Below are 56,882 nucleotides of genomic sequence, written 5' to 3' on the forward strand. Positions count from 1 at the left end.
AAGCTCATATACTCTGGAATAAATTTCTTTATAGGCGGAGGTGGTTTAGGTCCACCTTCTGTAATTTTTTCGATAAATCCAGCTAACCATAAAATATACTCACCTTCTGAATTATGAGGAGGAATCAAACTCACATCTATTTTTACTTTACATTCATCTAATGGTCTACTAAACAATTCAACAAAATCAATAAAATTATATTTTAATTTAAATTCTGTTCCCTTAATTTCTCTGCGTATACATGTCATAAGTAAGTTCATATTTTCAATACAGTCATGTGAAAATAATTCCTCATCTTTAATTTTGTTATAAACATTTTCCGCAAACATGAGATACTGTGGCATTTCAGCAGCTCCTCATTTTTATAAAGTATTTTTTCTTAAGGTAGTCCAATTATAACAATGTTGCAACAAGAAATTTTCCATTTTTAGTTTAAAGAATTTTTTAAAATTATAAAGACGATTAGATTCAATAAATTAGTACGAATAAAAGCTAGGAAAGTTTGATTTTTCTAATGAGCTTTGAAATGGATTATTGTGTTTAGTTGATCAATTTAAAAAGCTTGGCTATTAGGCAAGCTTCCCCTTTTTGATATTTGCGCTGATCAACAAGGTTTAGTGTTACCTACAGCAACACACTGATAATACAGAAATATTTAAAAATAAAAAAGCCCACTTCCTATTTTTATTCAGAAATGGACTTAGCGAAAAAAACGCTTAAACCTGAAATAGGAAATATCTATTCGGAAATATTTCCAACTTCATATTGGCATAATATTTAAGCACTAGCAATAGGGATTGAATTAAAAATATCAAATATTCATATTTAAATAGATAAAGATTTCTTTTTTAAATAGTTTTATTTTTAGCCTACATAATTTTTTTACTTATCAAGAGTTATAAAGAATATGTGCCCATCAATAGGTAATACTTAATAAGGTCTTATGTGTAGTAACCATTAGGCTCTAGAGAGTAAGAACTCAAACTGACTAAAAATAAAAAATAATTAATTTTCAATATTAATGATCATATACTGCAAAGTTATGTATATTCCAACTTCTCCATTGTTGAGTGCCTCATATAAGTCTTCATCAACGAAATCTCCAGATTCATCATATAGCCATTTATGAATTTGAATAATTTGTATATTCCCTTTTTTGTCTATTCTTGCTATTGGGTCTATTACGGACCGAACTATCACTTTCTTCTTCGTCTTAACATCGAGCAATGTGATAATTGTCATTATAAAATCCTTATAAATATCCTGTATAACAACTACTCTCAATCAATAAAGATTTTTATATTTAAATTACTTAAATAGCAATCTTTTCAATCTAAAAAATAAATTAAAAACACTTCAATAGTATGTGCCTATTAGAAAAGATACCTTAAATATTCTACTAGCAATAAAAAACCGCTTTAAGGGCGGTTCATCTAAAATTCACAGGTACTTAATGAAGATTTTTTTTCTGTCTTTGCATCTTTCTGGGCTCACAAATTTTTCCAATAAAGTTAGTTAACCACAAAATACTTTCTTCACGATCTTCAAAATGAGGTATAAGGCTTAAATCTACTTTTATTTTGCGATCAGCTAAAGGCAAACTTAAACAATGTTCAAAGTCTATTGAGCTGTACTTCAATTTGAGTCTTTTTTCTGCGGCTTGATTCTTTATCTCAGCCATAATGCGATTTAGATTAACAATCAAATTATTTGAAATTTTATTATTTTCATATACCCGTTCGTAAACTGTCTCAGCTACATCAATGTAATTTATTAGCTCTACATTCTCATTCATAGCATTTGTACTCCGTTTTTTTAATTATTCTCCTAAAATCATGTTTATTTGAGTTACCTAATGCATCATCTAAGTAAATATTGTTTAAATTCGATTAATTTAATTTTAAATAAATTATTGAATTAATAATATAATTATTGGATTTTATAATATTTATATACATCATTCTTCTTAACGCCCCTCTTTCTATCTTTTGCCCATCAAGTTCACCACCAACACAGATATTCATTTTAAGTACCAAATTCTAATTAGACTGGACTATAGCATAAATATAAACATGCTTAAGTGGGCATTCTTAAACGCTTAAGATTTAGACAAGCATTCAATTTAGATGATTTATAATGTAACGACCATGTATTTAGGATGAAGACAGCTAATGTGTGGTGTAAATCTAACCATTAAATCAAAGGAACATTACTTAATGCAAAGAAAAGGGGGCGCTTTTAACGATTGTACTGGTGGCGCTTGGTGCCCACCACCAGTACAACACAATATCAACTCTACAATTAATTAATATGGAGGTGACACAAACAAATAACTATCATTTCTAATAGAATTTCAGGTGGCGATGTTTGGCGACGAGCCACCTGATTTAATTTTAAATCATAATTGAAATCTAGCAAGTATAAAAACAAAAAGCCCATCAAACGATGAGCTTTAGATCAGTGAATTACTTATACTTCGTCCACTATATCAAAAATATGCCATAAAGCGTCTAGACAGTCAACAAGTCTAAATTATGCTTTTCTACTAATTGAGAAGCTTTTAAACGTTCAACGATTTTAATCATTAGATCATTGGCAGTTATAACGTCGATTCCTTCAAATGCTTTTAGTGTTAATTGCAATTTATTATTAATTACATTTGTAATTATTGATATTTTACCAAAATAATCAGGGTAGTATTTCAAAGTTTCATTAACTTTCTCCCGACTAACGCCTTCATATAGTTTTACAGTGTATGTTTTCATTTGAACCTCCATTTTGTCTTAATCTTTTATCATGACCTAATAAATAAAATCTAGCGCAACTCACCATAATTGCGACCTGAGCTTTAGATTGGTTTGTTTCTTGAGCAACCTTCAACAATCCTTTATTTTCAACCTTATTTTTAATTAAACAAATTAATGCAAACTTAGTTGTAAAATCTGTTTTATCAGAATTTAATAGACTTCGTAAAAGTGCTTGAATTTGATCCGCCTCATAATCACTGATCTCACATCGAATATAAGATTTACTTTTTTGTACTTCTTTGCCAGCTTCACGCATCAACCAGTAAATTTGATTGATATGAAGCCCATCTGGCAAATCACCCCCTTTCATTCTAACTGTTTCACACCATGCGCCAAACTGCTCTAACCAACCGTCAATAGTATATTTAGACCAATCCATTTGTTGTGTTTTTAAAACTGCACTCATTTTTCACCCACCAATTGCTCAATTTGTTTAATCGCCACGCCTGCTTTAACTTGCTCTGTACTAAACCGTAAAACTGTAAAACCCATCATTGCTGCAGAGTTGTATTTCTCCATATCCCCTATATAGCCTTTGCCCCTTGTATGACGGCCTCCACTCCAGATCCCGCCTTCCACCTCAATCAAAATCTTTGTACCCGTTATTAAAAAATCTGCTCTCCATTTACGATCAGGATGGAACTTATATTCCTGTTCAAAACCAATCTTGCATGCTCTTAAATGCGTTGCCAGAACCATTTCACCCACACTTGGTTGTCTGGCAACTTGCTTTGCTGAACGCCGCTTTTTATTTTTCTTTATCGGAAATAACTTGCGGTATTCAGCAATGCTGACTGACGACATCAAGCACCACCCTTCAGCAAATGGTCCAACTCCCTAGCAAAATGGCTATACATCTGAGACTTTTCAAAATCTCTTATACGACTTAATTCATGTGCCTCAACTCTGTACCTCTGAGCCATTTCACTTATTGATTTTTTAAGCTCATCCAGATTCGCTTGTTGTTCTTTTTGAATCTCCCAAGCCCACTTTCCAGATTTACCCTCAAACTCACTCATGACTGGCTCCTTTATAATTCTCAAAGAAGAACGTCACAGGTTTTGTCTTAATTTCAATCAAACCGAAACGAAGTAAATGACGAGCATGTGTGCTATCACGTAATAACTGCACATCACGGTAATGTGTAAGCAACTTTCGCCACCCTTCCAGCGGCATAGACGATTTGTTTGTATTGCAAGGAACACATGCAGGGTTCATGTTTTCTAAAGTATCGTTTTGCGGTCTAGTCATTTCGCCTGAAATCAACTTGCCACCACCAACATGAATTAAATCTCGCTTCACTGCTTCGATATGGGCTGCATGCCACTTATCGCCAAGCAAATCACCACAGTAAGCGCAATGTCCACCAAACTTTTGTTTTAGCTCAGCACGTTGCTGTTTAGTTAGTTTCATTGGTGAATTCCTTTCTTAATATGTTCTTTACGCGCCAACCACCACAAAACCAGCACCGCTAATAGCTGCTGTAAAAAATGAAATGAGTAAACCCCACGCTAAAATCTCGAATTTATTCAAGCCGCCTCTCCTTTACCTTTTTGTTGAAATCCAACCTGAATGAGGTATGGCATCAATTTTTGTTGTTGCTCTGGATCTGCAAGTTTCACTGCGACACGTGCAGCAAGTTGTTCATAGCTCTCGTTACCTTCAGCGTATTTGCTTGCAAACTCAGGATGTACAGAAAGTTTTTGAGCAAATGAGTAAATCTGTTTTGAACTAAGAGTATTTGATTCTCCCTGCGGGACTCGGACCTGCGTTCCAGAATTTGGTTTTTTAGATTGTTCACGTGCTTGGTATTTTCCACATGCGTTGATTAACCAATCTGCAAAGTGGTAATTCATGAGTTCATCACAAAGATTCTTCTCGGCGTTGTAGAGTTCAAATGCTCGTAACTCTCGATCGAACCAATTCGCATTTTTAATCTGCTCGTAAGTTTCCTGATCAGTTGCCAAAAGAATTTCTTCACCAAGTTTTTTCAAACTCAACCATGTTTTTTTATTTTTAGATTCTTCTGATAGATTCTTTGAAAGATTCCGTGTCCCAACGTTGGGACTGTTTAACGGAATTGTTGGGACTCTTTCATGGAATTGTTGGAACTGTTCCGTTGTTGGAACTGTTCCATTGTTGGTATTGTTTAAATCATCATTTTCAGTGTCAAAGTGTACCTTTGTTGGTACTGTTTCCCGACCTTTGACTCCGATCAAAAGATAGACTTTTACCTGCTTAGTTTTACCTTCGCGCTTACCAGTATCGATAATAAATCCGTCTTCAATTAACTCATCAATGATTTTTAAAACGGTCTTACGGTCCATTTCCGTGTCATCAACTAAACGAGCAATACTTGGATAGCATTCATGTGTTTCACCAGCTCGATCGGCTAGTGAAAGAAGGACTAATTTTTTGAGTGGTTTTAATGCTCCACCCACCTTTTGTTTTTGACGGGTTTTCCAAGCCCAAACTGTTGCATCTAGACTCATTTATCCCCCTCTTCATTCAACTGAATGAATGTGCTACCCAAATAGCGGATCCGTTTAGCTCGATATAAACTTGAGATGATCGGGCCAGCATGAATAAGATAAATCCCATGTTTTCCATGCTCGTCAACCAAATCCTGCATGAATTCATCACGTGTTACAGCAGCATTTTTTTTGTCACGGTTTTGGCGGGCTAAATTTTCCTTCCGTTTTTTCAACAAACCAGACAAAGTTCTTAATGCTGGTTCATGCCAGGATTGAATATGCTTTCGTTGTTGTTCAAAGGTACTCATGACACCTCCGCTAATGCTTGCTCAGCTTTTGTTAGGCGGCGTTTAGCGTTGAGCTCTGCTACTGTTGCTGTGCGGATTTCTTTTGAAGAAACCAGAATCAAATGATTCTCTGATTTGATGGTCCATAAACTAGTCAAAGTTTTGTTTTTAACTTCAAACAAATCATTTGATTTAAAAGTACGGCACTCTTCAGTATGCACCACCATATCACCAACTAAAAAATCTAGATCGTTGCTATTCATTGATTGATTTGATAAATTAGTTTTATTCATTTGATTCACCTCGACTGAATGCCTATAAACCACTCCTGTTCGCGCAGGTAGTGGTTTTTTAATATCCGAGTTTTTCCTTTTGACAGCTGATTTCGTCATGAAATAAGTCATCCACCGTTTCTATACGGTTCATCCAACTTTTAGACATGACTAAAAGTGCAGCAACACGTTCCTTATCAATACTCTGATAATCTTTAGGGACGACTTTTAATCCAAGCAAACTCAATAGCTCGCAAAACATTTCAATTTCATTCAAGCCATTGTTTTTCTTATCTGTTTTAAGTCGAGTTATAGTGCTTGGATCAACTTTTAATTGTTCAGCAATCTCTTTTTGATTGCTTATATCAAGGCCATGCAATATGCGGGATACGCCATTTCTGGCACTTGCAGAAATATCAACTGATAATTTGCTCATCTTGTTACCTAAGCCACTTGTTTGGTTTTGCAATGCTTTTTCCAAAGCTTTTGTAATTTGGTTGCAATTTCATGCGATAAGCGTTTACCACATACCCCGCGCTCTAAATCACTAACGTAATTCTGTGAGCACCCGATCTCGGTACCAATTTGAGTTTGTGTTAAGCCCTTTTCACGCAAATCTGAAATCATGTTTGGCCATTGATTCATGCGAAGCTCCTATATTTTTAGGTAAATATATAGGTTTTCCGATATTTTAACAATAGCCAAAGCGATACTAATTTGTATCAGAATTCCGATATACGTATTTAAGGAAATACATATGGCTACTTTGGGTGAAAACTTAAAAGCAATACGAAAAGCAAAAAAGATGACTCAAAAAGAGTTAGCTCAGAAATCTGGTGTAAAACAATCTGTAATTTCTGATCTTGAAACAGGAAATGCCAAGTCGACAGGTTCAATACTTGAATTAGCAAATGCCCTTGGGGTTACAGCTGAAGAATTAAAAAAAGGTGTAGTTGGGGAACTTATTACCACCAACGTTGTGCCAGTTCAAGCTCGAATGGCACCCGTTTTATCTTGGGTACAAGCAGGTAATTTTACTAATGTTGAATCAGTAGATATGTCTCAAGTTACGGAATGGTTCCCTCTCCCAGATGATTGCGAAAAATGTTTTTATTTAAAAGTACGTGGTGTAAGTAATGAACCCGATTTTGTAGAAGGTGATTATATTGTTGTAGATCCGACAGTATATTATTCAGATATGCAATCTGGAGATATCATTGTCGTCCGTAAAGACAAAGATGCTACTTTCAAAAAACTGGTTATTGAATCTGATGGAACAAGGTATCTAAAAGCGATTAACCCAAATTTTCATCCCAATATCATTCCAATTGACGAAGATTGCTATTTTATTGGTCAAGTAATAGATTCATTGAGATATACATACCGTGGAAAACGAAGAGTAAGAAAGAGTTAAGATGAAAGTTTTTAAAATAATTTTGTTATTGCCAGTCTTAGTTTTAACTGGATGTTCAGACACTATTAGCCGAGCTGAACATGATGCTATCGTGTATGAGAAAGATCAGAAAATTGCTGAATTAGAAGAGCATATTGCTGAGTTAGAAGCTAAACTAGAGGAAGTAAACAATCAATTTGAGCGCTTTGAAAATGAAAATTGGCGTGACGTCGTTCCAGATGTGGATAATGCTCTTGATGACTTAAATAGTGAAGTTGAAAATAATCCTTCATCAAACTACTAACAGTGCTAGACCATAAATATCAATTAAATAATTTTAATTAATCCCCCCTTGTTAAAGTGATTTTTGTGTTTCAAGAGATCAATATCGGAATACCAGTAAAAATATCGGAATAGCTATTGACTACAAATATCGGAAATGCGATATTTGTCTCGTAGACAACAAAAAAGCACACCGCCCCTCCCCAGGTCCGATGTGCTTTTGCAAAACTGCGAGATCAATTATGAACGTAAAAACCTTTTCAAACAAGCATAAGGTAACTGGAGTTACAGCAATTGCTGTACTTGTAGCCTTGAGTTCTTGTGAATATCGAACTGCTAATTCTAGCGTCCCTTCTAATTACTCATATGAAAGCAAACAAGTAGTTGCTTCTGAATATGAACTCTTAGGAATTAAGCAAACTGGTGAAAAAACTGGTGTAGCTGTTATCCGCATAGACGGCTTCAAATTAAACGTAAGCTTCGATTTTGACGGCGTAGCTGATAGCTATGGTGTAGCTGGATCTGATTTTACAGCGGCTGAAATTACTAACCTTGCTATTGAGTCAGTAACTGACATAAGCGGCAAACCTTGGAATGATTTCACCAATCATGACGACCATAAAAACATAAATATTTTATTAGCGGGCTATATCGACCGTAATAAATGGTTGGAGGCAGCCTAATGAAAGATTATAACTGCCCTACTTGCAAGAAGATGATTCCTGTTGACCGTTCAAAAATCAAAGCTGGTGATGAGGTTTCATTTTGCAGAGTAACCCAATCTTCTAATTCTGCACGTTTTTCTTCAAGAGAAGGAATTGTCAATTGCCGTGAAGGTGATGTGGTTTTAGTTAAATACCGTCAAGAAATTATTCCTTTAAATGTAAAGGACGTTTCTCCAGTTGATGCTCCAAGCCCGCTTACGTATGCCTTTGTTGGTACATGCGAATGTAAGGAGGCTGAGCATGTCTAATTTCAAAAAACACCCTGACGGCTACAAGTCATTTTTAGGCCGTGATGATAAGGGCCTCTACTCTGTTCGTATTGGCTGGCAAGTGTACGCATCTAATGCTAATGGCTCAGTTCTTTACAAGGTGAAGGACTCAGTTAAGACGCCTTTAAATGTGTTTAGGTTCCAAACTTCTTATCCAAAAGTTTGGAATGAACTCACCCAAGAAATCGATTTTCAGCGCAGAAAGCAGCTCGCTATAAAACTGCGTGAAACAAATATCCCTACTTATGACCGCAAAGCTTACAAGCAAAAACGCGGCTTCACCGGCTCTAGATGAGGATAAGAAAAATGACAACTGAAAACTCAAAAGACAACTTACATATCTGGAATGCAGTTAAGCAAACGCCTACCAATTTTCTTAAAAAAATTGAGTTTGGTTATTTAAAAGGTAAATCAGATATTAACCCTCAATGGCGATTAATGGCTATGACTCAGGCCTTTGGACCTGTTGGTCATGGCTGGACTTATAGACATGTGCGTTTGTGGTCCGAAACTGCGCCAGATGGAACCATTATGGCTTTTGCTGAAGTAGCAGTAAAAACCAAGATTGATGGTGTTTGGGGTGAGGAATTTTTCGGCAACGGCGGTTCAGCAATTGTTGAAGTTCAAAAGGGCAAATTAGTAGCGATTGATGAAGGTTATAAAAAGGCCGTTACTGATGCTCTTGGTGTAGCGTTTAAAGCTATTGGTGTGGCAGCTGATGTCTACCTCGGTAATTTTGATGGAAGTAAATATCTATACAACTATGACTATGCCTATCTAGAGCAAAATGCCTCTACCCCAGCAGGTCAAAATACAAATCAAAATAATCAGACAATCGCTCAGGGTGGTAACCAGAAGCCGCCTCGTACTCAGGACCAACTATATCAAGATGCATTAAAAGCAATTAAAGATGCACCAGACACCAACATCTTAAATGCTGCGATTAAGAAGTTTAAAGGTACTACGTATGAGGCGGGTATCAATAGAGCATGCCAAGCACGTGCCGATCAGATGGGTTGGGCACCTAAAAACAATCCTCAGCAAGTTCAGCAACAACAGTCGTTACATCACTAAAAGGAGAGCTATTTATGTCTAACTTACTAACTGCAGCTGAAGCATTTGCAGCTCTTCAAAACGGTAAAACTGTTCTATGTCGTCCAGCCGGAGACATGTTGGACTTTGCCGATTTAGATCAATTCCCCGCTTCTGTTTTTGGCAAACCGGGTTTTGAATTCTGCATCAAAATCGAAACTATTGAACTGGCTGGCATTACATTCACAAAGCCATTAACTATTGATGAGTATGAAGACGGTCAGGAAGTTTTTGTAATCAGTACATATTCACCTACGGTCTATGTTTTAGATTTCAAAACTAACGCATTAATTGATTCTATTAACAGTGGCTTCGTTCAACGTGATGCAGAAAACGCCAAGCTTCAATTAAAAGCACTGTCCAAAGCGTTAGGTTTTGAAGTTAATGATGACTTAAGTGTTATTCGCTTAGGTGATGAAAAAAAGAAACAGCGTGGCAAGAAATCAAAAGCTGAGCCAGTGGCAAAAGTAATACCTTCTGAAGTTTTCCCTGCAGATAAACAGCCAGCGATTGTTATTACAGAACAAACTAATGTCACAGCTTCCGAAGACCTATTAACTCCAGTTACTAACGAACTTAATATTAAGCCGAATGTTAATGCCCAATTTGAAATTTTGCTTGATGCAATCCGTATTTGCCAGTCAGAAAAAGAGCTAGATTCAACTTGTGCGAATCTTGAAAAAGAAGGCTTTACTCAAGAGCAAATTGACCAAATAAATCTGGCTAAGCAAGAACGATTAATTGAACTCGATTTTATTGAAATGGATGCTGCTGATACAGCTAGTGAACAAGTTTTTTCTGATTTAGATGCGCAAGCAAATGATGAAGTGGCAACCATTTCAATGCCTGAAAATTATGAATCATTAGTTCAAAGCATCCAGAACTTTCATACCCCTGAAGAAGTTAATAGTGTTATCCGTTACACCACTAAATGGACGGAGGAACAACGTAAGCCACTATTAAATGAAATGCACAAACGCCTTGCAGAGTTAAAGCAAACAAAACAAGAAGATGATGGATTATCACCTTTAATCGTCCGCCTCCAATATGCGGCAGATCTAAAAACGCTTGAAGAATTAGAGTTAGAAATTCCTTCACGCCATCAAGACGTTCATAAAACCTTATGGAATATGGCCAAAAAGCGCCGTAGTCAACTCAATGCGGCCGCTCATGAACCAGCATATCTTTTAGAGGATGGCTTCTAATATGAAAGATCAGTACAAGAAAGTGAGCCAAAAACACATGCTTGGTTTTATGTACTACTTGCAATTGCTGGGCTACGTAATAGTCCGGCAAGGCATGGATCAAGCAATGTTTCTAACCAAACATTATGCGGTACCAGTCGCTTGGCGCCGCATAACGATCGACTATCACAATCGATTAAATAAACCGGCACAACAACTTTATAAAGAGTTTGTTGAGTGGACTAAAGAAGAATATTTGAGGGCTTAGGTAATGATTGATCTAAATAAAAAAAGAGAAGCTTTTGAAAGATTTCATGCCAAAAAATGTAATTGCAGTTATGAAAGTTTAAAACGTCAACTAGATAGACAAGAGGCACTAACAGGACACAGATATTTACCAACTAGTCCTCGTCATGAAGCTTGGTTGATTTGGGATGCTGCATGGAATGACGCCAGTGCTCAGGTGTTGCCAACTTGGATCAGCATGGATGATGAATGGCCGCCTACTGACATAATGGTACTTATTTGTTGGGCTGATGCACCTGATGTTACCCCCGAACAAGACTATATGACTATTGATGAAGATTTAAATAGTGTATGGGCAAATTATCATAATGATGCGCCTTCACACTGGATGCATTTTCATAGTGTGCCAAACGTATCTGGAGCTGCTAATGAGTAAGGTTATTGGTGAAGTTAATTTGAATCCTAGCCGTATTGAAGGCACTCCGGATCAGGTAGCGGTTCATATTTTTAAAGAAGTTATTTGCCCAAGTACTGAAGAGCTTCTCAAGAATAATCCTGAGGCAGCAAAGGTCTTTGCATACCATATTTTTGGTTTGGCGCTTTCTCAGCTAGCCGAATTCCATTCAACTAAAAGTTTAGATAAAGCTGTAACCGTTACTCTTCACAACCTTTTGCGTCAATTGAAGAAAGAACGTAATGAGTTGAGGAACTAAAGGATGAGTGGATTAAAAGTTAAAACATGTAATTTTTGTGATGACGGGAACGGTGAATGCATTTTCCCCTATTACGGCCTTGCCCCTCATATTCATACGAAGCCAATTGGCGGTACTGAATTTATAGATGTTTCATTACCTGAAAACTTTAGTCCTGATGGGGATGGTTTAGGCATATATACACACTGTCTGAATTGTGGGGGTGATGGCACATATGAAGGCATCCAGTTAGAAGTTAAAGCGGAAAGTAAGGAGGGCTAATGTGGATAAATATCTGACATCTAACAATGTGTGTGAGATGTTTCATATTACTAAACGCACACTTAATCGGTGGGAAATTAACACACCTTGGGGGATTCCATTCCCAGCCCCGGCATTAAGTTCTGAGGGCGGAACAATGAAAAGATACCTCGCTACTGATGTAATGAAGTGGGAGGAAGAATGCCAGCAAAAGAAGCAACTAAAAAAAGCTATATAAGTTGTACCGAAGCTAACAATCAGCAAACTTGATGAAATTAGTCCAGATCAATGATTGTTAGCATATTTACGTTACTATATACTGTCCGCCGAATCACGGCTTGCTAGATAAACTCAGCAATTTCATTTATGTACATAATGGTGTACATATAATGAAACCAAGGAAGCAAGAATATACTTTTCCCGTTTAATTATAAGGGTTTAGGCGATATGGCATTAATCGTTCAAAAATATGGCGGTACTTCTATGGGTACCCCCGAGCGCATTTTAAATGTTGCTCGTCGTGTGAAGCGTTGGCATGATCACGGTCACAAGGTTGTTGTGGTCGTATCTGCAATGAGTGGTGAAACAAACCGCTTACTTGCCCTCGCTAAAGCCATTACCGAAACACCTGACCCACGCGAGTTAGACCAAATGGTTTCAACCGGTGAACAGGTGACGATTTCCATGTTAGCTATGGCACTTAATTCGATTGGTGTGGAAGCTAAATCCTATACCGGACGTCAAGTCGGTATTAAAACTGACAGTGCATTTACCAAGGCGCGTATTGAGTCGATTGACACAGATGTCATGACCAATGACCTAGATGCAGGCCGTGTTATTGTAGTTGCAGGCTTCCAAGGCTTTGACGCTAATGGAAACACAACTACTCTAGGACGTGGTGGTTCAGATACTTCTGGTGTTGCGATTGCTGCTGCACTTAAAGCAGATGAATGCCAAATCTATACTGACGTTGATGGTGTTTACACTACAGATCCTCGTGTTGCTCCTAAAGCGAAGAAAATTGATCGTATTTCTTTTGAAGAAATGCTAGAAATGGCATCATTAGGTTCAAAAGTTTTACAAATTCGCTCAGTAGAATTTGCCGGAAAATATCAAGTTCCTTTACGCGTATTATCAAGCTTTGATAATGATGACGACGGCGCATTTGACGACGAATTTAAAGAAAATGTAGGTACACTCATTACTACTGAGGCAGAAGACACTATGGAACAGCCAATCATTGCAGGTATTGCTTTTAACCGTGACGAAGCAAAATTAACGATTTTAGGTGTACCTGATGAACCAGGTATTGCTTCTAAAATTTTATCACCAGTAAGTGATGCCAACATTGAAGTGGACATGATAGTCCAAAATGTTGAAGAAGATGGCACAACAGATTTTACGTTTACTGTAAACCGTGTTGATTTAGCGAAAGCTGAAAAAATCTTAAATGAAACTGCCAAAAATATTGGTGCACGCGAAGTTTCAACACGTGACGATATTGTAAAAGTTTCGATTGTTGGTGTGGGTATGCGCTCACACGCTGGTGTAGCAAGCAAGATGTTTACTGCCCTCGCAGACGAAGGTATTAATATCCTTATGATCTCAACATCTGAAATTAAGGTGTCTGTCATCATTGATGAGAAATATCTTGAACTTGCAGTTCGTTGCCTACATACCGCTTTTGGTTTAGATCGCGAACACGGTGAAAGCAGCGCCCGCGCTTAATTTTACCAACCGGTCAAGAATTCATTAAAAAATGTTTACTTGTCCGACAATAATCAAAGAAAACACAGAGCCGCTATAGTTTTTTTTATAGCGGCTCTGTTATATTAAACGGAAAGTTTTTTGGCAGAGATTATCAAAATATGACTTTGTTCTCATATTTCTGTTAGAATCTGACTGAAAACTGAGGTTGAGCTTTTTATTTGGGTACCAATATTGCAGTTTTAAGCGTTTAGCAAGGAGATAAACATGCTGATTCTGACCCGCCGTGTCGGGGAAACATTAATGATTGGGGATCAAGTCAGTGTTACTGTGCTTGGCGTCAAAGGAAACCAGGTTCGAATTGGTGTGAATGCGCCAAAAGAGGTTTCTGTTCATCGCGAAGAAATTTATCAACGTATTCAACATGAACGTGCAATGCATGAACACCTTCAACATCTTGATCAAGATTATCAAGTTTCATATGAAGATGATAATTATGCACAGAAAAACTTCAATCGTTAGTATGAAGTTATTCTCTCCCTAATTAAAGCGACTTTATAGTCGCTTTAAATTTTTTGGGAGTATATAAATTTATAGCCCTAATGCACGTTTTACAGGTGCATAACTACGACGATGCTGATCGATTACACCGTGAGCTGCAATCGCTTCAAAATGCGCTTTAGTTGGATAACCCTTATGTTTGGCAAAACCAAATAATGGATATTGCTGATCTAATTCAGCCATTTGGCGATCACGTGTAACTTTTGCCAAGATACTCGCGGCACTAATCTCGGCATGGCTAGCGTCGCCACCAACAATCGCTTCACAAGGAATAATGATGCCTTTTGGAATTTGGTTGCCATCTACAATGACTTTTTGAGGCTGTGTTTTTAGACCATCCACGGCACGTTGCATAGCCAAAAAAGTTGCTTGCAAGATATTCAGCTCATCAATCTCTGCATGGGTAGCTTCTGCTATTGACCATGCCAAAGCTTTTTCCTGAATTTCGATAAACAACTTTTCACGTTTCTTTTCAGTTAATTTTTTAGAATCGTTTAATCCTAAAATTGGATTGTTCGGATCTAAAATAACAGCTGCAGCAACAACTGAACCCACTAGTGGGCCTCGCCCCGCCTCATCTACGCCTGCAACAAACATGTATACTCCAATAAAAAAAGAGGCCGATCAATATGAGTCAGCCTTCTTTGAAACTCAAATTATTAATTACTTTTGCAAAGCTTCGGCTACACAAGCGTTTACAGTATTAGAGACAACCTGATTTACAACTGTTGCACGTGCCGCAGGGTCAAGTGCAGCAGTAGCCAAATCAACTGCTGTAACACTGTTTGGTGCCTTTTCACTTACGCAACCACAAACATTAGTTTGAATACTATCACGTTGTTCAGCAGTCATAAGCTTGGTTGCTGTTTTCCATGCAGCAACATTATTAATTTCTGTAATACATTTCGCGTTTACAGCCACTTTTAATGCAGTCATGCCTAACTGTTGAGTTGCTGTTTCTGTAGAACCTGCACCAGGCGTGGTCGCACATGCCGTTAAAGCTAAAACAACTGGTGCCATAGCAAGCATCAATTTTTTCATCATTTTTTCCTTTGATCGAACGTAAGCAGCGCGTATTTTGCCTAAACTTGTGCTTAGAAGAAACAAATAAATTGATGCATTTGTGCAATCTAACTCTGTTATTTTCCAACTCAAGTTGACTATGTTTCTTCAATTAAAGCGTTCTGTTTATAGCACGCTCCGTTACGAGAACAACATTTCTCAAAATCAACCCTTTCTCATAAAATCTAGCACTAAAATGACAAAAAAATAGGGTCTTTTATGCCTGCCTCATCCTCTCAATACTACACCCGTACTGCACAGATTCTGCATTGGGTCATGGCAATCATTTTCATTACCGCTTGGGTGATTGGCTTTTATAGTGGAAACTTTTTAAGTTACGATGCTGATGGTAGCTTTAAAGGTGATGTCATTACACTACATAAAAACATTGCCACAACCATTATTTTTCTAGTAGTTATTCGCCTTTTCTGGCGTTACACCCACCCAGCCCCACAGCTCCCTGACACCATGTCACCCACTATGAAAACCCTAGCTCACATCGGACATTTATTGCTTTATGTGATTTTAGTGGCTTTACCTGTGACAGGATGTTTATTTAGCTGGAGTGCTGGTCATCCTGCCCCTGTTTTATATTTATTTGAAATTCCACGTTTAGTACAAGATAACCCCGAGATATTAGCGATTGTTAAACCATTACATATTTATATTTCGTGGTTTGCAGGTTTACTTATTGTTGGGCATGTTCTGGCAGCTTTAAAACATCACTTTGTCGATAAAGATAATGTTTTAAACAGTATGACCAAACAGCCTAAATAAATTCTATGTTAAAAAAACCGCCTATCACAGGCGGTTTTTTTATTTAGATTTTTTGGATTTCTGAAATCCACTTTTGCTTCTCTTCATCTGAAATGAAAGAGGCTTCAAAAGAGTTAATTGCGAGTTGCTTCAACTCATCATTAGTTAAATCTAAGGCCTGCTGAATAGCAATAAAGTTATCATTCATATAACCGCCAAAATATGAAGGATCATCCGAGTTAACAGTCACATGTACACCTTTTTGTAAAAGACGGCGGATGTTGTGATCTTTCATATCCTTAACGACACATAGCTTTAAGTTACTTAAAGGACAAACCGTTAATGGCATTTTTTCGTTAATTAGACGAGCCATTAATTGTTCGTCTTCTTCAGAACGCACGCCGTGGTCAATACGGTTTACTTTGAGCAAGTCTAAAGCTTCCCATACATATTCAGGTGGGCCTTCTTCGCCCGCGTGAGCCACGATTAAGAAACCTTCCTCACGTGCCTTAGCAAAAACACGTTCAAACTTAGCTGGTGGATGGCCTACTTCACTTGAATCAAGTCCAACAGCAATAATGTCTTCTTTAAACGGTAAAGCTTGTTCAAGCGTTTCAAATGCAGCTTCTTCGCTTAAATGGCGCAAGAAACACATAATAAGCTGAGAGCTAATATCAAATTTGGTTTTTGCGTCAGCACATGCACGTTTAAGACCATTGATCACCGTTGCAAACGCAATACCACGGTCGGTATGAGTTTGCGGGTCGAAGAACATTTCTGTATGAACGACACGATCTTCTGCACATTTCTCAAAATATGCCCATGCTAAATCATAAAAATCTTGCTCATGAACAAGAACATTTGCACCAGCATAGTAAATATCTAAAAATGATTGAAGATTATGAAAGTTATAAGCTTGCTTTACTTCTTCAACAGATTTGTAAGGAATCTGAATCTGATTACGCTGTGCAATAGCAAACATTAATTCAGGTTCAAACGTCCCTTCAATATGCACATGCAACTCGGCTTTTGGTAAGGCCTGAATCAGCTCGACTTGATTCATATTAACTCCACATCTAAAGAAAAAAGGGTGTGGTAAGCACACCCTTCTATAATTTCCTTCTTATATCTCTATCACTAAAATAGTTCTAGAAGGAAATTATGAAAAATCATATTAACCGCCAAAAGCGATAAATTTAAATACCCAAAGAGCAGCAATAATCCATACCATGTATGGAACAGTTTTTGCCTTACCTGTGAATAATTTAACTAATGCATAGCTGATGAAGCCCATAGCAATACCATCTGCAATTGAGTATGCAAATGGCATAAATACAATCGTTAAAAAGGCTGGAACAGCTTCTGTAATATCATCCCAATCGATGTGAGTGATCCCTTGGATCATGAGTACACCAATGAACAATAAAGCTGGAGCTGTTGCAAAACCTGGCACAGATTGAGCAAGAGGTGCCAAGAATAAACAGCAAATAAATAAGAAAGCGACCACTACTGCAGTTAAACCTGTACGTCCACCTGCTGCTACACCTGAAGCCGATTCAATATATGGCGTGGTTGATGATGTACCTAATGCTGCACCAGCAACAATTGCAGTAGAGTCAGCAAATAGTGCTTTTTTCAAACGTGGCAATTTGCCATCTTTTAAAAGGCCCGCACGGTGTGAAACACCTACCAAAGTACCCGTACTGTCAAACAAGTCAACAATAAAGAATACGAAGATCACACCCACCATACTTGCAGTAAACAGACCTTTAAAGTCCATTTGCATAAATGTTGGTGCAATTGAAGGAATCTGCCCTACTACACCTTTAAATTCATTTAAACCTAAAGCAGTCGCAATTGCTGTCACCACTAAAATACTAATAATGATGGCACCACGGACTTTAAGCTGATGTAAAACAACAATAAGTAAAAAGCCAAATAAAGCCAGTAGTACAGTAGGTTGTTTAATATCGCCCAAACCCACTAATGTTGCTTTATTTGCAACAATAATTCCGGCATTTTTTAGCGCAATAAGCGCCAGGAATAAGCCAATACCACCACCTATCGCAAATTTAAGCGACATTGGAATTGCATTAACAATCGCTTCACGAACTTTAAAGAAGCTGATTGCAAGAAATACAACGCCTGAAACAAAAACAGCAGCTAAAGCTGTCTGCCATGGCACTCCCATACCCATACATACCGAATAGGTAAAATAAGCATTAAGCCCCATACCCGGTGCTAAGGCGATTGGATAATTGGCAATAATACCCATCACTAAACAACCGATTGCTGCTGCCAAACAGGTCGCAACGAATACGGCGCCATGATCCATGCCGGTTTCAGATAAAATGAGTGGATTGACAATGATGATGTAACACATCGTTAAAAACGTAGTTACACCAGCAAGAACTTCTGTTCGAAACGTGGTTTTATTGTCGCTTAACTTAAATAAACGCTCTAACCAGCCTGCCGAAGAATTGGGCGCCGCCATAAGTAGCCTCTATACAAAATCTGAGCTGTGGAATATGTACTTCTATGTAGGTATCTGAGCAATCTTGTTTTTCTGATCAGATCTCTAGACAAAAATCTTCAATAGACGAAGCAACAAATATGCCACTCATTCGATTTCTGCTGTCATACACAGAAAATAGCCACAGCCCCTCTTGAAACACAAAAAAGCTGCATAACCCCTATGCAGCTTTTTTACTATACGTTCAATAAGTTTAACAGATTCAAAAGCAACATGATCAAAATTTATGAAAAGATATGATCAATGGCACAGTTTTTAAAGCAAATAATAATGACTACTTTGCTTAGAAAAACACTTTTTTATCGCTGATATATTTTTGCAAATTATATGAAGCTAAATTGCTATGACTAATACGATTAGGATTTCGCTCAATTGTCTGCAAATTTTTTTCAGCTTCCTGAATAATCCTCATGAGCTCTTGATGTCTTTTATTTTGGGTATCTAAATACGCCCAGTACCCTAGTACAAACACGATACTCACACACAACACTATTAATACTTTATTGATCATTATTATTATCTCTATGTTTTTAATGTTAATGATCTTAACAAAAAATAACCAGTTTGTGAATATTTTCACATTTATTTACAATAATTATTAATCACTCAAACTATTGATATAAAAAATGTTTTCTAATTTGCAATTTTTAAAAAGAGTAAAAATAATACTTTTCACTTAAAAATTCATTTTTAAAAATAACTATATTTTTTTAACAAAAACTTATATAGCCTTATTCACCTACTTTTATTTTTAAGTATATTTAAATTTATTTTTCAATTTAACTTCATTAAATTATTTGTTGAATTTTAATTTATTGTTCAATCTATTAAATAATAAAAAGCCCATTTCAATAAATTAAAATGGGCTTTTATAAATTCATTAACCAGCAACTTCTTCAGCTTTAGGTTTTGCTTTTATCAAATCAGCTTCATAAACCACATCATATTCTTCTAACTTTAAATGATGTAAACGCTGTTTAAGCTTTTTTAACGACCATGGCCATGCTGCAAAGTTGCGACCGTTGGCATCAAGGTAATAACTCTTACAGCCACCACTATTAAATACAGTGGTTTGCAGATGCTTTTGTACCAAGTCGTTGTGCTTTTTAATCACTTGTGATTTCACTGAAAGCTTAGCAATACCTTTTGCCTTCATTTGTAGCAAACCATCTACAATATATTGCAGTTGTGCTTCGGCAAGACCAATAAATGAGTCATAGACCAAAACATTTGGCCCAAGCATAAGAAATGCATTAGGTACATTTTCAATATTGGTTCCTAAATAAGCTTCTGGTGAGGAGTCTTTCCAAAGCTCAGCCAAACATTCCCCTTTTTCGTTATGTACACGTTTACCAATAGGGGGATGAGACACTTCAAATCCAGTACCCCAAATAATCACATCAACTTCGTGGCGTTCACCATTGGCAGCAATCACCGTATTGCCTTCAACTTTAACTAGACCATGTGGAATAAGCGTCGTGTTAGGTGCCTGTAACGCTGGATAATAGTTATTGGCAAACAAAATACGCTTACAGCCAATATCGAAATTAGGCGTTACGTTTTTACGCAAGACTGGATCTTTGATTTGCAGCTTTAACAATTGTTTTGCAGCAAAATTGACAGGCTTTAAAGCTTTTGGATTGCGTAAGCCAAAATTAATGACATTTAAAGTACCCGCCACAGTCTGTCGCCAAGCCGCTTGAATAGCTGGATATTTGGCAATGACAGATTTACTCAACTCGCCCAAGTCCGTATCGGGCTTCGGTAGTACCCAAGGTGCTGTACGTTGGAATACAAACAACTCTTTGGCTTTAGGTTGAATTTGTGGCACAAACTGAATAGCAGATGCACCAGTACCAATTACAGCAATGCGTTTTCCAGTTAAGTCATAGTCATGGTTCCATTTTGCCGAATGGAACATTTCACCAGTAAAGGTATCTAAACCTTCAAGACATGGAATTTGTGCTTCGGTAATTGGACCTGTAGCAAATAAAACTGTTTTAGCGATATACAAACCAGAGCTTGTCTCTAGCTTCCAGATATTTTTTTGGTTATCCCACTCTGCTTTTAATAATTCGGTATTGAATTCGATTAAGGACTCAATATCAAACTCACGACTAACATCTTCTAAATAACTTAAAATTTCCGGTTGGCGTGCAAATAAATGGCTCCATTTTGCACTTGGGGCAAAGGAGTAAGAATAAAGTGACGACGGTACATCACAACCACAGCCCGGATAGGTATTTTCACGCCAAGTGCCACCGACGCGGCTGGCTTTTTCAATAATTTTAAAATTAGTTAAGCCTGCTTCGTTTAGCTTAATTGCTGCAGCTAAGCCAGAAATACCTGCACCGACAATAAAAGTGTCATAAACATGTGCAACTTCTTGGGTTTTACGTGTGCGTGTATTTGTTCTAGGTTTAGTGACCATAATTTTTCTGCCTATACAAAATTTTATTTAAATAGCTGATACGAAAGCCCAAGGAACTTTGCATATAGGGTTGGAGACGTTCTTTTCATAAGCAAGAATAATTTGGCGTCGATCTGTGGCGTGGTATACAGCTGCCCTCGATCTAATCGATTCAATGTTAAAGCCGCAACTGCGTCACTGGTTGTCATGGCATAGTTCATGAGTGCATGGTCTGCAAGCTTGGAATAACGGCCCGGAATCCGACCATTTTTAATGATATTGGTAGGTACCAAAGTTGGGCACAGCACATTGACCTTAATATTGAATTTGCGTAGCTCGGCTGAAAGGGTTTCTGATAATGCCAATACACCGGCTTTCGTTACATTGTAGACACTCATTTCTGGTGCTGCGGTATAAGACGCCGCAGAAGCTACATTAATAATTGCACCGTAACCTAGTTTTTTGAGCTTTGGCACAAATGCATGACAACCATGAATAACACCCCATAGGTTTACATGCATACACCATTTCCAGTCTTCCAAACTCATTTCATCAAATTTGCCGCCTAGCCCTACGCCGGCATTATTAATGATGAGTGTTACTGGATGATCAAGTAACTGTTCTGCTTGATCAGCCAAAGCCTGTACTTGTTCTGCTTGCCCAACATCACACTGGACTGCAAATGCTTTTTGTCCAAGCTGTTCAATTAACTTTACAGTTTCTTTTGCAGCTTCTAAATTAATATCTGCACATACTACGTTGCCACCGCGCTTCGCCAGTTCAACTGCAAAGCTACGACCAATTCCACTGCCTGCCCCAGTTACGACCGCATATGCGTTTCGGCTAGGCTGGTCTTTCTTACCAAATAAAATCATAGTAAATCCTAAAAAACTTTAGGGAGACGGCAGTAATTTTCGTATTACTGCCATGACTAATACGCTTATGAAACTGCACGAACTGGTGGTGTAAATTCCTTCACAAAGTAAGGCGCTATAGCACCGCCCTCGTTAAGTAATTTGTTTTTGTAGTACTCAAGGTATTGAGTCGTGTCATGATCATTTGGGTGGAAGTTAGGACGTAAGTAATCAAAAATCTGGCCAATAGTGCTACCAAATACACCATCTTTTGGACTAAAAATTAAGTTGACGCCACGACGTGCATCTTTCCAGAATTTCTTAGTTAGCATTTCTTGTGGTTTACGTAGTACGGGTACAAATAAAGTTGCTGTTGGAATAAGTCCTAAAATAGTGATGAAAGCCATTAAAAAGCCGGTTGCACGTAACGGATAGTTACCGTTTAAAACCTGATAGACATCATAAGCAATGTCTTTATGCTCAGATTCTTCAAGCATATGCCACATCCATAACGCACGGCTTTTGGCATCGTCGGTATAATAGAAATTCTTTTCATGCTTCATCATGTATTCGGCAAGTACTGCCGTAAAGTGCTCAATACCCGCCATAAGTGAAAGCTTTAACGGCTGTGGGAATTTTAAAAATACATATTTAAAGAAGTTTTCACCTAAGAAACGGTAGAAATCGACCGGATATTCCAGCTCTTTAATTGCATCATTGAACTCATTATGCAATTTTGAATGGATGGCTTCTTGACCAATGAGAGAAGTAACTCGCTGTTTTAAAATCGGGTCTTGAATAAATTCACGGTGGTGACGAGCAGTCTCGATCACCAAATCTTCACCATAGGTCAAGAAAACCGAAAGCGTTGCAAAGAACAATGTTGCAAACTGGTTGTTGACGTAAAACTCGATATCAATTTCTTTACCATCAAATCCGATATTTAAATGGCGAATTGGGATAGTTCCTTTATTTGAGAAATCTATCTTTTGATACTGAGCTATAACTGATTTAGGAGAAATAATATTTCGGATAGCTTGAGCGACCATTTTTGACACCCTATAAAATTTGTTAAATACAAGGCAGCGTCGAATCAAACAGGTAAAGTTGTCTTTAGATTATTTCTTGCAATCTTTAACTGCTCTAGAACAAAAATTTGCTCGAATACATCTGCCTTGCCATGTTTTATGAACCTAAGTGTTGTTAAGTTCACCAAATCAGATTAAATAGTGCGCTTGATGTACCACTCGAACAAGGACAAAAAAAGCCAACCTACTTTGAAACTTTTTGCCAAATTAAATATTTTTTGATTATTTCAAACAACTTATATAACCTACTCTTATTCATAATTATTTAAATAAAATACATTTGTCCTAAAATGATAAAAATATGGCTTTAAAAGATAAAAAATGAAATATTATGCCTACCCTTTCTCGCATCTCATATCAAAATTTCAGCGTTCCAAAAATCACACTAAGCTTTCTGTTTTTAGAGCTTTATTGCATAAATGAAAACGATAAACTGCATTCAGAGAAAAAAATTGGATGAGGAGAATAAATCATGTTTGATATGCGTTTATCTCATGAGCGTGGTGCAGCACATCATGGCTGGTTACAGTCAAAACACACGTTTTCATTTGCAAATTATTGGGACCCGAAACAAGTCGGCTTTTCAGATTTGCTTGTGATTAATGACGATACGGTTGCTCCATCAAAAGGCTTTGGTACTCACCCTCACCGTAACATGGAAATTATTTCTTATGTGCTTGAAGGTGCGTTAGAACATAAAGATTCAATGGGTACAGGTTCGGTTATTGTGCCTGGTGATATTCAGTTAATGAGCGCAGGCCGTGGGGTTGCACATAGTGAATTTAATCACTCTGCTCAAGAAAACGTGCACTTCTTGCAAATTTGGGTGGTTCCAAATGAAGTGAACACAACACCAGGCTATCAACAATTGCATATTTCCGAGGAAGACAAACGCGGTAAATTGCACTTGATGATTTCACCAAAAGGTGGCGAAAAAACTTTATCCATCAAACAAGATATTAATATTTATTCAGGTCTTTTTGATGGTGAAGAAACAGCAGAATTTGCAATTCCAGAAGGTCGTTATGTTTACCTACATGTGGCAAAAGGCCGTATTGATGTAAACGGTAAAACCTTTAACACAGGTGATGCTGCACGAATTCGTGATGGAGGCAAGTTATCATTTACTAATGGTGACAACGCTGAAATTCTGATTTTTGATATGCGTCCGGAAGAAATTCCAACCATGCCATAATCAACAAAAAACACCTGCGAAATATACGCAGGTGTTTTTTTATGTTTATTAAAAAGAAAAATTATAAATGGTCTTCCGAGCGTGCCATTTCAGTGTTGATATAACTCATGATCATAGTTGTTAGCCCTTGCACCATTTCATCAAAACTAATAAATGGGTTAGGTAAAATAAGATGCCTTGCCACATTAAAAATACCGCTATTAATACAAATATAGGTAATTACAGGTAAATTATTAATTTTTAAATATTTAGGATTATGCATCATATATTTCATGATGACTTCCATTAAAGCCTGTTCAATTTTTGGAATATATTTGTCGTATTGCAACTCACCTGCGTAACGTAAAACGGTTAAGTAACGGTCATTATTTTTCTTTAATAAATCACTGAACGTATAAAAAATCATTTCAATGACAGGCTCTAACTCCAACTCTAAAATTGTGGGGGTTAGCTCTTTAATCATGTCGAGAATTTCACTCACAAAGTAGTGATTCATCGCATCATAAATTTCTTCTTTATTTTTAAAATACTCATAGAGAGACCCCACACTCACCCCTGCAATTTCCGCAATATGACGTGTGGTGGTACCACTTGGTCCATGCAAAGCTACGGCAATAAAACCTGCTTCAATAATGGTATCGACAGTGACTTTGGCTCGTGCCTGACGGGGTTTTCGCGTAGACATATTTTCGTATTAATAATCCGAACATAAGCTCAGGTTAGCATGTAATTTAGCCCCACCCTAATAAAAAAACAAAATCCGAATAGTTGTCAAATTTCATAGAGTAATTTTTATAGGAGCATGGCTAAACATACTTATGAGCTCTTTTATTATCAGGTAATTATTTTTAAATAAATTTAAATTATTTAAATAAAAATCAATATATTAATAAATTAAAAAACTATTTTTGTATTTTATTTATGCCTTAGATGTGAGCTTATAAAACTTGAAAAGTTACCCGAATTGAATCCGAACATAAACTCAGATTAACATGAAAAAATCCAAAAAGAGGTTGATTCCTTTATCAAGTTCTCCCTCTTTTTCCGTTATTCAGTCAAATAATCAAACAAATAACGGAGCAACATCACCGTAGTCAGTAAGCAGACAAAATGCTTTTTGAAAATGGAATTTACAGTGCCCTGTTGGAAATCAAAGCTTTTGGTTTTCGACGTAGCTGCACTATCACTGATTGATCTGAAGGTGTCGCCATGATCTCGACCACAGTTAAAAAATCACTAAACAAACTCAAATTTTACCGTGAAATCGAGTTACCAGATTTTGCCAGTAAAGGATCTATTCCAATCCGTCATTTAAATATCGGGTTTGATGGTAAAGAGATTGATGTTGAATTCTATATGAACAATCAATTTGCCACTTTGTTTTTTGCTACTCTTTCAGTATTTCTAACCTATGGTGAAGATTTGGTGATCGAGACTGCACGTCACCACCGTGAATTTATTCAAGACCCCGTGTTAAAACAGCGTGTTACTTCATTGATTGGTCAAGAAGCGATTCACTCTAAGTTGCATAATGAATATAACGATGCACTTAAAGATGTTGAATATCCGGTCGATTTATACCGTTTCTTGGGCGAGAACTTCTTTAAATATGTGTTTTTGAAATTTCCGCAACCGCTTAAATTATCAATGATGGCCGGTATTGAGCATTTTACGGCTGTACTTGCCGAATACATGATGAAACACGAAAAAAATTTCTACTATTCAGATGATGCAAAAAGCCGTGCTTTATGGATGTGGCATATGCTTGAAGAATCTGAGCATAAAGATATTGCCTATGATGTATATCAATTACTCAATGGTAGCTACCCACTACGAGCTTCTGGTTTCTTCTTAGCTTTCTTCACTATTTTAGGTTTAATCCCTGCCACTACCTTGTTTATTCCGGTTTTAAGAAAACCACAGGAAATGTTGACTAGAAAATTCTGGAAAGACGCGCGCCGTGGAGTCGGACTTATCTTTGGTCCAAAAGATGGTGTATTCGGTAGCACGATTGGCCAAATTTTCGATTACTTACGCCCTGACTTCCACCCAAATGATCATGACACCACTGAATATCTAGAGTACTACAAAGACAAATTACTGAACGATGGAGGTGCAATTGCGCCTTACTTTGTGAAGGAATTTACACCACCTGTACGCTTGTCTTAACTGGCTTGTAACCAGTCACTCAATGGCTGGTTTTTCTTAAATCTATTTCGGGATGAATCATGATTTTATTTGGCAAAAAGAAAGTTAAACCAAGCCAAAAAGCTTATGCCGTTGTGACTGGCGCGGGCAGTGGAATTGGACGGAGTTTTGCAATTGAACTGGCAAAACGTGGTGGTAGCGTAGTGTGTGCAGATATTAATTTAGAAGCCGCAGAAGAAACAGTAAAGCTTCTTGAACAAGAAGGCGCTAAAGCTTTTGCCATGCGCTGTGATGTGGGTAATGCAGAGCAAGTGAACCACCTAGCTGAAACTGCTGAAATTTTACTTGGTCACCCTGTGACCCTTGTCATTAATAATGCGGGTGTGGGATTAGGCGGTAAGTTTGACGAACTCAGTCTAGAAGACTGGAACTGGGTCATGAATATTAACCTTTGGGGCGTTATTCATGGTTGCCATACATTTGTACCAAAGTTCAAAAAACTAGGTTACGGCGCAATTATTAATGTAGCTTCTGCTGCATCGTACACAGCTGCTCCAGAAATGACTGCTTATAACGTAACGAAAGCGGGCGTTCGTGCGCTGTCTGAAACGCTTTCGGCCGAGCTTCGTAAATTCAATATTAAAGTCAATGTGCTCTGCCCCACTTTGGTGCCCACCAATATCATTAAAAATGGTCGTATTCCGGGTCGTTATTCCAAGCTTGCAGACCATGCACTCATGAACTATGCACTCACCACAAGTGATGATGTCGCCAAACTCACACTTAACCGTCTTGATCAGGATGAGCTTTATACCATTCCTCAAATCGACGCGAAGTTGTTCTGGCTCATGAAACGTGCATCCCCAAGCTTGTATACCAAGTTCCTTGGCACATCGTACAAATTATTTAAATAAGAAATTTATAGGTAGTACCCATATGACTGCGCAAATGAAAACAAATGCATCAGCAAAAAAAGCTGTCAATTCGCCTAACCATATTTACGATACCTTTATTGTCGGTGCCGGAATTTCCGGTATTGCCGCAGCAATTCGCCTCGACCAAGTGGGCTATACCAACTACAAAATTATTGAAAAAGCAGCACGTGTAGGTGGTACTTGGCGTGAAAACACGTATCCGGGCTGTGGCTGCGATGTACCTTCAGCTCTGTATTCTTACTCGTTTGCCCCAAGTGCAAAATGGAGTCACTTATTTGCACGCCAACCGGAAATTTTAAGTTACTTAGAAGATGTAAGTAACGAATTTAATATCACGTCTAAAATTGAGTTTAACAACGAACTGCTCAATGCTGCTTGGGACGAAACACGCCATTTATGGGTACTTGATACAACTAGTGGTCAATATCTATCGCGAACTGTTATTTTTGCAACAGGCCCAATTACCGAAGCACAAATTCCACGTCTTGAAGGTTTGGATACCTTTACAGGCGAAATGTTCCATTCCGCGAAATGGAATCATGACTACGACCTTACTGGAAAACGTATTGCTGTGATTGGTACAGGTGCATCTGCCATTCAGTTTGTGCCACAAATTCAGCCTAAAGCAAAAGAGCTATTTGTGTTCCAACGTACAGCACCTTGGGTACTGCCAAAACCAGATACAGACTTGGGCGAGTTGAGTAAATCCGTCATTGCCAAATATCCAGCGATTCAGGCAAGCTGGCGTAAAAGTGTAGCGCTAACGCTCAATGCAATTAACTTTGGTTTACGTAACCCACTTGCGCTAAAACCAGTAAATGTACTCGGCAAGCAATTACTTAAACTTCAAATTGCAGATCCTGAATTACGTAAAAATGTAACGCCTAACTTTGATATTGGCTGTAAACGTATTTTGTTTGCTAACAATTACTACCCTGCACTACAAGCACCGAATACCACGCTTATTCCACATGGCTTAGTTAAAGTTGAAGGCAATACGGTGATTGCAGCTAATGGCGAACGCCATGAAGTTGATGTGATTATTTGGGGTACAGGTTTTGAAGTATCTCACCCACCAATCGGCAAACGTGTGTTTAATGAAAAAGGCCAACGTTTAAATGATTTGTGGAAAAATAGTTCACCGGAAGCTTACTTAGGAACTAACATTGAAAATGTACCAAATGCATTCTTAGTGTTGGGACCAAACGTACTGGTTTATGACTCATTTATTGGTTTGGCAGAAGCACAGCTCGACTATATTGTAGATGGCTTGTTAAAAATTAAAAACAAAGGAATTAGCAAGTTAAATGTTAAGGCTGATGTAATTAAAAAGCACAACGACTTGGTGCAAAAGCATCTTCAAACCACTGTATTCAATAGTGGTGGCTGTAAGAGTTATTACCTTGACGCTAACGGTCGCAACTTTGCAGCATGGCCGTGGTCATTGAAAAAGCTTAAACAACGTTTGAAAAAACTAGATTTGAAGGATTATGAAGTTACATATCAAATGTCAAAGACACATTAATTTGTAAATTTGACCAAATCAGTTGTAAGGAATGGGCAGTGTATTTTAGATTTTCATGAAATACACTGCCTTCTTCATTCAATCTTCAAGAAATAAAAGAACAGGTTAAAGATGAAAGAAGGTCAATCAAGCCGTACTGCCGAAGCCGCTGCTGCTTTACGTGCGAATCACTTTAAAAATACGATAAATCCTGTATTTTCAGATCCCTATGCTTTTGAAATGACCAGTAAAGGTTGGAAAAAGCTTTTATCTATACCACTCATTGTTAAATTAATGAATTCACCCATTTTAAACCGTACCTTAGGTTTATTGAGTGGACAGGTTGTCGGCCGATCACGTTATGCCGAGGACTTACTTAACCAAGCTGTTCAACACAATATTAAGCAATATGTTTTGGTTGGAGCGGGTTTAGACTCTTTTGTGCTCCGAAAATCACAGCATTATCCAACTTTAAAAATTTTTGAAGTTGACCATCCTGATACTCAGGCTGCCAAACAATCTAAACTCAAAAAATTAAGCGAACTTCCCTCTACTGTTGAATTTGTTTCTATTAACTTTGAGAAAGAATCTATCTCTGAAGCGCTTGCCCGAAGTCGCTATGTACGAAAAGCTCCGGCTTTCTTTTCTTGGCTGGGCACCACTCATTATTTAAAACCAGACACTACGCTACAAACTTTAAAAAGTATTGCTGAGTTTGCTGCAAACGGTAGCGAAGTGGTACTCGACTATTCAACCGACTTTCAGGAGCTAAACGGTATTGAGCGACTTGGAAGTATGGGGGTTGCACAGTTTACCCATTTACTGAAAGAACCTTTATTAGGTCAATTTAAACCTTCAGATTTACATCAGGCAGTTGAAAAAATGGGTTTTGAAGTAGTCGAAGACTTGTCTGGTGAAGCTATTACTGAACGTTATTTTTATAACCGTGCCGACAATATACGCCATACATCGGCAACACGTTTGCTACATTTGCGTTTAAAGAAATAAAGATACTTTGACTATTGGCTATTTAACCGCATGGCATGAGGTGTTTTCCCATGCCATCTTTTATAAGCATGAATAAAACTGGCAGGTTCGGCATAACCTAACCACTCGGCAATTTGCTCAACAGAAGCTTTTGGTAATGCCAAATATTGCTCTGCTAAGACCTGTCTAACCTCTTCACGAATCTGGATAAAAGTCATTCCTTCCGATGCCAAGTGACGGCGCAGGGTTCTTGTATTTAAATGTAGTCGATCAGCCACTATATCCATGGATGGCATTTCCCCACGCATACTCATCAGCTGCTGTTGCACTAAGGTTGTAAATTTATTTTGTGATTGGCGCTTTTCTAATATTTGACGACATTGTTCTTCGGCTGTATGTAAAACTAAATCATTTGCCATAAGTAGCTTCTGGTCTACTTTTTGCGGATCAAGAATCACAAAACTTTTGGCTGCGCCAAATTCCGGCATAACCCCAAATAAATTCCGATAAGGCTCTGCATCGCCTTTAGGTTGAAAAGAAAAAGCCAAATATTGGCAAAAATTATCCTGCACCAAATCTCGCTGTACCGTAATGAGCGCAGCCGCATCGCGCTCAATAATGAATTGACGTACTGATAAGGGAATATCTTGCTCATCAATTTCGATACGGATTCCTCCTGGTGTATCCGACACCTCAAAGCGAGTAAAAGCAAAAGTTAAAGTGAAATAGGTTAAAGCCAAATCTAGTGCTTCGCGAATGCTGGCGCTACTCATCAGAGCCATACCTAATGGCCCAAATGTAGTGAAATGATAGCGTGTGCCCACTTCTAAGCCTAATGTCGGTCTGTCTCCTAGTTGCTCAACCAAGTTATGAATCAACTGTAATTCCTGATGGCCTGTCACCACCATATTAGGGTCAAGTAATTGCTGTTGGCTAAGCCCAGTCCCTTGCAAAATTGTCTGATAAGAGATGCCTGATTCCATCGCGAAATCAGCCATTAACCGAACACTATGTACACTGCGTTCAAATGCCCATGCATACTTCACTGTATCGCTCAGAATGTCCTCGAATCACAATATTTTGTCCTCATCCATCCTCTAAATCAAGTTAATAAACGTCTATTCTGCATACAGGAAATTGCGATTTTTTCGCTCTCTGTTTTTAAGGATTTTAGAGCAGCCTATGTTTAATTCGTCGTCTAATTCAAATAAAAATGTACGCATCGCCATTATTGGCACTGGCTTTGGTGGTCTAGGACTTGCCATTCGTCTCAAACAAGCAGGTTTTGAACAATTTACTCTATTTGAAAAAGCTGCCGATGTAGGTGGTGTCTGGCGTGACAACACTTACCCAGGCGCTGCATGTGATGTGCCGTCACATCTTTATTCTTTTTCTTTTGAACAGGAACTTGGTTGGAAAAATCGTTACGGGACATCTCAAGAGATTTATCAATATTTACGTCACTGTGCCGATAAATATGATCTTCGCCCGCACACCAAATTTAATACTGAAATAGCCAGTGCCGAATTTGATGCACTGCAAGGTGTATGGCACATCCAAAGTACAACTGGTGAACAGTTTGAAGCTGAATTTTTAGTGGGTGCTGTAGGCCAACTTAACCGCCCTGCCTATCCAAAACTTAAAGGCATTGAAAACTTCAAGGGTAAGGCATTTCACTCAGCGCGTTGGGACCATGACTATGACTTAACTGGTAAACGTGTTGCAGTCATTGGCACAGGCGCAAGCGCGATTCAGTTTGTACCTGAAATTGCAAAACAAGTGGCTCACCTAGACGTTTATCAACGCTCAGCGCCTTATGTTATTCCAAAACCGGATCGGGTTTACCAACCTTTAGAGAAAAAAGCTTTCCGTAAACTGCCGATCTTGCAAAGTCTAGACCGTGCCTTGCAATATGGCCATCATGAAATTCGCCTACTTGCTTTTACAACTTCACTTAATGAAATGCCTTTGGTGGAATACATATTCCAGCGCCACATTCGAAAAGTTGTTAAAGATGGGAAGTTACGTCATCGCTTAATGCCGGATTATCCAATTGGTTGTAAACGTATTTTAATCTCTAACCACTGGTATGAAACGCTGACCCAACCTCATGTTGATGTGATTGATACAGGTATTCAAGAAATTACTGAACATGGCATTTTAGACACGGAAGGAAAGCTGCGTGAAGTTGATGCCATTATTTACGGTACAGGTTTTACGGCGACTGAATTTATGGCGCCAATGCAAATTACTGGACTTGATGGTCGCACCTTAAAAGAAACATGGAAAGATGGTGCTGAAGCTTATTTAGGCCTGACAGTAAACGGATTCCCTAACTTCTTTATGCTGTATGGGCCAAATACCAACCTCGGGCATAACTCAATCGTCTATATGATTGAAAGTCAGGTGAATTATATTTTAGATGCGCTGCGCACTACTTTGAAAAATAACCTGCTGTTCACCAACATTCGTGCCGAAATTCAACACGAATTTAATCAAGATATCCAAGAGAAAATGAAAAAAACGGTGTGGGCGCAAGGCTGTACCAGTTGGTACCAAACTGCTGATGGTAAAAATACCAATAACTGGCCGGGTTTCACTCTTGAATATCGTCAACGCACTCGTCGCTTTGACATTGAAAACTACACTCAGGTGTCGGCTATTTCTTAAATAAGCTTCGCCATAGGAAATGAGAAAAATAAACGGAGAATTTTATGAAGTCTTTTAAAAATAAAGTCGCAGCTGTGACAGGTGCAGGTTCAGGTATTGGACAAGCAATTGCTATAGCCCTCGCTAAACAAGGCTGTCATCTGGCACTTTCTGACATTAGTGAAGCTGGGTTAGCCAAAACAGTCGAACTGTTAGCTCCCTATTCTGTCAAAGTCACTACTCAAAAAGTTGATGTCGCTAAGCGTGATGAAGTGGCAAGTTGGGCAAAGGCAGTGGTAAATGAGCATGGCCAAGTTAACCTGATTTTTAATAATGCTGGTGTCGCAATAGGTAGTACGGCTGAAGGTGTGAGCTACGAAGATCTTGAATGGCTCATTGGTATTAATTTTTGGGGCGTGGTTTATGGTACCAAAGAATTTTTGCCTTACTTAAAGCAAAGTGGTGATGGGCATATTATTAATATTTCCAGTATGTTTGGCTTAACAGCTCAACCGACCCAAAGTGCTTATAACGCCAGTAAATTTGCCGTTCGTGGTTTTACTGAATCATTACGTCAAGAACTTGATATGCAAAATGCTGGTGTGAGCGCGACTTGTGTGCATCCGGGTGGCATTCGCACCAATATTGCCAAAGCTGCCCGTATGAACAATAGCGTCCAGTCTTTAGGAATGGACCCGCTAAAAAGCCAAGACGCTTTCGATAAATTACTTCGCACACCTGCTGATGATGCAGCTCAGCAAATTTTGGAGGCTGTTCGTAAGAACCGTCGCCGTTTACTTATTGGAGCCGATGCAAAAGCCGTTGATGTGATTCAGCGTATTCTTCCGCAAGGCTACCAAAAGATTTTTGCAACCGCGACTGCTTGGCAAACTCGACTACTTAATAAGTCAGCAAAATAAAAATAGTGGTCAGCATACTCTTGATTTTCAGAGATGCTGACTAATCTCACCTGCTTAGTATGAGTGCTTATCATGAAGCAACTTCTCGCATGGACCATTCGTACCACACTACGCCCAGCTTTATCTCCTAAAACGCCAGTGAAATTACAACGTTTTTGTAGCGATGCGGCCAGTGCTATTGTGCTTGGGCCACGTGGTTATCAAACTAAAAAGCAAAATATTGCTCAAGTACCGACAGTTCATATTCAGCCTAAAACGACCAAATCAGGGCTCGGCATTTTGTATTTACATGGCGGTGGCTATGTAGTAGGCAGCTCAAAAAGTCACACAAAGCTTGCGGCTCAGATCGGACATGCAGCTCAGGCACCAGTCTGGTTAGCTGAATATCGCCTAGCCCCAGAACATCCAAGCCCTGCTGCTATTGAAGATAGCATTGCAGTCTATAAGGCTTTACTTGCTCAAGGACAAGATCCGAAAAAACTTGTGATTGCTGGTGACTCTGCCGGTGGCGGCCTGAGCTTAAGTACCGTTATTGCGCTAAGGAACGCAGGTTTACCTTTACCAGCGGCATTAGTTTTACTTTCACCTTGGGTTGACTTAAGTCTTTCAGGAAGCACGCTAAAAACTCATGCTGCTCAAGATGCAATGCTCTCAGAAAACTGGTTAGTTTGGTGTGCAAAAAACTATTGCGGCCAAAAATCGGCAACCGATCCGACCTGCTCCCCACTTTATGCTGACTTAACCGGATTACCACCGGTTCTGATCCATGTTGGTACCGAAGAAGTTTTATTAGATGATGCGAAACGTCTTGCAGAACAAGCCGGGAAATGCGGTATTCCGACCACATTTAAGATTTATGACAAAGTTGGGCACGTTTTTCAATTCCATGCAGGTATACTAAAAGAATCCGATGACTCAATTAAGCGCATTGGACAATTCATTGATAAACACATGCAGTCAATATAAAAAATATCACTAGACAGGAGCCTTTGGCATGGCATCAAACAATTATGACTATGATTATCTCATCATTGGTTCAGGCTTTGGCGGTAGTGTTTCTGCCTGCCGTCTCACCGAAAAAGGCTACTCAGTTGCTGTAATGGAAATGGGGCGTCGTTGGAAAGCTGAAGATTTTGCTAAAAATAACTGGAACACACGCCGTTGGATCTGGCGTCCGGGTATGAAACTTTTTGGTTATTTCAATATGCGGTTTTTTCGCCATGTCACTATTATTTGCGGTAATGCCGTAGGCGGTGGCTCAATTACCTATGCCAATACCCTGCTCGTTCCACCCGAACATATTTGGGATGAAGGCACTTGGGCAGATGCTGCGGACTGGAAAAATGAAATGCCGCAGCACTATGCCGAAGCAGAACGTATGCTTGGAGTGACTGATAATAAAATTCTGGGCCCTGCCGATCACATGTTAAAGAAAATGGGTGAAGCGGTAGGTGTAGGCCATACCTTTAAACCGACTCGTGTTGCAACCTTTTTTCCTCCCGAAGGCGAAGAAGGTGGAAAGACTTATCCAGACCCTTATTTTAACGGTGAAGGACCAGATCGTGGCACCTGTACAGCATGTGGTGGCTGTATGACAGGTTGTAAACACAATGCAAAAAATACTTTAGATAAAAATTATTTGTACTTTGCCGAAAAAAATGGCGCCAAGGTTTATGAAGAAACCAAAGTGGTTGATGTTAAACCGCTCAATGGCAAAGTCGATGGTAGTGATGGTTATGAAGTCACGACTGAATGCTCAAGCTCATGGTTTAACAAACAACGTCGTACTTGGCGGGTTCGTAACGTAATTTTCTCGGCATCTTCTTTAGGTACCCAAGAGATGCTATTCCGCTTAAAGCAATCTGGTTCTCTACCAAATATTTCTGATGATTTGGGTAATCGGGTACGTACCAATGCGGAGTCTATCTTAGGGGTTCGTTTCTTTGATAAAGATGTCGATATGAGTAAGGGCGTTGCGATTGGTTCAAGCATTTATATTGACCATGATACTCATATTGAAGCGACTCGCTATCAAAGTGGTTCCGATGCTATGGGTCTCATGTGTACGTATATGGCAAAAGGTAAACCAGGTTGGACACGTATTTTTTATTGGTTATGGGTACTCATTAGCCATCCACTTATATTCTTACGTATGAGCAACCCTGTTGGTTTTGCACGTCAAACCTTAATTTTCTTAGTAATGCAAACTGCCGATGCCTCAATTAATATGCGTTTAAAACGCAATTGGTTCTGGCCTTTTGGCAAGGTTTTGTCTAGTGAAGGGAAAAAGCTTCCGGTTTATATTCCACAAGCCAATACCTTTACTGAAAAAGTCGCCAAAATGTTTAATGGTCATCCAATAACAACTATTACCGAAATTTTATTTAATGTGCCTTTTACTGCCCACTGTATGGGAGGCTGCGCGATCGCATCTAGCCCAGAACAAGGTGTAGTCGATGGTAAAAATCGGGTGTTTAACTATAAAAACTTATATGTTGTAGACGGCTCTATGTTGGGTGCCAATTTAGGTGTAAATCCAAGTTTAACTATTACTGCTCTCGCTGAACGTGCAATGTCTTATATTCCGGCTAAACACACTTTGGATGAACAACCAGACTATCCAATAACGGAAGAAACCATAGAGATCACGAAAGCCTCTGCTTAACTTAACGAATTGTTTTATAAAAAAAGCCTATTTAAAAATAGGCTTTTTTATTTAGTTTCTTAAATTACATCGCTACCGCTTTAGCACGAGCTGCATGCAATTTTTTATAACTCTCAATTAGACGTAAATGGCGATCAAGCCCTTCTAGTTTCATGCTTGTTGGCGTTAAACCATAGAAACGAACGCTACCGTCGACAGAACCTAATACCGCATCCATTCTTGTATCACCAAACATACGGCGGAAGTTAGTCACGTAGTCTTCAAGCTCCAGTTCTTCATCTAATATTACTTCAAGTACCACGTTCATACATTGATAGAACAAACCACGCTCAACGGTATTGGTGTTATATTGCAAGTAAGTTTCGACAAGCTCTTTTGCTTCTTCAAATTGTTGTAATGCAACATAAATGAGCAATTTCAGTTCTAAAATTGTGAGCTGTCCCCAAACTGTATTGTCATCAAATTCGATGCCAATGAGTGTGGTAATTTCAGTGTAATCGTCTAGCTCACATTCCTCTAAGCGCTCAACCAACGCCTCAAGCTGTTCATCATCCAAACGATGCAGATTTAGAATATCTTCACGGAATGCAAGTGCCTTATTGGTATTGTCCCAAATCAGATCTTCAACAAGATAAATTTCTGAATAATCAGGAACTAAAATACGGCAAGCGGTCGCACCTAAGTGCTCATAGACTGCCATATACACTTCTTTACCCATCTCTTCGAGAATACCGAACAATGTTACAGCTTCTTCTGCATTCGACTCTTCGCCTTCGCCAGAAAAATCCCATTCAACAAAGTCATAGTCAGATTTAGAGCTAAAGAAGCGCCAAGAAACCAAACCGCTTGAGTCAATAAAGTGCTCAACAAAGTTATTCGGCTCAGTCACTGCATTACTTTGGAAAGTCGGTTGAGGGAGATCATTTAAGCCCTCAAAACTGCGGCCTTGAAGTAATTCGGTCAGACTACGTTCCAACGCAACTTCAAAACTTGGATGCGCACCGAAAGATGCAAACACCCCACCCGTACGCGGGTTCATTAAAGTTACACACATTACAGGGAACTGACCGCCTAATGATGCATCTTTAACTAATACAGGAAAACCTTGCTCTTCTAAGCCTTTAATACCAGCCACAATACTTGGGTATTTTGCTAATACGTCTTCAGGAACATCTGGAAGTGCAATTTCACCTTCTAAAATTTCACGTTTTACAGCACGTTCAAAAATTTCAGACAAACATTGAACTTGAGCTTCTGCCAAAGTGTTGCCTGCACTCATACCGTTACTTAAGTACAAGTTTTCAATTAAATTTGATGGGAAATATACAACTTCACCGTCAGACTGGCGCACAAAAGGTAGCGAGCAAATGCCACGCTCTATATTGCCTGAGTTGGTATCATATAAATGCGTGCCAAGTAACTCATCATCTGGGTTGTAAATCTCAAGACAATATTCATCTAAGATTTCTTTAGGTAATTCACCATTTGGACCCGGTTTAAACCATTTTTCATCTGGATAATGCACAAATTCAGCATTGGCAATATCTTCACCCCAGAACTGGTCGTTATAGAAGAAGTTACAGTTTAAACGCTCAATAAACTCGCCCAATGCAGATGCCAAAGCACTTTCTTTAGTGGCACCTTTACCATTGGTAAAGCACATCGGAGACTGTGCATCACGAATGTGTAACGACCATACATTTGGGACAATATTACGCCAAGACGCGATTTCTATCTTCATGCCCAAATTTGCCAAAATAGCAGACATATTGGCAATGGTTTCTTCTAATGGTAGATCTTTACCTTGAATATAGGTATGGTTTTCTGAAGTTAAGCTTGGCAATAACAATGCTTGTGCATCTGCATCAATGCTTTCAACTTCTTCAATAATAAATTCAGGACCCGTTTGAATGACTTTTTTAACAGTACAGCGGTCAATCGAACGTAAAATCCCTTGGCGATCTTTTTCTGAAATATCGGCTGGTAATTCAATTTGAATTTTAAAGGTTTGCTTATAGCGGTTTTCAGGATCAACAATATTATTTTGCGATAAACGAATATTATCGGTTGGGATATCTCGAGCTGCACAATACACTTTTACAAAGTACGCTGCACACAATGCTGACGATGCTAAAAAGTAGTCAAATGGGCCCGGTGCCGAACCGTCACCCTTGTAGCGAATTGGTTGATCGGCAATTACCGTAAAGTCATCGAACTTAGCTTCCTGTCGAAGATTGTCGAGATAATTAACCTTGATTTCCATGCTGGCACCTAAATATTTTTATGTGTCAGCACAGACACATAAAATTCTAAATATTGAAAAATAAGCCGAATCACAGCGAAGAAATTGACTTAAAAAAATGAGAGATTAAAGCCATGTGTTTAATGAACGACTTAATGGGCTTTAATAAGATTGGCGGTATTATAGAGTGATTTTGTGAAGTTGATAACTAAAGTTAAAACATTGATGGTCACAATGTTTTAACTTGTCTTGAATTTAGTTAAATATTAACCATTAAAATTTAAAGGTGTAATCAACATTCAAACGCGTTTCATTTGCCGAGTGGAAGGTCATATTCGTTGGCATATCATTACGGTAGTGAGAAAAGCGGGCCCGCACTCCTAAGCCTTTTAATTTACCTTCAGGAATTTTATAGCCCAAATCAAACTCCATCGACTCTTCTTTAAAACGCTGATCACCATATTGCAGTAAATCAATATTTTCACCTTTGGCATAACGGGTCATAAAGCGCAGTCCATTCAATGAAACATCCCCCATCCGCGCATTTTTAAAGTCATATTCATAACGAATCGAATAGACTTTTTCATCTTTATTTGAGTAGTCCGAACTCATAAAATCAAGCACAACTGGACTTTCTGTTCCCGACAAAAATGGCAAACCAGTCGAACCAAATGACTGCATATAACCCAAAGAAACCGTATGATTTTGATAGTTCAAACCAAATAGGCCGCTAATATGACGGTTATCAACTTCTCCTATTTTTTTACTTCCAGTTTCCTCACTATTAAAAAACCGTACGTCACTTAAAAAATTAAGCTGGTCATTTAAAGGCTGCTTTCCGTTAAAACCCAAAAATTGTTGCTGATAAATATCTTTGAGTTCAGCATGGTAAGCCCGTAAACGATAGTCTTTTAACTGATAACTTCCACCTAAAGTATAAAACGAGTCAGTGGTGGCAGCTTTGTCAAATCGATGGTTGATATTGTCTGTTCCAACGTCGGTATAACGAATGGAATCGCGCTGCCGCACTTCGTCGACATAAAAACCTTCGAGTTGAAGATTTGGAATTTCATTTGAAACAAAGCGAATACCGCGATAAGTCTGAGGGAACAAACGCGCTGGCGATGAAAATATGGTTGGCAATTGTGGAACCAAATCGCCCACAAAAAGCTCATTTTTTCTAAATTTAGCCTTCCCTGTAATGCCTATTTTTCCATAATAATCATCACGTGAGTTATCGGTATTCACTGGGAGTAAGCCACTACGTGCATAGTCATCTGCCCGATTTCCCATTAGGTTAAAACCCGCCATTGCAAGTACATCAACACCGAACCCAACTGTCCCTTCGGTATAACCCGACTGTCCTTTAAAAATTAAACCCTGTGCCCAATCTCTAGCTGCGGTATAGGGATATGGGTCTTTTTTATAGTCTCGGTCAAAGTAAAAATTACGCAATGTCAGCTCAGCTTTACTGTCTGCTATAAACTCGGCATGCACAACTTGACTAAATAATGGGCACAAGCATACCCCCACCCATAATGGTGTCTTTTTCATTTTTTAACTCAACTATTTAATTTTTAGTGGATTAAGGTGCTGTTTTAAGTGAGAAGTTTTGCTCTTTTTGACTGCGGTAAAAAGCACTACCCAAACTCAAAATCAGGAAAATAGCCAAAATAAACACCACACCGTAATAGGCATACAGCGTTGCAGGTGCAATACCTTTATCTAAGAAAATGCCTGCGACCGTTGGCGATAAAATTGCCCCAATCCGACCAAAACCAATTGCATAACCCACACCGCGACTACGGATTTCAGCATCATAAATTGTTGGAGAAATAGAATATAAACCTGCCACACAACCGTTAATGAGGGTGCCAAGTAATAAACCGACTATGAGTGCAATGCTGACTTGAGATGAGACAGCAACAAATAGGAAAACACATGCCGAGGTTAGCCCTAAAAACAGACTTAAGGCATAAAAGACTTTCATGCGCGATGCCAATAAACCAATAATGGCCGCCCCAAAAATACCGCCAATACTAATTAAAATGCCGGTACTTACGCCTTGCTCTGGTGACATTCCCATTGAAATCAGAATTTTTGGTGTCCAGCTCATGACAAAATAAAAGCCAAACATTACTAAGAAGAATGCAAACCAAAGACAAAGTGTCTGGAACCCCTGCTGCCCTGAAAATAATTTACCAATATCACCTGTATTTTTTTGATTATTCTGGCCGTAATAAGGTAAAGCTTTTAAAGCAGTTAACCCCATACGATTTACTGTTGCGTTAATACGTTCTAATGCCTGTTTTGGTCTTTTTGCCAACAAATAATCTAAAGATTCAGGTAATAACCAGGCACTAATCAGCAACATCACTATGGTTGTGATACCCCCTGCCAAAAAGATTGAACGCCAACCTAAATGCTCAATCAAGGCCAGTGAGAGTACTCCGCCCAGTGTCGCACCAATGCCATAACCTGTAGACATTAAGCTCACTGCGAGACTGCGCCAGCGTGCATTGGCATACTCACTTGCCAAGACATTACTACTTGCAAGAATCCCACCTACCCCAATTCCGGTAATAAACCGAAGTGCTGCCAACATGCCATGACTTTGCACCAAAGCACAGCCTAACATGCTAAGACCTGCAATCACTAAACAAACCAAGATGAGTAAACGGCGACCGATTTTATCGGCTAAAGGTGCGAGAAAAATTGAACCGGCAGCCATCCCAAAAAGACCTGAACTCAGCAATAAGCCAATTTGTGCCCCTGAAAGTGACCATTCTGCTGACACGGATGGAGCAGTAAATGCCATTACCATCACGTCAAAGCCATCAATAATGTTGAGACAAATACAGATCAAAATGATGAACCATTGATAACGGCTCATATTATTTTGATTAATCTCACTTAGAACATCTCTTTCCATTTATGCATCTCCCAATGTGGATAAGAGATACACACGACATTGCTAATATGAGCGATTGGGTGGTTATGCATATCCGTATCCATCATGACCTAGAGGAATATTTGTTTTTTGGAGCATCCTGCTCTTTTTCTATACTGAATATTTGGATCCAAAAAATCAACAATATTTTTAAAATTTAATAATCACCAAATTAAATAACTGAAAAATATAAGTATAATTTATTTAAAATTACAAATGTGGATCCATAAAAATTTATCTATTTCCAATTGTACAATTCAAAGGATTTCTCCTTACTCCTCCTCTAACTTAATAAATATGGATCCAAATTAAACTTTAATGACCAAAACTTTTAAAAAATAAAAAAATCTGAATTAATATTAAAGATATACACAATCAAGGAAATTAATGTAAAAAAAGATCCTGCTTATCAATTGACCAATATTTTTATTTATTATAAATTGGATCCAATAAGTGATAAGGAGTCGTCACAAATGTTTATTAAAAATGCATGGTATGTAGCCTGCCGTCCAGAAGAAATCCAAGACAAACCATTAGGTCGCACTATCTGTGGTGAAAAAATCGTTTTTTACCGTGGCAAAGAAAACCAAGTAGCAGCCGTTGAAGATTTTTGTCCGCATCGTGGTGCCCCACTTTCACTGGGCTATGTCGAAGATGGTAACCTTGTCTGTGGTTATCATGGCTTAGTCATGGGTTGTGACGGAAAGACCGTTTCAATGCCAGCTCAGCGTGTAAATGGTTTCCCTTGCAATAAAGCATATGCAGTTGTTGAAAAGTTCGGCTTTATTTGGGTATGGCCAGGTGAAAAAGCTTTAGCAGATGAAGCAAAACTCCCAACTTTAGAATGGGCAGATCATCCCGAATGGAGCTATGGCGGAGGCCTGTTTCACATTCAGTGCGACTATCGCCTAATGATCGATAACCTAATGGATTTAACCCACGAAACCTATGTTCACTCAAGCAGTATTGGGCAAAAAGAAATTGATGAAGCCCTGCCAGTGACTAAAGTTGACGGTGACCATGTCATTACCGAACGCTATATGGAAAATGTGATCGCACCTCCATTTTGGCAAATGGCCCTTCGCGGCAATCATTTGGCAGATGATGTACCTGTTGACCGTTGGCAACGTTGCCACTTCTTTGCGCCAAGTAATGTCCACATTGAAGTAGGTGTAGCGCATGCCGGACAGGGTGGTTATCACGCACCAAGTGACAAAAAAGTTTCCTCAATCGTGGTCGATTTTATTACACCGGAAACTGAAACATCACATTGGTATTTCTGGGGAATGGCACGCAACTTCCAGCCAGATAATGCTGAACTCACCGATCAAATTCGTGAAGGCCAAGGCAAAATCTTTACTGAAGATTTAGAAATGCTGGAGCAACAGCAGCAAAACATTTTAAACAATCCACATCGTAAATTACTGATGCTCAATATCGACGCAGGCGGTGTCCAGTCCCGTAAGGTCATTGACCGACTACTTGCCGAAGAAAATAAAACGCCTCCTGAAACGTCCGCACAGAAGTTTCCAAACATTCGGATTATTTAAAGGAGCATAAACATGGACGTTATTATTCAAAAAATTCATCAGCTCACCCCGACTATTCGTGCGTTTGAATTGGTTGCAGCAAATGGTACGGAGCTGCCGAGTTTTGAAGCAGGTGCACATATTGATGTGCATCTGAAAAATGGCCTCACTCGCCAATATTCACTTTCAAATTGCTGTAGTGAAAAGCATCGTTATGTGATTGGTGTTTTACATGATGCCAATTCACGCGGTGGCTCACGTTGCATTCACACCGAATATCGTGAAGGCGACCATTTAAAAATTGGTGAACCTCGTAATTTATTTGAAATTCACCCTCAAACCAAACAAGCGGTTTTATTTGCGGGTGGTATTGGTATTACCCCTATTTTGTCGATGGCATATCGGCTTAAGTCAGCCAATACTCCTTTCGAATTGCACTACTTTGTTCGTAGTCATGAAATGATTGCGTTCTATGGCAATTTAATCGAGCACTTTGGTGACCAAGTCCATTTTCACATTCAAGATCAACCAGACACTGAATGTAATATGCCAGAGACGCTGGGCCAAGCTTCCTCAGATAAACATTTATATGTGTGTGGGCCTACAGGATTTATGCAGTTTGTCATGAATTCTGCCGAGCAAACAGGTTGGCATAGCGAACAGTTACATCAAGAGCATTTTGTCGCTCAAAAAGTAGATACGTCTAACAATGAAGCTTTTACGATTGAAGTGAAAGGTACGGGCCGCCGAATTGAAGTATTACCAGAGCAGACTGCTACGGAAGCATTAATTGCGAATGGTTTTGATATTCCTGTTTCATGTGAGCAAGGTATTTGCGGCACATGTATTACCCGCGTTGTAGAAGGTATACCTGATCATCGGGATCTATTTATGACCGATGAGGAACATGCTTTAAATGATCAGTTTACGCCTTGTTGTTCTCGTGCAAAAACTAAACATCTTGTGATTGAGCTTTAACTCGAAAGTTCCTTTATTCAAAAATAAAGGAACTTTTCACTTTAAGCGCTGAGAACATTTCTTAGGGTTTCACCTAAAATCACCACACTACTGTGTTCGCGCATTAACGTTTCAGCACGCCCTGCCTGACGATTTACCAATGCATCGAAAATCGAACAATGCTGCAGATGTGCATAGTGCAATCGGCGATATTCCGACAAAGCTTGGTTCTGGTCATAAGTAATGGCTTGAGCAGAAGCCATCGGCAATTGATTGTTTTTCGCTAAGGCTTGGATGAGTGCAACGTTTTGCGCGCCTTCAATAATGGTGTCATGAAAGATGACATTAAAATGATGATAACGTTCTAGTTCAGCATCACCAAACTCGTCCTTTTCATTAAAGAGTTTTTCTGTTTCCTGAATGCAATGTTGCAACGTTTTTTTCTGCTCTTCGCTTAAGCCTTGTTCTGCCAAAGTTTTCGCAGCCAATCCTTCCAGTACCCCTCGCACTTCAAGTGCGTCATGCACCAATTTTCCGGAAATTTCACGAACCGTGTAACCACGAGTTGGATTTTTAATGAGGAGACCTTCTTGTTCAAGCAACCGAAAGGCTATACGAACAGGCTGGCGCGAAACACCAAGTAACTCGGCAGTAGGAATCTCGGCAATTCTGGCACCGCCTTCAAGTTCCCCTGAAATAATCATTTTTCTTAGTTTTAGTAAAACTTGTTGTCCTGAAGACATTCGTTGCCACACATCATCAAAAACGTCACTTCGATGCTAGCAAGTTCATTTGCAAAATGAAATCAATTTTCTGTGTGAATCAGTACTTAGCAATTTAACTCAACCTAAACAAACACACTTATTTAAAATTTTTAAGATTATTGACCATAATATCGAGATTATTACGAATTAAATAAGCTAAGTTAATATCAATACCTTCAAGCATTTTTTCTTCGACTTTTAAAACCACTTCATTGCATTTGTTTAACTTTTCAATCCCACTTTCGGTCAAGGTAATTAAAATACGGCGGCCATGTGTCGGATCCGGTTTTTTCTCAATCCAGCCATTCACCAGTAAATCTTGCAAAATTTTATTGGCAGATTGCGGCTTTATAAAAGAACGCTCAGCGAGCTTGGCATTGGATAAATTACTTTTTGAAGCTAAAACAGAAAGTGCGGTAAATTGCGGTAAGGTAATTTCAAGCTCTTTTAAATGTTCTGTTAAATGTTTACTAATAATTCGGTCAACACGAGCAATCATGTAACTTAACTTAGGCTCATCTTCTACTTTTTTTTGAACTAAATTCGAACGTACCATAACCTTTCAATCATCATAAGAAAATCTGTAGTGAAAGTATGGGCTCTAACCCCATACTTTCGTTAAAACTTAGCGAGCACCTGAGCTTTGTACTAAATGTACAGGCTGTTTAGGTTTTTTGACAAGAAGTAATGCAGAGATCGCTGCAATTAAAATCACTGGAATACTTGAACCAATCACAATGGTCGAGCTTTGTCCAAGTGAGAGTAAAAAACCAGCCATTAAAGGCCCAGCAAATGAACCAATACGCCCGATTGCAACCGCTGCGCCAACTCCGGTTCCACGCATTTCGGTTGGATAATACATGGCTGCCAGACCATACAACGCCGATTGTCCACCCACAATGAATAAGCCACAACCCACTGCCGAAAGTGCTAGTAAAGCCACTGTTGGAGAAATTGCTAAACAGCACAGTGAGAATAAAATGCCGAGATAAATCAGCTTAATCACAAAGCTCATGCGTAATTTATCAAGCAATACGCCCATGAGGATTGAACCTAAAATTCCGCCAACGTTGTAGCCCATCTGTACATAGTTTGCCTGTAGTTTTGATAGACCTTGCGCACCCATCAGCAATGGCAACCAGTTCAACAAGAAGTAGAGCACCACTAAGGTACAGAAAAAACTTATCCAAAGCTGAATGGTTGACATACGACGCTCTTTGGCAAATAAAACTTCAAAGAATGGCGTGGTTTGCTGTGCTTGAACTTTGCGTTGCAGGTAGTCATTTGACTCAGGTAAAAAGCGCATAATTAGTGGTATTAATAAAATAGGCGCAATCCCCCCGATATAGAAAATATGACGCCACTCTGCATCGCCTGCCAACGACATAGCAACGACGGAAGTGAGTAAGCCACCAAAAGGAATGCCACTATACATCACACTAACCGCAGTACCTTTGTGCTGGTCAGGTACAGCTTCAGAGGCAAGCGTAATCATCATGGGTAGCGCCCCACCCATTCCCAAACCAGTACAAAAACGAATAAGCAGTAACAGACTAAAATTGGCCGCATAGGCGGTTAGCAAAGACATAATTCCAAAAAGTAAGATACTAAAAATCAGAATTTTCTTACGCCCGACAATATCGGCAAACCGGCCACCTAATATTGCGCCTGGGAGTGTTCCCAAAATTGCAGCACTAAATGCCCACGCCATCTGGGCATTATCTAACATAAACTCAGCCCGCATTCGTGGAGCGGCTACCCCCATTGATTGAAGATCAAATCCTTCAAAAATCGCTATGGCAAAGCACAGTAGCAACGTGATTTTTGCCCTTGAAGGCTGTCCTGATATTTTTTCCATTGTGTTGTCCTTTATTGACTAGTCGTTCCATTTAGCCCTTTGTGTATTATTTTTAAACACACCAAAAATATCAGTTAAACTTATTAAAAAATCAACATATTTTTATTTAAAATTAATTTTTAAAATAATTAATTTTTAAAATACAACGAATTATAAAATATTTATGAAATTTTCCAAAAAAGACTTGAATGTAAGTTTAACTGATATTAGATTAAATCCCAGAACAGCAAAAAATCATTCAAGGAGTATGAAGATGAGTTATGAAAACCGCTGGGAAACAGTAGATGTTAAAGTTGAAGATGGAATTGCATGGGTCACTTTAAACCGCCCTGAAAAGAAAAATGCCATGAGCCCAACTCTCAATCGTGAAATGATTGATGTGCTTGAAACACTAGAGCTTGATCAAAATGCCAAAGTTTTGGTTCTGACCGGTGCAGGTGACTCTTGGACAGCGGGTATGGATTTGAAGGAATATTTCCGTGAAGTCGACACTCAACCAGAGATTTTCCAAGAGCGTATTCGTCGTGACTCATGTCGCTGGCAGTGGCAACTTCTTCGTATGTATTCAAAGCCAACCATTGCTATGGTCAACGGCTGGTGCTTCGGAGGCGGTTTCTCACCTTTAGTAGCGTGTGACCTAGCAATTGCAGCAGATGAAGCAACTTTCGGTTTATCTGAAATTAACTGGGGTATCCCACCGGGCAACCTTGTAAGCAAAGCAATGGCAGATACCGTAGGTCATCGTGCATCTTTGTATTACATCATGACGGGTAAGACCTTTAGCGGTAAAGAAGCCGAAACCATGGGACTTGTGAACAAAAGCGTACCGCTTGCCCAATTAAAAGCAGAAGTAACTGAACTTGCAAATTGCTTACTCGAGAAAAACCCAGTGGTTCTTCGTACTGCTAAAAATGGCTTTAAGCGTTGCCGTGAACTCACTTGGGACCAAAACGAAGATTACTTATATGCCAAGCTTGATCAATGTATCCACCGCGATACTGAAAACGGTCGCCAAGAAGGTTTGAAACAATTCTTAGATGAAAAATCAATTAAACCGGGTTTACAGAGTTATAAACGTACTGGTTAACTTTTGATTCTTTAATGGCAATGTAAGGACGCAACCCATGCAAAATGTACAGTTACTTATTCACGGTCAATCTGTTGATGCATCAAATCAGGCAACTTTTGAGCGTATTAGTCCAATTGATGGATCAGTGGCAACTAAAGCTGCTGCTGCAACGTTGGAAGATGTTGATCGTGCAATCGATTCAGCGCAGCAAGCTTTTAAAGTATGGTCGAAACTCTCGCCTACCGAGCGCCGTTTACGCTTATTAAAAGCAGCCGATTTAATGGATCAAAAGACCGAGCAATTCATTCAAACTGGAATGCAAGAAACAGGTTCAACTGCAACATGGTATGGGTTTAACGTTCACCTTGCTGCCAACATGTTACGTGAAGCAGCAGCAATGACCACACAAATTGACGGAAGCCTGATTCCGTCAGATGTGCCGGGCAATCTTGCAATGGGTGTACGGGTTCCTTGCGGTGTCATTGTTGGCATTGCACCTTGGAATGCGCCTGTGATTTTGGCAACACGTGCACTTGCTATGCCTTTGGCTTGTGGTAACACGGTAGTGTTAAAAGCATCGGAAGCCTGCCCAGCAACACATCGTCTCATTGGTGAAGTGTTACATGAAGCGGGGATTGGTGAAGGTGTGGTCAATGTAATTACACATGCCGCCGAAGATGCCCCGCAAATCGTGGAGCGCTTAGTGTCTCATCCAGCCGTTAAACGCATTAATTTTACCGGCTCAACCAAAGTCGGAAAAATTATTGCCGAGACTGCTGCTAAATACTTAAAACCAGTTTTACTTGAACTTGGTGGTAAAGCCCCTGTTGTGGTTTTAAATGAGGCTGATATTAATGAAGCCGTAAATGCAGTCGCTTTTGGAGCATTCTTTAATCAGGGGCAAATTTGTATGTCGACCGAACGTGTTTTGGTTCAAGACAATATTGCCGACCAGTTTATTGAAAAACTGATTGAGAAAACCCGTTCTATTCAGGCAGGTAATCCAACCTCAAAAAACAATGTACTCGGTGTTTTAGAAAGTCGCCGCGCTGCAAACCGTATTCAGCATTTGCTTGAAGATGCTCAAAACAAAGGGGCTGACTTACCTTTAGGCATCCATATTGAAGACACCACCATGCAACCGACGTTAGTGCTCAATATTAAACCTGACATGCTGCTTTACCGCGAAGAATCTTTTGGGCCTGTATGCACAGTTCAACGTTTTTCAAGTATTGAAGAAGGTGTAGCACTGGCAAATGACAGCGAGTTCGGCCTTTCTTCAGCAGTGTTTAGCCAGAATATTTCACAGGCATTAGAAGTGGCTAAACAGATTGATTCGGGTATTTGTCATATTAACGGCGCAACCGTACATGACGAAGCTCAAATGCCATTTGGCGGAACAAAATCAAGTGGATATGGACGATTTGGTAGTAAAGCATCTATTGCCGAGTTTACCGATTTACGCTGGATTACCATTCAAACCCAATCACGTCATTACCCGATTTAGTCAGGCTAATGCGAAGACAAACAGATTAAATAAAAATTGCATGATGCAAAAAAATAAAGCGCAGTGATGCGCTTTCCATGGAGTGAAAGAAATGCAAATGAATGCCACTCAATCACAAGACCGCGAACGGTTCGTAAAATTAGGGCAACACGATATTCATTATCACCATAAAGATGACACGCTCTATATCAGCCCAAAAGAGCAATTAAAACCGTATCCACAAAAACTGACAGATCGGTTAATTCATTTTGCACAAACCAAACCCGACCATATTTTTGCAGCAAAACGCAATGCTCAAGGCGAATGGGTCAAACTGAGTTATGCAGAAGTTCTACAACGCGCATGGCACATTGCTCAAGCTTTGCATGACCGTAATTTAAGCCAAGAACGACCACTCGTTATTTTAAGTGGCAATGATTTGGAACATTTAACACTTTCTATGGGTGCCATGCTGGCGGGTGTGCCTTTCTCGGCTATTTCCCCTGCCTATTCACTTATTTCTCAAGACTTCGGCAAACTCAAACATGTGTTTGAAGTGCTCACACCTGGTATGGTTTATGCCAGCGATGGACAAGCTTTTGCCAAAGCCATTCAGGCATGCATTACATCCGACATTGAAGTGGTGACCAATAAAGGTATTGTAGGCGATCAGATCTGCACGTCTTTTCAATCGCTGTTAGATACACCAGTTTCAAATGTTCAAGAGTTTTACCAAACCCTTGATGAAAACCAGATTGCCAAATTCTTATTTACATCAGGTTCAACCAAATTACCTAAAGCTGTACCGACCACACATTTAATGTTGTGTGTTAATCAGCAAATGTTATTGCAGACTTTTCCTGAGTTTGAAGAAACACCGCCTGTCCTACTCGACTGGCTGTCTTGGCACCACACTTTTGGCGGCAGTCACAATGTCGGCATCGCACTCTATAACGGCGGTACCATTTACATTGATGATGGCAAACCCGTTGCAGGAAAATTTGACGAAACCATTCGTAACCTCAAAGAAATTTCTCCAACAGTTTATTTAAATGTGCCAAAAGGCTGGGAAGAACTCACCGAAGCGTTAGAAAAAGATCAAGAATTAAGAGACCGCTTTTTTGCCAAAGTAAAAATTTTATTCTTTGCAGGTGCTGCACTTTCAGAAGCGGGCTGGAATAGGCTCGATAAAATTGCCCAGCAACATTGCGGAGAAAAAATTCGCATTATGAGCGGCTTAGGCATGACTGAAACTGCACCATCTTGCGCTTTCACAACTGGCCCACGCGTAATGGCTGGCTTTATTGGCTACCCTGCTCCGGGGTGCGAAATTAAGCTGGTCCCATGTGGTGACAAACTTGAGTTTTGCGTTCGTGGCAAACATGTCATGAAAGGCTATTGGCGCTTAAAAGCGGACCAACAAAGTACTATTTTTGATGATGAAGGCTTTTACCATACAGGCGATGCTGTTCGTTTAGTTGATGTCAATGATCCAACCAAAGGTCTCATGTATGACGGTCGAATTGCCGAAGACTTTAAACTCAATACAGGCACTTTTGTGAATGTGGGCACACTACGCAACAAAGTGCTCATTCAAGGTAATTTACTGATTCAAGATGTTTGTATTACTGGTTCAAACCTGAATGCTATTGGTTTTCTGATTTTTCCAAAATTAGAAGCGTGTGCTCAATATACAGGTCTTAAGCTTGGTGAACATTCTGCAGCAGAGATACTGCAACACCCTAAAGTCCAACAATGGTTCCGCCAATTTTTAACAACCTTTAACAAAGATGCGACTGGCAGTTCAAACACAGTCTCAATGCTTTATTTAATGACCGAGCCACCTCAACTCGATGCAGGCGAAGTGACTGATAAAGGCAACCTCAATCAAAGCAGTATTACCAAGCGTCGTGCTGCTTTAATTGATGAGCTTTATCAAAAGCAGACTGATAACCCGCTGATTATTCGGGTGCCCACCTTAAAACAATAAGCAATTGAAATAAAAAAGGAAGCTCAAACTTCGGTTTGGGCCTTAGCCTCACTTTTGCCAAAAAAAGGTTCAACATGCTACACGATACAGAATTTGAACTATTTCGGAACAGCTACCATAGGTTCTTAAAAAAACAAGTTGCTCCGTATTATGAACAATGGGAACACGATGGCCTCATCCCACGTGATCTATGGCTTCGTCTTGGGGAAAATGGTTTTTTGTGTGTCGATGTACCCGAGGAATATGGCGGCTATGGCGCTCCTGTTCATTACTCCCTCATGCTGGTTCAAGAAACTGCTCAAGCTGGCTTTGCATCTTTGGCGGTTGCCATTGGCGGGCAAAATGAGCTGGTTTCTCCTTATCTACAAAATATCGGGTCCGAAGAGCAAAAACGTTATTGGCTACCGAAAATGGTGACAGGTGAAGTCGTCACTGCAATTGCCATGACCGAAGCAAATGCGGGTTCAGACTTACAGGCTATACGCACTCAGGCCATTTTAGAAAATGACCACTATCGTGTGAATGGTTCAAAAACGTTTATCTCGAATGGATTACATGCCGACCTAATTGTTTTGGTAGCAAAAACCGATCCGCAAGCCAAAGCAAAAGGTATTTCGATTTTTTTAGTGGATGCTGCATTAGACGGCGTTAAAAAAGGTCGCTCTTTACAAAAAATCGGACTCCATGCCCAAGATACAGCCGAACTATTTTTTGATGATGTTTGTGTGCCTGCAACTCAGCGTTTGGGTGAAGAAGGACAAGGCTTTGCTTATTTAATGCAAGAGTTACCGCGTGAGCGTTTAAGCATTTCCATGATGGCTTTGGGGTCGATTTTAGGCGCCATCGAACTGACCAAAGACTATGTACTGGAGCGTAAAGCTTTCGGACAACCTTTAAGCCAAATGCAAAACACACGCTTTGTTCTCGCAAACGCGCAAATTAAGGCAAAAGCCGCCCAAGCCTTTGTAGATCAATGTGCAGCGCTGTATCAACAACACCAGTTAAGCGTGACTCAAGTTGCCGCACTGAAATGCTTTATTACCGATGTCCAATGTGAAGTGATTGACCAATTACTTCAGCTTTTCGGTGGCTACGGTTACATGCAGGAATACCCGATTTCACGCTTTTTTGTAGATGCGCGGGTACAAAAAATTTATGGGGGAACCAATGAAATTATGAAAGAAATCGTAGCCCGAGAACTGCTCGGAAAATAATTCGATTTAAAAACTAGACAAGGCAGACAGAACAACTATGCCTTGTTGAAAACAAAAAATGATATTTCAGGAAGAAATGCTATGTCGAAATTATGGATGTACTCTACCCTCATGCTCTCAGGATCGGTCTGGGCTGGCAGTTTTATTGATAACAGTTCAGTAGAACTCACTACACGAAATTTCTATTTTGACCGCGACTACCAAGAGCAATCTGCTTACCCTGCCGCCAAGGACTGGACACAAGGGTTTATTCTTAAAGCCAATTCAGGTTATACCGAAGGGACTGTCGGTTTTGGGCTGGATGTGCTTGCAACGGCAGGCTTTAAACTTGATGCCGATGCCGAGCACGGAGGTACAGGAAACTTACCTAGAGACACGCGCACCAATGAGCCTGCTGACTCTTATGGCGAAATTGGGGTCACAGCAAAAGCTAAAATGAGCCAGACCGAACTACGTATCGGTACATTAATGCCAATGAACCCTGTTTTAGTAGCTTCACCCGCGCGTTTGCTTCCTCAAACTTATCGAGGAATTTCACTGACCAGTAAAGATATTAAAGATTTTGATTTACAGGCAGCCTACCTCGATAAAGTGAATCATCGTGATTCGACTAACTATGAAAAAATTAAAATTTCTGGGGTGAATGGACGATTTAAAAGTGCCGAAACTGATGGACTCTATTATTTAGGTGGAAACTATCAGTTTAATCCTGCATTGAAGCTCACCGCTTTTTACATGGATGTTGATGATCTTTATAACCAAACCATGGTCGGTGCTTTACACCAACACAAAATTAATGACACCACTAACTTTAGCTCTCAATTACGTTACTACCGCAGCCGCGATGACGGACAAGCAAAAGCAGGCTTAGTCGATAATGACCTTTATCATGCGCATTTCGAACTTAAACATCAAAACCATAAATTTATTTTTGGAACCTTCCAACATCACGGCGATACCGCTTTCCCGTATTTGACTGGTGGTGAAACTGGACTCCTTATTGATACATGGCCGGGCGAGTTTTTAAACCCAAAAGAAAAGGCCTATAGCTTCCGTTATGAATATGACTTTAAAGATTTTGTACCGGGTTTACGTTTTATGACCCGTTACACCACAGGTCACAATATTTATGCACCTAACTTAGGCGGAACTAATCTAAAAGAGCGAGAAACAGACTTTGATTTAGGCTACACCGTTCAAAGTGGCTGGTTAAAAAATCTAGGGTTACGTGCGCGCTATGCCATATATGACAACAACATGCTCTCTACAGCCAATATCAAACCTGTAAACGAAACCCGTCTCAACATCGACTACACATGGAAATTTAAATAATTCAAAACAGGAGGTTCTATTACACATAGAACCTCTTTTTATTTTGGGAAATAAATAATTCAGCATGGAGCCTTCATTATGGATCAAAAAACTTTAGAACACTTACCGCCCATCCATCACCATTTGGGTGGACACAATATCCATTGGAATGACAAAAACACTGAACTTAACATCCACTACACAGCGCTAGAAAGCTTTACCAATCCACGCGGCACCGTTGAAGGCGGCATGATCTGCGCCATGCTTGACGATGTGATGGGACTTTTTGCATATCTCGCCAATGACCGTAAACCAGCTACTACCATTAACTTAACGATGGATTTTTTAAGGCCCTGTGCTGTGGGCGAAGTCATTACAAAATGCCGATTCATTAAACAAGGCAAAACCGTACTGAATCTCGAAAGTGAAGCTTGGCAAAACAACAAAATGATTGCTCGAAGCACAGCTAATTTTCTGGTTTTAGATTAATTGCAACCATTCATTCAATAAGGATATGAATAAATGAATTACACCAACAATAAACGAATTTTAACTCACTCTGCTTTAGTACTTGCCATGCTTGGTTCTTTGGCAGGCTGTGGAAGTGATAATGATGACACATCGGCTCCTCCTACAAACAAACCACCACAGTTATCTCCTGCTGTTGGCGTAAAAATGACAGGAAGCTGTTCAGACTTACTGGGGTTTCAGTACAACAATACCGTTATTAGCTCAGCTACTCTTCAAGAAGCAGGCACATTGACTGTCGCCAACAAACCGATTGGCGCTCATTGTTTGGTCAAAGGTTATATGGATCAACGCATAAGCCCTGTCGATGGACAAACCTATCAAATTGGTTTTGAAATGCGCTTACCAATAGACTGGAATGGCCGTTTTCTCTATCAAGGTAATGGCGGAACCGATGGCAACTTAGCGCCTGCAACGGGTCAGGTCGGCAGCGGCGGTCCACTCACCAACGCCCTACATGATGGTTTTGCGGTTATTTCTTCCGATGCTGGACATAATGCTTCACAAAATCCAATGTTTGGTTTAGACCCTCAAGCTAGAATTAACTACGGCTATGGTGCAATTACCAAACTCACGCCTATGGCAAAAAACCTAATTAAAGCCGCATATGGTAAATTGCCAGACCGCTCCTATGCAGGTGGTACATCGAACGGCGGACGTCATGCCATGATTGCAGCAACTCGTTTGGGCGACCAATATGATGGTATTTTAGCAAGTACACCGGGTTTTCACTTACCTCGTGCAGCCGCGGCTCAACTCTACACCGCACAACAGCTTCGTCGTGTCGCAACAGATGAAAATGACTTAAGTACCGCCCTGACCCTTTCAGAACGTAAAGTTTTAGCAAAAGCGATTTTAGATCGATGCGATGCTTTAGACGGTATTGCAGATGGACTGGTTCAAGACGTCGAGGCTTGCCGTACAGCTTTTGATATTCACAAAGATGTACCTGTTTGCTCAAGCACAAGAGATGGCACCTGCCTAAGCACTGAACAAATTGATGTATTAGCCAACATTTACCGCGGCCCAGTAAACTCTGCTGGACAAGCGCTCTATGCAACCCAGCCTTTCGACCCCGGTTTAGTCGGTAGTAACTGGGCAAGCTGGAAATTTGAATCTTCAGTGGGAACAGCACGTGACCCCGTTGCTGTTGGCATTCTTTTTCAGGTTCCACCAGACCCAACTGTGACTCAAAACTCTAGACAATTTGCCTTTAATTTTAACTTCGATACCGACTATCCAAAACTCTCGGCAACCAATGATGTGTATACCGAAAGTTCGATGTCATTCATGATGCCACCTGACGAACTTAATCTAGATAAACTTCGTAATCACGGTGGAAAAATGATTGTGGTACAAGGCACAGCAGATGGCGTTTTCTCTGTAGATGACACCCAAAATTGGTACGATCAACTGTTACAACACTATAAAAATGATACGAAAGGTACAGCGCCTGAATTTGCGCGTTTCTTTAGAGTTCCGGGCATGAACCATACCCGTGATGGCATTGCGACCGACCAATTTGATGCATTGACTGCTTTAGTTAACTGGGTGGAATATGGGCAAGCACCTGACAAAATTATTGCGACTGCACGCGGCGCAGGTAACCCGAGTGGTCAAGTGAATACTGAACTTCCACAAGACTGGGCACCAGACCGCACCCGTCCACTTTGTCCTTACCCGCTGATTGCCCGTTACAATGGTCAAGGTGATAGCGAAAAAGCCGAAAACTTTAGCTGTAAATAGCGCCTTATAAAATTAAAAGAGAGCTGACCTAGGCTCTCTTTTTTTATTCTAATAAGTATCACTATTGAATCATTATCAAATGATATTTCATCCAATGCCTGCATCACTGCTAAGATAATACCGAAAACCAAAAACTCATTTCTCTATGCAAAATCAGACTGCTCCAAATCTCCCCTCTACACAACTTGAAAAAGCACTGCTTTGTCTTATGACATCGGCATTATTATTTTCCATTATGGGAGTGTGCATTCGTTTTGCTTCGCAAACGGTAGACAACGCGACCGTCGTGTTTTTTAGAAATGCAGTCGGCTTATTTATTTTTATTCCGATGCTCTTTAAACAGGGTCTAGATTTTATTAAAACCGATAAACTCTGGATGCACACGTGGCGAAGTCTAGTTGGGTTAGCCGCCATGTATGGCTTTTTCTATGCGATTGCGAACTTAAAACTATCAAACGCAATGGTTTTTAGTTATTCATCTCCTATCTTTATTCCACTGATTGCATGGCTTTTCTTAAAAGAAAAAATTACCAAATTGATGATTTTTGCCGCTGTGATTGGTCTCATTGGGGTTTTATTTGTCGCTAAACCCGATAAAGGTCTATTTAACGCATTATCTTTTATTGGCTTGGGCGCCTGCTTTTTGTCAGCAATGGCCTTTGTCACCGTAAGAGCTTTAACCAGTACAGAGCCGCCTGAACGTATCGTTTTTTACTTCTGTGTTTTCGGTAGTTTGATTTCCTCTATTCCAATGTTTTGGCATTGGCGTATCTTCACTTGGCATGAACTAGCCCTGCTCATTGCCGCAGGACTTTTAGCTAATATTAGTCAACTTTTTATGTCTTATGCTTATAGCTTAGCGCCGGCAGGCCAAATTGGCCCAATGAACTACATTGCTATTATTTTTGCAGGAATATGGGGATTTGTTTTTTGGAATGAATTACCGGATCTATTCAGCATTATCGGCATATTTATTATTCTATTTGCCATCTTGCTCTGTAATCCATTTTTGCAGAAAAAGTTACTTTCCCGATTTAAGATCCAAATATAACTCCTTCTAATATTAGTTTTTATAACAATTGAAAGCTAATCAATTGTTATAAAAATCTCACTATATTCAATTTCTTCAAAAACTCTAGCTCTACCATGTGCATTTAATCCCTCATATTTAATTTTTGCATTCCACGAATCAACGATTTTTTGCGCGATTAATAAAGCCTGCTCCGCTGTCATCTCGTCATGTAGGCTGGTCAATTCTATGAGATTCATCCAAAACTGAG

64 protein-coding genes and 1 pseudogene (1 of these 65 running past the window's edge) are annotated in these 56,882 nt (G+C 39.4%); 34 read left to right on the forward strand and 31 right to left on the reverse strand.

Going from position 1 to position 56,882, the window contains the following annotated elements; all coding sequences use genetic code 11:
* The 14 genes and pseudogenes from MKL35_RS16065 to MKL35_RS16130 form a co-directional block, all read right to left on the reverse strand.
* On the reverse strand, nt 1-344 hold a 344-nt coding region (locus MKL35_RS16065), incomplete at its 3' end, for a hypothetical protein (protein WP_111035030.1).
* A gap of 661 nt (nt 345-1,005) precedes the next feature.
* Nucleotides 1,006-1,242, reverse strand: a complete 237-nt coding sequence (locus MKL35_RS16070; RefSeq protein WP_000152665.1) for a hypothetical protein — start codon at nt 1,240-1,242, stop codon at nt 1,006-1,008.
* A 208-nt stretch (nt 1,243-1,450) separates the two neighbouring features.
* Nucleotides 1,451-1,795: a hypothetical protein gene (locus MKL35_RS16075; RefSeq protein WP_001005051.1), complete on the reverse strand. Its 345-nt coding sequence runs from the start codon at nt 1,793-1,795 to the stop codon at nt 1,451-1,453.
* Between the two features lie 715 nt (nt 1,796-2,510).
* Complete coding sequence (locus MKL35_RS16080) at nt 2,511-2,765, reverse strand: hypothetical protein (RefSeq protein WP_000861102.1); 255 nt, start codon at nt 2,763-2,765, stop codon at nt 2,511-2,513.
* A complete protein-coding gene (locus MKL35_RS16085; protein ID WP_001277128.1) occupies nt 2,737-3,213 on the reverse strand; it encodes a hypothetical protein in 477 nt (158 codons plus the stop codon). The genes MKL35_RS16080 and MKL35_RS16085 overlap by 29 nt, the downstream gene beginning before the upstream one ends.
* On the reverse strand, nt 3,210-3,611 hold the full coding sequence (locus MKL35_RS16090; protein WP_000100153.1) for a DUF559 domain-containing protein: 402 nt from the start codon (nt 3,609-3,611) through the stop codon (nt 3,210-3,212). The genes MKL35_RS16085 and MKL35_RS16090 overlap by 4 nt, the downstream gene beginning before the upstream one ends.
* Nucleotides 3,611-3,826, reverse strand: coding sequence for a hypothetical protein (locus MKL35_RS16095; RefSeq protein ID WP_001288424.1), 216 nt, complete (start codon nt 3,824-3,826; stop codon nt 3,611-3,613). Before MKL35_RS16095 ends, MKL35_RS16090 begins: the two co-directional genes overlap by 1 nt.
* On the reverse strand, nt 3,819-4,220 hold the full coding sequence (locus MKL35_RS16100; protein WP_270914149.1) for an HNH endonuclease: 402 nt from the start codon (nt 4,218-4,220) through the stop codon (nt 3,819-3,821). The genes MKL35_RS16095 and MKL35_RS16100 overlap by 8 nt, the downstream gene beginning before the upstream one ends.
* Nucleotides 4,217-4,340: pseudogene (locus MKL35_RS16105) on the reverse strand (putative phage replication protein). Before MKL35_RS16105 ends, MKL35_RS16100 begins: the two are co-directional and overlap by 4 nt.
* Nucleotides 4,337-5,299 carry a helix-turn-helix domain-containing protein gene (locus MKL35_RS16110; protein WP_000050656.1) on the reverse strand — a complete coding sequence of 321 codons (963 nt, stop codon included), beginning with the start codon at nt 5,297-5,299 and terminating at the stop codon, nt 4,337-4,339. Before MKL35_RS16110 ends, MKL35_RS16105 begins: the two are co-directional and overlap by 4 nt.
* Nucleotides 5,296-5,589, reverse strand: coding sequence for a hypothetical protein (locus MKL35_RS16115; RefSeq protein ID WP_270914152.1), 294 nt, complete (start codon nt 5,587-5,589; stop codon nt 5,296-5,298). The genes MKL35_RS16110 and MKL35_RS16115 overlap by 4 nt, the downstream gene beginning before the upstream one ends.
* Entirely contained in the window at nt 5,586-5,861 is a 276-nt protein-coding gene (locus MKL35_RS16120) for a hypothetical protein (protein WP_270914153.1), read from the reverse strand. The genes MKL35_RS16115 and MKL35_RS16120 overlap by 4 nt, the downstream gene beginning before the upstream one ends.
* Before the next feature lie 58 nt (nt 5,862-5,919).
* The gene (locus MKL35_RS16125) at nt 5,920-6,276 is read right to left on the reverse strand and encodes a hypothetical protein (protein WP_000041062.1); all 357 of its coding nucleotides are present in this window, start codon (nt 6,274-6,276) and stop codon (nt 5,920-5,922) included.
* Between the two features lie 8 nt (nt 6,277-6,284).
* Nucleotides 6,285-6,485 carry a helix-turn-helix domain-containing protein gene (locus tag MKL35_RS16130; protein ID WP_001077691.1) on the reverse strand — a complete coding sequence of 67 codons (201 nt, stop codon included), beginning with the start codon at nt 6,483-6,485 and terminating at the stop codon, nt 6,285-6,287.
* 112 nt (nt 6,486-6,597) lie between these two features.
* Here MKL35_RS16130 and MKL35_RS16135 point away from each other — a divergent pair, with 112 nt between their 5' ends.
* The 14 genes from MKL35_RS16135 (at nt 6,598) to csrA (ending at nt 14,213) form a co-directional block, all read left to right on the forward strand.
* Complete coding sequence (locus MKL35_RS16135) at nt 6,598-7,254, forward strand: LexA family protein (protein WP_000212394.1); 657 nt, start codon at nt 6,598-6,600, stop codon at nt 7,252-7,254.
* 1 nt (nt 7,255) lies between these two features.
* A complete protein-coding gene (locus tag MKL35_RS16140) occupies nt 7,256-7,537 on the forward strand; it encodes a hypothetical protein (RefSeq protein WP_000862387.1) in 282 nt (93 codons plus the stop codon).
* Nucleotides 7,538-7,757: 220 nt separating this feature from the next.
* Nucleotides 7,758-8,198 (forward strand): hypothetical protein, encoded by a 441-nt coding sequence (locus MKL35_RS16145; RefSeq protein ID WP_023188414.1) that lies wholly within the window; start codon nt 7,758-7,760, stop codon nt 8,196-8,198.
* Nucleotides 8,198-8,488 (forward strand): hypothetical protein, encoded by a 291-nt coding sequence (locus tag MKL35_RS16150; protein ID WP_023188415.1) that lies wholly within the window; start codon nt 8,198-8,200, stop codon nt 8,486-8,488. Before MKL35_RS16145 ends, MKL35_RS16150 begins: the two co-directional genes overlap by 1 nt.
* Entirely contained in the window at nt 8,481-8,804 is a 324-nt protein-coding gene (locus tag MKL35_RS16155) for a hypothetical protein (RefSeq protein ID WP_270914155.1), read from the forward strand. Before MKL35_RS16150 ends, MKL35_RS16155 begins: the two co-directional genes overlap by 8 nt.
* Before the next feature lie 11 nt (nt 8,805-8,815).
* On the forward strand, nt 8,816-9,583 hold the full coding sequence (locus MKL35_RS16160) for a hypothetical protein (RefSeq protein ID WP_000206152.1): 768 nt from the start codon (nt 8,816-8,818) through the stop codon (nt 9,581-9,583).
* Between the two features lie 14 nt (nt 9,584-9,597).
* Nucleotides 9,598-10,806 (forward strand): hypothetical protein, encoded by a 1,209-nt coding sequence (locus MKL35_RS16165; RefSeq protein WP_267528076.1) that lies wholly within the window; start codon nt 9,598-9,600, stop codon nt 10,804-10,806.
* A gap of 1 nt (nt 10,807) precedes the next feature.
* Nucleotides 10,808-11,053, forward strand: coding sequence for a hypothetical protein (locus tag MKL35_RS16170; RefSeq protein ID WP_000654847.1), 246 nt, complete (start codon nt 10,808-10,810; stop codon nt 11,051-11,053).
* Between the two features lie 3 nt (nt 11,054-11,056).
* Nucleotides 11,057-11,467 (forward strand): hypothetical protein, encoded by a 411-nt coding sequence (locus tag MKL35_RS16175; protein WP_004793767.1) that lies wholly within the window; start codon nt 11,057-11,059, stop codon nt 11,465-11,467.
* Nucleotides 11,460-11,744: a hypothetical protein gene (locus MKL35_RS16180; protein WP_004793769.1), complete on the forward strand. Its 285-nt coding sequence runs from the start codon at nt 11,460-11,462 to the stop codon at nt 11,742-11,744. Before MKL35_RS16175 ends, MKL35_RS16180 begins: the two co-directional genes overlap by 8 nt.
* A 3-nt stretch (nt 11,745-11,747) precedes the next feature.
* Entirely contained in the window at nt 11,748-12,005 is a 258-nt protein-coding gene (locus MKL35_RS16185; protein ID WP_000015931.1) for a hypothetical protein, read from the forward strand.
* A 1-nt stretch (nt 12,006) separates the two neighbouring features.
* Nucleotides 12,007-12,222 (forward strand): hypothetical protein, encoded by a 216-nt coding sequence (locus tag MKL35_RS16190; RefSeq protein WP_000362184.1) that lies wholly within the window; start codon nt 12,007-12,009, stop codon nt 12,220-12,222.
* A gap of 209 nt (nt 12,223-12,431) precedes the next feature.
* On the forward strand, nt 12,432-13,712 hold the full coding sequence (locus MKL35_RS16195) for an aspartate kinase (RefSeq protein WP_001185176.1): 1,281 nt from the start codon (nt 12,432-12,434) through the stop codon (nt 13,710-13,712).
* Between the two features lie 246 nt (nt 13,713-13,958).
* Nucleotides 13,959-14,213 carry a carbon storage regulator CsrA gene (gene csrA, locus MKL35_RS16200; protein WP_000906487.1) on the forward strand — a complete coding sequence of 85 codons (255 nt, stop codon included), beginning with the start codon at nt 13,959-13,961 and terminating at the stop codon, nt 14,211-14,213.
* A gap of 69 nt (nt 14,214-14,282) precedes the next feature.
* On the opposite strand, the gene rnhB is transcribed toward csrA, so the two are convergent.
* Together rnhB and MKL35_RS16210 are read right to left on the reverse strand one after the other, a co-directional pair.
* The gene (gene rnhB / locus MKL35_RS16205; RefSeq protein ID WP_000495832.1) at nt 14,283-14,849 is read right to left on the reverse strand and encodes a ribonuclease HII; all 567 of its coding nucleotides are present in this window, start codon (nt 14,847-14,849) and stop codon (nt 14,283-14,285) included.
* 66 nt (nt 14,850-14,915) lie between these two features.
* Entirely contained in the window at nt 14,916-15,293 is a 378-nt protein-coding gene (locus MKL35_RS16210; protein ID WP_002156817.1) for a hypothetical protein, read from the reverse strand.
* Between the two features lie 240 nt (nt 15,294-15,533).
* On the opposite strand from MKL35_RS16210, the gene MKL35_RS16215 reads away from it, so the two are divergent.
* Nucleotides 15,534-16,091 (forward strand): cytochrome b, encoded by a 558-nt coding sequence (locus MKL35_RS16215; RefSeq protein ID WP_002156818.1) that lies wholly within the window; start codon nt 15,534-15,536, stop codon nt 16,089-16,091.
* A 43-nt stretch (nt 16,092-16,134) separates the two neighbouring features.
* On the opposite strand, the gene MKL35_RS16220 is transcribed toward MKL35_RS16215, so the two are convergent.
* The 6 genes from MKL35_RS16220 to MKL35_RS16245 all read right to left on the reverse strand — a co-directional run bounded on the left by MKL35_RS16220 (nt 16,135) and on the right by MKL35_RS16245 (nt 22,916).
* Nucleotides 16,135-17,133, reverse strand: a complete 999-nt coding sequence (locus MKL35_RS16220) for an adenosine deaminase (protein WP_032011693.1) — start codon at nt 17,131-17,133, stop codon at nt 16,135-16,137.
* A gap of 111 nt (nt 17,134-17,244) precedes the next feature.
* Nucleotides 17,245-18,564 (reverse strand): NCS2 family permease, encoded by a 1,320-nt coding sequence (locus MKL35_RS16225; RefSeq protein WP_004888055.1) that lies wholly within the window; start codon nt 18,562-18,564, stop codon nt 17,245-17,247.
* Between the two features lie 322 nt (nt 18,565-18,886).
* On the reverse strand, nt 18,887-19,114 hold the full coding sequence (locus MKL35_RS16230) for a hypothetical protein (protein ID WP_004709863.1): 228 nt from the start codon (nt 19,112-19,114) through the stop codon (nt 18,887-18,889).
* 369 nt (nt 19,115-19,483) lie between these two features.
* Entirely contained in the window at nt 19,484-21,034 is a 1,551-nt protein-coding gene (locus tag MKL35_RS16235) for a flavin-containing monooxygenase (protein WP_032011691.1), read from the reverse strand.
* 23 nt (nt 21,035-21,057) lie between these two features.
* Nucleotides 21,058-21,888, reverse strand: coding sequence for an SDR family NAD(P)-dependent oxidoreductase (locus MKL35_RS16240; RefSeq protein WP_209796466.1), 831 nt, complete (start codon nt 21,886-21,888; stop codon nt 21,058-21,060).
* Nucleotides 21,889-21,953: 65 nt separating this feature from the next.
* Nucleotides 21,954-22,916 carry a metal-dependent hydrolase gene (locus tag MKL35_RS16245; RefSeq protein ID WP_032011689.1) on the reverse strand — a complete coding sequence of 321 codons (963 nt, stop codon included), beginning with the start codon at nt 22,914-22,916 and terminating at the stop codon, nt 21,954-21,956.
* 511 nt (nt 22,917-23,427) lie between these two features.
* Here MKL35_RS16245 and MKL35_RS16250 point away from each other — a divergent pair.
* The gene (locus MKL35_RS16250) at nt 23,428-24,150 is read left to right on the forward strand and encodes a pirin family protein (protein ID WP_000459994.1); all 723 of its coding nucleotides are present in this window, start codon (nt 23,428-23,430) and stop codon (nt 24,148-24,150) included.
* Between the two features lie 61 nt (nt 24,151-24,211).
* Here the strand turns inward: MKL35_RS16250 and MKL35_RS16255 are convergent, their stop codons facing one another.
* Complete coding sequence (locus tag MKL35_RS16255) at nt 24,212-24,835, reverse strand: TetR/AcrR family transcriptional regulator (RefSeq protein ID WP_106465867.1); 624 nt, start codon at nt 24,833-24,835, stop codon at nt 24,212-24,214.
* Between the two features lie 524 nt (nt 24,836-25,359).
* Here MKL35_RS16255 and MKL35_RS16260 point away from each other — a divergent pair.
* From MKL35_RS16260 to MKL35_RS16275, 4 genes are all read left to right on the forward strand, one after another.
* Nucleotides 25,360-26,319 (forward strand): metal-dependent hydrolase, encoded by a 960-nt coding sequence (locus MKL35_RS16260; protein ID WP_032011687.1) that lies wholly within the window; start codon nt 25,360-25,362, stop codon nt 26,317-26,319.
* 59 nt (nt 26,320-26,378) lie between these two features.
* Complete coding sequence (locus MKL35_RS16265; protein ID WP_032011686.1) at nt 26,379-27,212, forward strand: SDR family NAD(P)-dependent oxidoreductase; 834 nt, start codon at nt 26,379-26,381, stop codon at nt 27,210-27,212.
* Nucleotides 27,213-27,234: 22 nt separating this feature from the next.
* The gene (locus tag MKL35_RS16270; protein WP_032011685.1) at nt 27,235-28,758 is read left to right on the forward strand and encodes a flavin-containing monooxygenase; all 1,524 of its coding nucleotides are present in this window, start codon (nt 27,235-27,237) and stop codon (nt 28,756-28,758) included.
* A gap of 111 nt (nt 28,759-28,869) precedes the next feature.
* A complete protein-coding gene (locus MKL35_RS16275; RefSeq protein ID WP_032011684.1) occupies nt 28,870-29,745 on the forward strand; it encodes a class I SAM-dependent methyltransferase in 876 nt (291 codons plus the stop codon).
* An 11-nt stretch (nt 29,746-29,756) separates the two neighbouring features.
* Here the strand turns inward: MKL35_RS16275 and MKL35_RS16280 are convergent, their stop codons facing one another.
* The gene (locus tag MKL35_RS16280) at nt 29,757-30,770 is read right to left on the reverse strand and encodes an AraC family transcriptional regulator (protein WP_081404473.1); all 1,014 of its coding nucleotides are present in this window, start codon (nt 30,768-30,770) and stop codon (nt 29,757-29,759) included.
* Between the two features lie 136 nt (nt 30,771-30,906).
* Between MKL35_RS16280 and MKL35_RS16285 the strand changes: the two genes are divergently transcribed.
* The 4 genes from MKL35_RS16285 (at nt 30,907) to MKL35_RS16300 (ending at nt 35,958) form a co-directional block, all read left to right on the forward strand.
* Nucleotides 30,907-32,394, forward strand: a complete 1,488-nt coding sequence (locus MKL35_RS16285) for a flavin-containing monooxygenase (protein ID WP_032011682.1) — start codon at nt 30,907-30,909, stop codon at nt 32,392-32,394.
* Nucleotides 32,395-32,438: 44 nt separating this feature from the next.
* Nucleotides 32,439-33,293: an SDR family NAD(P)-dependent oxidoreductase gene (locus MKL35_RS16290; RefSeq protein WP_032011681.1), complete on the forward strand. Its 855-nt coding sequence runs from the start codon at nt 32,439-32,441 to the stop codon at nt 33,291-33,293.
* Between the two features lie 72 nt (nt 33,294-33,365).
* The gene (locus MKL35_RS16295; protein ID WP_270914171.1) at nt 33,366-34,259 is read left to right on the forward strand and encodes an alpha/beta hydrolase; all 894 of its coding nucleotides are present in this window, start codon (nt 33,366-33,368) and stop codon (nt 34,257-34,259) included.
* A 28-nt stretch (nt 34,260-34,287) separates the two neighbouring features.
* Nucleotides 34,288-35,958: a GMC family oxidoreductase gene (locus tag MKL35_RS16300; RefSeq protein ID WP_004888072.1), complete on the forward strand. Its 1,671-nt coding sequence runs from the start codon at nt 34,288-34,290 to the stop codon at nt 35,956-35,958.
* A 64-nt stretch (nt 35,959-36,022) separates the two neighbouring features.
* On the opposite strand, the gene MKL35_RS16305 is transcribed toward MKL35_RS16300, so the two are convergent.
* The 3 genes from MKL35_RS16305 to MKL35_RS16315 all read right to left on the reverse strand — a co-directional run bounded on the left by MKL35_RS16305 (nt 36,023) and on the right by MKL35_RS16315 (nt 41,132).
* On the reverse strand, nt 36,023-38,221 hold the full coding sequence (locus tag MKL35_RS16305) for an OsmC domain/YcaO domain-containing protein (RefSeq protein WP_032011679.1): 2,199 nt from the start codon (nt 38,219-38,221) through the stop codon (nt 36,023-36,025).
* A gap of 252 nt (nt 38,222-38,473) precedes the next feature.
* A complete protein-coding gene (locus MKL35_RS16310; RefSeq protein WP_032011678.1) occupies nt 38,474-39,754 on the reverse strand; it encodes an OprD family outer membrane porin in 1,281 nt (426 codons plus the stop codon).
* 31 nt (nt 39,755-39,785) lie between these two features.
* Nucleotides 39,786-41,132 (reverse strand): MFS transporter, encoded by a 1,347-nt coding sequence (locus tag MKL35_RS16315; protein WP_032011677.1) that lies wholly within the window; start codon nt 41,130-41,132, stop codon nt 39,786-39,788.
* A 491-nt stretch (nt 41,133-41,623) separates the two neighbouring features.
* Here MKL35_RS16315 and MKL35_RS16320 point away from each other — a divergent pair, with 491 nt between their 5' ends.
* Both MKL35_RS16320 and MKL35_RS16325 read left to right on the forward strand, forming a co-directional pair.
* On the forward strand, nt 41,624-42,700 hold the full coding sequence (locus tag MKL35_RS16320; RefSeq protein ID WP_032011676.1) for an aromatic ring-hydroxylating dioxygenase subunit alpha: 1,077 nt from the start codon (nt 41,624-41,626) through the stop codon (nt 42,698-42,700).
* A gap of 12 nt (nt 42,701-42,712) precedes the next feature.
* Entirely contained in the window at nt 42,713-43,657 is a 945-nt protein-coding gene (locus tag MKL35_RS16325) for a PDR/VanB family oxidoreductase (protein WP_270914175.1), read from the forward strand.
* Nucleotides 43,658-43,698: 41 nt separating this feature from the next.
* Here the strand turns inward: MKL35_RS16325 and MKL35_RS16330 are convergent, their stop codons facing one another.
* The 3 genes from MKL35_RS16330 to mhpT all read right to left on the reverse strand — a co-directional run bounded on the left by MKL35_RS16330 (nt 43,699) and on the right by mhpT (nt 46,258).
* Nucleotides 43,699-44,391 carry a GntR family transcriptional regulator gene (locus MKL35_RS16330; RefSeq protein WP_080631563.1) on the reverse strand — a complete coding sequence of 231 codons (693 nt, stop codon included), beginning with the start codon at nt 44,389-44,391 and terminating at the stop codon, nt 43,699-43,701.
* A 106-nt stretch (nt 44,392-44,497) separates the two neighbouring features.
* A complete protein-coding gene (locus tag MKL35_RS16335) occupies nt 44,498-44,956 on the reverse strand; it encodes a MarR family winged helix-turn-helix transcriptional regulator (RefSeq protein WP_000252463.1) in 459 nt (152 codons plus the stop codon).
* A 69-nt stretch (nt 44,957-45,025) separates the two neighbouring features.
* On the reverse strand, nt 45,026-46,258 hold the full coding sequence (gene mhpT / locus MKL35_RS16340) for a 3-(3-hydroxy-phenyl)propionate transporter MhpT (RefSeq protein ID WP_000411715.1): 1,233 nt from the start codon (nt 46,256-46,258) through the stop codon (nt 45,026-45,028).
* Between the two features lie 247 nt (nt 46,259-46,505).
* Between mhpT and MKL35_RS16345 the strand changes: the two genes are divergently transcribed.
* The 8 genes from MKL35_RS16345 (at nt 46,506) to MKL35_RS16380 (ending at nt 56,653) form a co-directional block, all read left to right on the forward strand.
* Nucleotides 46,506-47,345 carry a p-hydroxycinnamoyl CoA hydratase/lyase gene (locus tag MKL35_RS16345; RefSeq protein ID WP_002040868.1) on the forward strand — a complete coding sequence of 280 codons (840 nt, stop codon included), beginning with the start codon at nt 46,506-46,508 and terminating at the stop codon, nt 47,343-47,345.
* Between the two features lie 37 nt (nt 47,346-47,382).
* Nucleotides 47,383-48,834, forward strand: a complete 1,452-nt coding sequence (locus tag MKL35_RS16350) for an aldehyde dehydrogenase (protein WP_032011674.1) — start codon at nt 47,383-47,385, stop codon at nt 48,832-48,834.
* Nucleotides 48,835-48,916: 82 nt separating this feature from the next.
* Nucleotides 48,917-50,803, forward strand: coding sequence for a feruloyl-CoA synthase (locus MKL35_RS16355; RefSeq protein WP_171073645.1), 1,887 nt, complete (start codon nt 48,917-48,919; stop codon nt 50,801-50,803).
* Nucleotides 50,804-50,877: 74 nt separating this feature from the next.
* Nucleotides 50,878-52,017, forward strand: a complete 1,140-nt coding sequence (locus tag MKL35_RS16360; RefSeq protein WP_032011672.1) for an acyl-CoA dehydrogenase family protein — start codon at nt 50,878-50,880, stop codon at nt 52,015-52,017.
* A gap of 81 nt (nt 52,018-52,098) precedes the next feature.
* Nucleotides 52,099-53,349 carry an OprD family porin gene (locus tag MKL35_RS16365; RefSeq protein WP_199983338.1) on the forward strand — a complete coding sequence of 417 codons (1,251 nt, stop codon included), beginning with the start codon at nt 52,099-52,101 and terminating at the stop codon, nt 53,347-53,349.
* Nucleotides 53,350-53,427: 78 nt separating this feature from the next.
* Nucleotides 53,428-53,817: a PaaI family thioesterase gene (locus tag MKL35_RS16370; RefSeq protein WP_004841897.1), complete on the forward strand. Its 390-nt coding sequence runs from the start codon at nt 53,428-53,430 to the stop codon at nt 53,815-53,817.
* Nucleotides 53,818-53,850: 33 nt separating this feature from the next.
* A complete protein-coding gene (locus MKL35_RS16375) occupies nt 53,851-55,602 on the forward strand; it encodes a tannase/feruloyl esterase family alpha/beta hydrolase (RefSeq protein WP_032011670.1) in 1,752 nt (583 codons plus the stop codon).
* 145 nt (nt 55,603-55,747) lie between these two features.
* The gene (locus MKL35_RS16380) at nt 55,748-56,653 is read left to right on the forward strand and encodes a DMT family transporter (protein ID WP_032011669.1); all 906 of its coding nucleotides are present in this window, start codon (nt 55,748-55,750) and stop codon (nt 56,651-56,653) included.
* A gap of 35 nt (nt 56,654-56,688) precedes the next feature.
* On the opposite strand, the gene MKL35_RS16385 is transcribed toward MKL35_RS16380, so the two are convergent.
* A protein-coding gene (locus MKL35_RS16385) for a hypothetical protein (RefSeq protein WP_032011667.1) crosses the window boundary here: on the reverse strand, nt 56,689-56,882 show its 3' portion. 247 nt of this gene lie beyond the right edge of the window; the window shows 194 of its 441 coding nt (coding positions 248-441); its start codon lies beyond the right edge, outside the window; the stop codon is at nt 56,689-56,691.

The organism is Acinetobacter sp. AOR41_HL (assembly GCF_027854645.1).
GTDB classification, from domain to species: domain Bacteria; phylum Pseudomonadota; class Gammaproteobacteria; order Pseudomonadales; family Moraxellaceae; genus Acinetobacter; species Acinetobacter nosocomialis.

Coding starts and splice junctions, on each gene's coding strand:
- MKL35_RS16070 (WP_000152665.1), bottom strand. CDS start 1,242: ATGACAATTATCACATTGCTCGATGTTAAGACGAAGAAGAAAGTGATA.
- MKL35_RS16075 (WP_001005051.1), bottom strand. CDS start 1,795: ATGAATGAGAATGTAGAGCTAATAAATTACATTGATGTAGCTGAGACA.
- MKL35_RS16080 (WP_000861102.1), bottom strand. CDS start 2,765: ATGAAAACATACACTGTAAAACTATATGAAGGCGTTAGTCGGGAGAAA.
- MKL35_RS16085 (WP_001277128.1), bottom strand. CDS start 3,213: ATGAGTGCAGTTTTAAAAACACAACAAATGGATTGGTCTAAATATACT.
- MKL35_RS16090 (WP_000100153.1), bottom strand. CDS start 3,611: ATGTCGTCAGTCAGCATTGCTGAATACCGCAAGTTATTTCCGATAAAG.
- MKL35_RS16095 (WP_001288424.1), bottom strand. CDS start 3,826: ATGAGTGAGTTTGAGGGTAAATCTGGAAAGTGGGCTTGGGAGATTCAA.
- MKL35_RS16100 (WP_270914149.1), bottom strand. CDS start 4,220: ATGAAACTAACTAAACAGCAACGTGCTGAGCTAAAACAAAAGTTTGGT.
- MKL35_RS16110 (WP_000050656.1), bottom strand. CDS start 5,299: ATGAGTCTAGATGCAACAGTTTGGGCTTGGAAAACCCGTCAAAAACAA.
- MKL35_RS16115 (WP_270914152.1), bottom strand. CDS start 5,589: ATGAGTACCTTTGAACAACAACGAAAGCATATTCAATCCTGGCATGAA.
- MKL35_RS16120 (WP_270914153.1), bottom strand. CDS start 5,861: ATGAATAAAACTAATTTATCAAATCAATCAATGAATAGCAACGATCTA.
- MKL35_RS16125 (WP_000041062.1), bottom strand. CDS start 6,276: ATGAGCAAATTATCAGTTGATATTTCTGCAAGTGCCAGAAATGGCGTA.
- MKL35_RS16130 (WP_001077691.1), bottom strand. CDS start 6,485: ATGAATCAATGGCCAAACATGATTTCAGATTTGCGTGAAAAGGGCTTA.
- MKL35_RS16135 (WP_000212394.1), top strand. CDS start 6,598: ATGGCTACTTTGGGTGAAAACTTAAAAGCAATACGAAAAGCAAAAAAG.
- MKL35_RS16140 (WP_000862387.1), top strand. CDS start 7,256: ATGAAAGTTTTTAAAATAATTTTGTTATTGCCAGTCTTAGTTTTAACT.
- MKL35_RS16145 (WP_023188414.1), top strand. CDS start 7,758: ATGAACGTAAAAACCTTTTCAAACAAGCATAAGGTAACTGGAGTTACA.
- MKL35_RS16150 (WP_023188415.1), top strand. CDS start 8,198: ATGAAAGATTATAACTGCCCTACTTGCAAGAAGATGATTCCTGTTGAC.
- MKL35_RS16155 (WP_270914155.1), top strand. CDS start 8,481: ATGTCTAATTTCAAAAAACACCCTGACGGCTACAAGTCATTTTTAGGC.
- MKL35_RS16160 (WP_000206152.1), top strand. CDS start 8,816: ATGACAACTGAAAACTCAAAAGACAACTTACATATCTGGAATGCAGTT.
- MKL35_RS16165 (WP_267528076.1), top strand. CDS start 9,598: ATGTCTAACTTACTAACTGCAGCTGAAGCATTTGCAGCTCTTCAAAAC.
- MKL35_RS16170 (WP_000654847.1), top strand. CDS start 10,808: ATGAAAGATCAGTACAAGAAAGTGAGCCAAAAACACATGCTTGGTTTT.
- MKL35_RS16175 (WP_004793767.1), top strand. CDS start 11,057: ATGATTGATCTAAATAAAAAAAGAGAAGCTTTTGAAAGATTTCATGCC.
- MKL35_RS16180 (WP_004793769.1), top strand. CDS start 11,460: ATGAGTAAGGTTATTGGTGAAGTTAATTTGAATCCTAGCCGTATTGAA.
- MKL35_RS16185 (WP_000015931.1), top strand. CDS start 11,748: ATGAGTGGATTAAAAGTTAAAACATGTAATTTTTGTGATGACGGGAAC.
- MKL35_RS16195 (WP_001185176.1), top strand. CDS start 12,432: ATGGCATTAATCGTTCAAAAATATGGCGGTACTTCTATGGGTACCCCC.
- csrA (WP_000906487.1), top strand. CDS start 13,959: ATGCTGATTCTGACCCGCCGTGTCGGGGAAACATTAATGATTGGGGAT.
- rnhB (WP_000495832.1), bottom strand. CDS start 14,849: ATGTTTGTTGCAGGCGTAGATGAGGCGGGGCGAGGCCCACTAGTGGGT.
- MKL35_RS16210 (WP_002156817.1), bottom strand. CDS start 15,293: ATGAAAAAATTGATGCTTGCTATGGCACCAGTTGTTTTAGCTTTAACG.
- MKL35_RS16215 (WP_002156818.1), top strand. CDS start 15,534: ATGCCTGCCTCATCCTCTCAATACTACACCCGTACTGCACAGATTCTG.
- MKL35_RS16220 (WP_032011693.1), bottom strand. CDS start 17,133: ATGAATCAAGTCGAGCTGATTCAGGCCTTACCAAAAGCCGAGTTGCAT.
- MKL35_RS16225 (WP_004888055.1), bottom strand. CDS start 18,564: ATGGCGGCGCCCAATTCTTCGGCAGGCTGGTTAGAGCGTTTATTTAAG.
- MKL35_RS16230 (WP_004709863.1), bottom strand. CDS start 19,114: ATGATCAATAAAGTATTAATAGTGTTGTGTGTGAGTATCGTGTTTGTA.
- MKL35_RS16235 (WP_032011691.1), bottom strand. CDS start 21,034: ATGGTCACTAAACCTAGAACAAATACACGCACACGTAAAACCCAAGAA.
- MKL35_RS16240 (WP_209796466.1), bottom strand. CDS start 21,888: ATGATTTTATTTGGTAAGAAAGACCAGCCTAGCCGAAACGCATATGCG.
- MKL35_RS16245 (WP_032011689.1), bottom strand. CDS start 22,916: ATGGTCGCTCAAGCTATCCGAAATATTATTTCTCCTAAATCAGTTATA.
- MKL35_RS16250 (WP_000459994.1), top strand. CDS start 23,428: ATGTTTGATATGCGTTTATCTCATGAGCGTGGTGCAGCACATCATGGC.
- MKL35_RS16255 (WP_106465867.1), bottom strand. CDS start 24,835: ATGTCTACGCGAAAACCCCGTCAGGCACGAGCCAAAGTCACTGTCGAT.
- MKL35_RS16260 (WP_032011687.1), top strand. CDS start 25,360: ATGATCTCGACCACAGTTAAAAAATCACTAAACAAACTCAAATTTTAC.
- MKL35_RS16265 (WP_032011686.1), top strand. CDS start 26,379: ATGATTTTATTTGGCAAAAAGAAAGTTAAACCAAGCCAAAAAGCTTAT.
- MKL35_RS16270 (WP_032011685.1), top strand. CDS start 27,235: ATGACTGCGCAAATGAAAACAAATGCATCAGCAAAAAAAGCTGTCAAT.
- MKL35_RS16275 (WP_032011684.1), top strand. CDS start 28,870: ATGAAAGAAGGTCAATCAAGCCGTACTGCCGAAGCCGCTGCTGCTTTA.
- MKL35_RS16285 (WP_032011682.1), top strand. CDS start 30,907: ATGTTTAATTCGTCGTCTAATTCAAATAAAAATGTACGCATCGCCATT.
- MKL35_RS16290 (WP_032011681.1), top strand. CDS start 32,439: ATGAAGTCTTTTAAAAATAAAGTCGCAGCTGTGACAGGTGCAGGTTCA.
- MKL35_RS16295 (WP_270914171.1), top strand. CDS start 33,366: ATGAAGCAACTTCTCGCATGGACCATTCGTACCACACTACGCCCAGCT.
- MKL35_RS16300 (WP_004888072.1), top strand. CDS start 34,288: ATGGCATCAAACAATTATGACTATGATTATCTCATCATTGGTTCAGGC.
- MKL35_RS16305 (WP_032011679.1), bottom strand. CDS start 38,221: ATGGAAATCAAGGTTAATTATCTCGACAATCTTCGACAGGAAGCTAAG.
- MKL35_RS16310 (WP_032011678.1), bottom strand. CDS start 39,754: ATGAAAAAGACACCATTATGGGTGGGGGTATGCTTGTGCCCATTATTT.
- MKL35_RS16315 (WP_032011677.1), bottom strand. CDS start 41,132: ATGGAAAGAGATGTTCTAAGTGAGATTAATCAAAATAATATGAGCCGT.
- MKL35_RS16320 (WP_032011676.1), top strand. CDS start 41,624: ATGTTTATTAAAAATGCATGGTATGTAGCCTGCCGTCCAGAAGAAATC.
- MKL35_RS16325 (WP_270914175.1), top strand. CDS start 42,713: ATGGACGTTATTATTCAAAAAATTCATCAGCTCACCCCGACTATTCGT.
- MKL35_RS16335 (WP_000252463.1), bottom strand. CDS start 44,956: ATGGTACGTTCGAATTTAGTTCAAAAAAAAGTAGAAGATGAGCCTAAG.
- mhpT (WP_000411715.1), bottom strand. CDS start 46,258: ATGGAAAAAATATCAGGACAGCCTTCAAGGGCAAAAATCACGTTGCTA.
- MKL35_RS16345 (WP_002040868.1), top strand. CDS start 46,506: ATGAAGATGAGTTATGAAAACCGCTGGGAAACAGTAGATGTTAAAGTT.
- MKL35_RS16350 (WP_032011674.1), top strand. CDS start 47,383: ATGCAAAATGTACAGTTACTTATTCACGGTCAATCTGTTGATGCATCA.
- MKL35_RS16360 (WP_032011672.1), top strand. CDS start 50,878: ATGCTACACGATACAGAATTTGAACTATTTCGGAACAGCTACCATAGG.
- MKL35_RS16365 (WP_199983338.1), top strand. CDS start 52,099: ATGTCGAAATTATGGATGTACTCTACCCTCATGCTCTCAGGATCGGTC.
- MKL35_RS16370 (WP_004841897.1), top strand. CDS start 53,428: ATGGATCAAAAAACTTTAGAACACTTACCGCCCATCCATCACCATTTG.
- MKL35_RS16375 (WP_032011670.1), top strand. CDS start 53,851: ATGAATTACACCAACAATAAACGAATTTTAACTCACTCTGCTTTAGTA.
- MKL35_RS16380 (WP_032011669.1), top strand. CDS start 55,748: ATGCAAAATCAGACTGCTCCAAATCTCCCCTCTACACAACTTGAAAAA.